The sequence below is a fragment of the Streptomyces sp. NPDC021012 genome, from assembly GCF_044333355.1.
Lineage (GTDB): Bacteria > Actinomycetota > Actinomycetes > Streptomycetales > Streptomycetaceae > Streptomyces.
This window is the reverse complement of the sequence record NZ_JBIRQU010000005.1, coordinates 564,856-621,880: the sequence shown is the minus strand read 5'-3', so window position 1 is coordinate 621,880 and position 57,025 is coordinate 564,856. Positions and strand designations below refer to the sequence as shown.

Below are 57,025 nucleotides of genomic sequence, written 5' to 3'. Positions count from 1 at the left end.
GACGGAGCCCACGTACGCGTGCGCGTACTCCTTGAGCGGCTGTCCGCGGAGGGAGGCCGCGATGTTCTCGGCGAGGACCTTGGCCTGGCGGACGGCGTGCTGGGCGTTGGGCGCGCACTCCTTGCCGGGTTCGTCCGAGGTCACGTCGGGGACGGCGGCGGCGTCGCCGGCCGCCCACGCGTGGGTGACGCCGTCGACGGCGAGCTGGGCGGTGCAGCGGAGCCTGCCGCGTTCGTTGAGCGGCAGGTCGGTGGCGGCGAGGACGGGGGCGGGTTTCACGCCGGCGGTCCAGACGACGGTACGGGTGGGCAGGCGGGTGCCGTCGCTGAGGACGGCGACCCGGTCCTCGCAGGATTCGAGCCGGGTCTCCAGGCGTACGTCGACGTTCCGGCCGCGGAGCTCGCGGATCGCGTACCGGCCCATGTCCTCACCGACCTCGGGGAGGATCCGGTCGGAGGCCTCGACGAGGACCCAGCGCAGGTCCTCGGGCTTGACGTTGTGGTAGTACCGCGCGGTGTAGCGGGCCATGTCCTCCAGCTCGGCGAGGGCCTCCACGCCCGCGTAGCCGCCGCCGACGAAGACGAAGGTGAGGGCGGCGTCGCGGATCGCGGGGTCGCGGGTGGAGGAGGCGATGTCCATCTGCTCGATGACGTGGTTGCGCAGGCCGATGGCTTCCTCGACGGTCTTGAAGCCGATGCCGTGGTCGGCCAGGCCGGGGACCGGGAGGGTGCGGGAGACGGAGCCGGGCGCGATGACCAGCTCGTCGTAGGTCATCTCGACGGCGCCGGTGCCCTCCTCCTCGGTGGCGAGGGTGGAGAGGATCGCGGTGCGCTTGGCGTGGTCGACGGACCGGACCTCGCCGATGAGGACGCGGCAGCGGTCGAGGACGCGGCGGAGCGGCACGACGACGTGGCGCGGGGAGATGGAGCCGGCCGCGGCCTCCGGGAGGAACGGCTGGTACGTCATGTACGGCTCGGGGGTGACCACCACGATCTCGGCGGTGCCGTCTCTGAGCTCCGCTCCGAGCTGCCGCTGGAGGCGCAGCGCGGTGTACATGCCGACGTAGCCACCGCCGACCACGAGAATGCGCGCAGGTTCGGTCACTGTCCCATGACGCACCCCCGTCCGTTGTTTGTCCACAGGCTCGGCAAATTGTGTGACCGGAGGGGTACGGAGGCGCGGGGTGGCGCGTGAGAGGGGTGCGGGGGAAACCGCGCAGGTCACGGCGGGTGGGACGGGTTCGGAGAGCGGTCGGAATCGGGAGTCTTCCGGGCCTTGCTCCGATCGGGGGGCGCACCGTACGGAACTCCCCCTTCTGAATTGACCCCGACTCAACTATGTTCGTACTTCGTCGGGGTGTCGGATCGGGTGTGCGCGTGGACCGAAGAGCGCTCGTCCGCCGGGGGCCCCGCATTCAGGGCGGGGAGTCTCCGGGGGGAGACATCATGAGCGGGGGAACGCTTATGCAGATTCAGGATTCACGGTGGCAGTCGGGCGCCGGGACGGCGACGGTCGACGGGCACGTCCCGGGGACGGGTGCCGCGCCGCTGGCGGGCGGCAGGTCCGCGCCGCTGCGGGTGGACGCCCAGCGCAATCTGGAGCACGTGCTCCGGGCCGCGCGTGAGGTGTTCGGCGAGCTCGGCTACGGGGCTCCGATGGAGGACGTGGCGCGCCGTGCCCGCGTCGGGGTCGGCACCGTCTACCGCCGCTTCCCCAGCAAGGACGTGCTGGTGCGGCGGATAGCCGAGGAGGAGACCTCCCGGCTGACCGAGCAGGCGCGGGCCGCGCTGGGCCAGGAGGAGGAGCCGTGGTCGGCGCTCTCCCGGTTCCTGCGGACCTCGGTGGCCTCGGGTGCGGGTCGTCTCCTGCCGCCGCAGGTGCTGCGGGTGGGCGTGGACGAGTCCGGGGCGCCGCTCGGCGCGGACGGGACGGACGAGGCGACCCGGGTGCCGTATCAGCGGGGTGTCGCCGAGCAGGGCGACGCGCGCGTGGTCGCGCCGCGTGGTGTGCCCGCCGACGAGCGGGACGACGCGGGGGCCTCCGAGCTCCTGGAGGTCGTCGGCCGGCTGGTCGACCGGGCGCGTGAGGCGGGTGAGCTGCGGACGGACGTGACCGTGGCGGACGTCCTCCTCGTCATCGCCACCGCCGCGCCGGCCCTGCCGGACGCGGTGCAGCAGGCGGCGGCCTCGGCCCGGCTCCTCGACATCCTGCTTGAGGGCCTGCGCTCCCGGTAGGAACCTTCACGGCCGTAAAAACCTTCAGGACCTTTCGCGGACGGCGGTCTTCGTGGTCCGGGCGGACCCACGAGCATGACACGAACGTGTGAGCGGTTACGCCCGGATACATGAAGTCGCCCCGGACGAGTGGTAAGTGGACGCGGCGCTTCGGCGTGCCCTGGCTCTGTGGCAGGCTTGGCCAATATTCGGGTCTGGGCGTGCGTACGGGGGCTTCCGCGATGAGCGGTGACAGTCGGGACGAGCCGCTGGGCAGTGGTGGCGGCGCGGAGACCGGGGGCCTTCCCCCTCGGCAGGTTCCCAGCCAGGGCGGGCCGGGAGGTGTCTCCGGAGCGCCCGCGTCCTCGGGTTCGCCGACCGGGCCGTCCCTCCCGACCGGGCCGCTCGACGCGAGCGTGCCGCAGCAGCGTGAGGGCAGACCGGGTGCCGGTGCCGTCGCGGGGCCGGACGCCGGGGCGGGAACCGCGGGGGCCGTCGACGGCGGTGCCGTCGAGGACGACGGCGAGCCCGAAGAGCCCGACACCGTACTCCCGCCGCCCCGCGAACTGCCGCCCTCCGACGCCGAGCTCGTCCAGCTCATGCGGGACGGCGACGACTCCGCGTACGAGGAGCTGTTCCGCCGCCACTCCGAGGCCGTCCGCCGGTACGCCAGGACCTGCTGCCGGGACGCGCACACCGCCGACGACCTCACCGCCGAGGTCTTCGCCCGCACGCTCCAGGCCGTCCGCGGCGGCGCCGGGCCCGAACAGGCCGTGCGCGCCTACCTCATGACCACCGTCCGGCGGGTCGCGGCGAACTGGACCAGGACGCAGAAGCGGGAGCACCTCGTCGAGGACTTCGCGGTGTTCGCCGCGGACGCCGCCCGCTCCTCCGAGGTCTCCGACCAGGACACGTTGGACCTCGGCGCCGACGTCCTCGCCATGCACGAGGCCGAGCAGTCCCTCGCCATGCAGGCCTTCCGCTCGCTGCCCGAGCGCTGGCAGGCCGTGCTGTGGCACACCACCGTCGAGGAGGAGTCCCCGAGCGAGGTCGCCCCGCTCTTCGGACTGACCGCCAACGCCACGGCCGTGCTCGCCAGCCGCGCCCGCGAGGGCCTCAAGCAGGCCTACCTCCAGGCCCACGTCAGCCAGTCCCTCACCGCGGGCGGCGACTGCGCCCGCTACGCGGACCGGCTCGGCGCCTACGCGCGCGGCGGACTGCGGATGCGGGCCGAGCGCGGCCTGCGCAAGCACCTGGACGAATGCGCCAGGTGCCGGCTCGCCGCCGGTGAGCTGGCCCATGTGAACGCCGGGATCCCCGCGCTCCTGCCCGTCGCCGTCATCGGCTGGTTCGCCGCCGGGTACTCGCTCAAGGCGGCCGGTGTCGTCGCCGGCGGCACCGCCGCCGCGGCCGGCGCGGGCGCGGCGGCCGCCGCCTCCGGGTCCTCCGGGGGCGCCGCCTCGGGAGGCGCCGCCGCCGAGGGCCTCGGAGCTCCCGCGAAGGCCGGGATCGCGGCGGCCATAGCGGTCGCGGCCACCGCCGGGCTCGTCTGGGCGATGGCCGGGAACCCGCAGCCCGTGGCCGCGCCCAGGCCCACGCAGCCGGTCGTCACCCCGGTCGCGCCGGAGCCCGCGCCGCCGGCCCCGAAGCCGAAGCCCGCGCCGCCGGCCCCGCCCGTCACCTCCGAGCCGCCGGCGCCCGCGCCGCCGCCTCCCCCGAAGCCGAAGCCGACGCCGAGCCCGAAGCCGACGCCGAAACCCACGCCGAAGCCGACGCCTCCGCCCGCCCCGAAGCCGACGCCCAAGCCCACGCCGAAGCCGACGCCGACGCCGTCCCCCACGCCGAAGCCCAAGCCCGCGCCGCCGTCCGTCTACCAGGTCAACGAGCTCCAGTACGGGGTCTTCGGCGACGGCACCAAGCCCGAGGTGTCCCTCTCGGACAGCAGCTGGATGTGGCAGCGGCGCGGCCTGTCCATCGACGGCACCCAGTACGCCCACGGCGTCAGCGTCCACGCGCCGTCCGAGCTGCTCATCGACCTCAACCGACAGTGCACGCGGTACGACGCGACCGTCGGCATCGACGACCTGAGCGCCCAGCTCGGCGTCGGCGGCGTCCGCTTCTCCGTCTACGGGGACGGGGAGCGGCTCTGGCGCTCCCCGGTCGTCCGGGCGGGCGACCCGCCGGTCCCGGTGAGCGTCGACATCTCGGGCCGCTCCTCGATCCGGCTCGTGGTGGAGGAGCACACGCCGTTCGGCCGGGCCGCGGTCGCCGACTGGGCGGAGTCCCGGATCAGCTGCTCCTGACGGCCTCTCCCGCGTCCGGCGGGACCGGGGCGAAGGGCGCGACGAGGTCGAGGACCTCGTCGACGCCGAGTCCCGTGCCGGCCGCGCGGGCGGCGGCCAGGCCGGACGCGCCGAGCTCGGCGAGCGCCCGCTCCGTCACGGACTCGATGTCCCGCAGCTCGGGGACCGAGCGGGGCGTGTCCCGGCGCCAGTGGTCGACGGCGGCCAGGACCCGTGCGGCGAGGTCCGCCTCGCCCGCCTCGGCCAGGGCGAAGGCGAGCCCCTCCCCCAGGCCGTGGGTGATGAAGTCCGCGCACTGCGCCTCCCGCGCGGTGCGGAGCGCCACGACGGCCGTGCCGACGGCGGCCGCGCCCCTGCCCTCGTACGCCTCGACGCGGGCGGCGAGTCCGATGATCGCCGCCTCGAAGTGCGGCGGCTGGGTGCCGACCGCGCCGTCCCGGCCCGCTTCCTCCAGCTGGGCGCGGGCCTCCCGGACGTCGCGGCGGTGGAGGGCGAAGGCGGCGCGGAGGAAGCGGACGTACGTCTGGCTGTCCCGTACGCGATAGCGCTCGGCCTCACGGGAGGCCTCCTCGAGGGCCTTCTCCGCGGTCTCCAGGTCGCCGGTGCGGTAGGCCAGTTCGGCCAGGCGGGCCAGGAGGAACGGGGCCTCGGCGTGGGCGCCGACCTCGCGGGCCAGACCGAGGGCCTCCTCGTACGCCTCGCCCGCGTCCGCGTGCCGGCCGCGCATCGTGTACGACTCGCCCGCGGCGCTCGCGATCTGCGCCGCCATCCAGCGGTCGCCGACGCGCCGTGCGATGCCGCGGAGTTCGGCCAGGGCCTCGTCGACACCGGGCATGCCGCCGGGCATGTCGACGATCATGTGCGTGCGGAACATCAGGGTGACGCCGAGCTCCCAGTCGCCGCCGTGGCGGCGGCAGTTGTCGACGGCGGTGTCGAGGAGGCCGCGGATCGTGGCCGGGGACTCGGTGAGGTACGCGGTGAAGGGCCAGAGCAGGCCGGGGAAGCGGGCCGCCTCGGGGCCGGGGGTCCCGCCGAACGCCTCGCGCACGCGGCGGACGAGCGCGAGGGTCTCCGGCTGCTGGAAGTCGCCCATGGTGCTGCTCTCGACCGCGAGGAAGAAGTGCAGCATCCGCAGGTGCATGCGGGGCCAGTGGCGGGGGTCGGCGGGGTCGTCCGGGTCCTCGCCCAGGGTGATCGCGCGGCCCACCCAGGCGAGGCCCTCGGGGCGGTAGTTGCGCAGCCACCAGAACCAGCCCATGGCGAAGACGAGCCGGAGGGCGGCGGTTTCGTCCCGGGAGGTGGTGAGGGTGCGGTGGAGGGCGGCCCGGATGTTGTCGAGGTCGCGCTCCAGGCGGTCGATCCAGGGGAGCTGCTCCGCCGAGCGGAGTCTGGGCTCGGCCTCCTCGGCGAGGGCGGTGAAGTGGGCGGTGTGGGCGGCCTCGGCGGCGGCGAGCAGGGCGGGTTCCTCGGCGGCGCGCTCGGTCGCGTACTCGTGGATGGTCTCCAGGAGCCGGTAGCGCATCTCGCCGCCCTCGACGGGGGTGGCGACGACGAGGGACTTGTCGACGAGGGCGCCCAGGGTGTCGGCGGCGCCCGGGGAGAGGGCCTCGGCGGCGGCCAGGTCCCAGCCCCCGGCGAAGACCGACACCTGGCGGAGCAGGGTCCGCTCGGCCGGGTCGAGCAGGTCCCAGGACCAGTCGACGACGGCGCGGAGGGTCTGCTGGCGGGGCAGGACGGTCCGCGAGCCGGAGGTGAGGAGGAGGAAGCGGTCGTCGAGGCGGTCGGCGATCTGGCGCGGGGTGAGCAGGCGCAGCCGGGCGGCGGCCAGTTCGATGGCGAGCGGCAGGCCGTCGAGGCGGCGGCAGATCTCGTCGACGGCCTCGCCGCCGTCCCGGGCGAGGTCGAAGGAGGGGCGGACGGTACGGGCCCGCTCGGCGAACAGGCGGTGGGCGGGGTCCGGCGGGAGGGGCTCGACGGGGCGGACGGACTCGCCGGGGACGCCGAGGGGTTCACGGCTGGTCGCGAGGATGCGGAGCTGCGGGCAGTGGGTGAGCAGGGTCTCGGCGAGGGCGGCGGCCGCGTCGATCACGTGCTCGCAGTTGTCGAGCACCAGGAGCAGCGGGCGGCGGGCCAGGTGCTCGACGAGGTGGGCGGTGGGGTCGTCCTGGAGCGGGACGCCGTCGCGGGTGAGCAGGTTGATCTCGCGGAGGCGGAGGGCGGAGAGGACGGCGCCGGGGAGGGCGTCGGGGTCGTCGAGCGGGGCGAGCTCGGCGATCCAGGCGGCGGGGCCGACGGCCCGGATCGCGGCCTCCTCGGCGAGGCGCGTCTTGCCGGAGCCGCCGGGGCCGGTGAGCGTGACCAGCCGGGAGCGGGTCAGGTCGGCCTGGAGCGCGGCGAGTTCGGGCTCCCGGCCGACGAAGGAGGTGAGGCGGGGGCGGATGTTGCCGGGGGGCTCGGAGGGGGCGGGGCGTTCGTGCGCGGGCGGCGGGGTGGCGGGGCGGTCCGTACGGCTCGGGGCGGGATCCGTGCCGGAGGCCGTCCCGGGGGTCGTCCGGGGCGGGCGCGTCGACGCGGGCGGGTTCGGGGGCGCGCCGGTGAGGAGTTCGTGGTGGAGGGCGGTGAGTTCGGGGCCCGGGTCGGCACCGAGGGCGTCCGCGAGGGTGCGGCGGGCCGACTCGTACGCGGTGAGGGCGTCGGCGTGGCGGCCCTCGGCCCTCAGGGCGCGGATGAGCTGGGCGCGGAAGGCCTCGTCGTACGGGTACGTGGTGGTGAGCTCGGTCAGCTCCGGTACGAGTCCGTCGGTGGCGCCCCGGCGGAGGTCGGCCTCGACGCGCTGCCGGAGCGCCGCGAGCCGCTGCGCCTCGGGCCGGACGCCCGCCGGGTCGGGCAGGTCGGCGAGGGCGGGGCCCCGGAAGAGCCCGAGGGCCTCGCGGAGGAGGGCGGCGGCGGTGTCGGGGTCTCCGGCGTCGAGGCGGGCGGCGGCGTCCCTGACCCGGCGCTGGAAGACGTACAGGTCGATGTCCTCGGGGTCGGCGGCGAGCCGGTACCCGGGGCCGGGGGTGGAGGCGACGGCCTCCCTGCCGAGTATCCGGCGCAGTCGGCCGACGAGGGCCTGGAGCGCGGCCGGTGCGTCCTGCGGCGGGTCGTCCCCGTACACGTCGTCGGCGAGCTCGCCGACCGAGACGGCCCGCCCCCCGCGCAACGCGAGCGCGGCGAGCAGCGCGCGCAGCCGCGCCCCGCCCAGGGGAAGCGGGGTGCCGTCGGGCCGAAGGGCCTCGGTGGTGCCGAGGATGAGATACCGCACCGGCCCATTGTGTCGGGCGGGCGGGGCGGACGCCTCGGGGTTTGCCCGGGCGGGTCCCGGGCGGGGCCCCTGAGGGCCTCGGGTGCGGGACCGCGCGAAGCGCGGCGTCCTCCGGGGCGGGGCGGGTGTCCCGGGGCGGGGCGGGTATCCCGGGGCGGGGCGGGCGCCCAGGAGCAGGGCGGGCGCCCCCGGTCTGTGGGCTGGCCCCGGGCCCGGGGGGGGACTCAGGCCGGTAGCGAGCGGGACGTCGGGATCAGGGGGCCCCGGACCGCGCGGTGGGCGCGGGGTTCGGTCGTGTTGGTCCAGCAGGAGCCGCGGCGGGAGAGGAGGCGGTGGAGCCAGAGTTCGGTGGAGATGAGGTCGGCGAGGCCGTCGAGGGGGATGGGGGCGCCGTCGGCCGCGGCGTGGAGGGCTTTGCGGACGACGCGGGCGTCGATCAGGCCGGCGTCGGCGAGGAGGGGGGCGTCGAAGAGGGAGAGGAGGTGGGGGAGGGCGGCGCGGAGGCCCGCGCGGGCGGCGGCGGGCGGGACGGCCGGGTGGGGGGCGCCCCAGCCCGGGGGGAGGTCGTGGACGCCGGCGCCGGTGAGGACCGTGCGCAGGACGCCGGCGCGGGCGTCCGGCTGGACCCGGAGCGACTCGGGGAGGTCGCGGCAGGCCCGTACGACCTGGTTGTCGAGGAAGGGGGCGTGGAGGCGCTGGCCGCGGATCTCCGCCGCCTGCTCCAGGACCCGGTGGTCGGCCGCCGCGCGGACGAGGGCGGCACGCGCGCGTGCCTCGCCGGGGCGCTGGACGGAGGCCGGGAGGGTCGCCGCCCGGTTCAGGCGAACCGATACTTCGGCGAGGGCCTCGCCCGTCAGCCAGCGCGCCGCCGGGCCCGGCCGGGACCAGGCGAGGGCGGAGAGCGAGGCCTCCAGGGGGCCGGAGCCGTCCGGGGCCGTGCGGTTCGCCTCCAGGACCCGGCGGGCCGCCGCCTCCAGGCCCGTCCGGTACGGGGTGCGGGCCAGTTTCCGCGCCGCCCGGTACACCGTCAGCGGGACGAGCAGCGAGCCCGCCGAGGGCCCCGAGGCCTTCGCGAGGGCCGTCACCGGGCGCACCAGGGAGCGGCGCCTGCGGTCCATCAGGAGGTCGGCGAGGCGCGCCGGGTGGGCGTCCAGGACCTGCTTCGCGCCCATGCCCGTGAAGTGGTCGGCGCTGCCGCCCGCGAGCCGCCTGCGGTGGCGTTCGGCCGTGACGAGCGCGGGTCCCGGCTCGTCGGTGAGCGGGCCGTCGAGCGCCGCGTACGGCAGCGCCTCCGCTCCGCCGGTGACGACCACGTGGTGCAGGCGGGGGTCGGCGGCGATCGCGCGGGCCCGCTCCAGCTCCGCCGTGCGCCGCGCGCCGGCCCGTGTCGCCAGGTCGTTGAAGGTGACGGCGAGCAGCCGCTCCCCCGCGCCCGTGCCGTGCCCGGTGATCGTGCCCGGGACCCCCGGGAGGCCCGCGGCGAGGAGGGCGAGCGTGCCGGAGGCACTGCCGCCGGACAGGTCGGCGCCGATGCCGGGCGCCGGGCCCGCGCCCCGGGCCGCCCGCCGGTCGGCGGGCCCCATGCCGGGGACGGGGCCCGGGTCGGGGAGCGGCGCCTCGGGGGCGTGGCGGGGGGCGGTGAGCCGGGCGCGTACGGCCTCGACGAGGGCGTCCCGTACCCCTTCGACGGCCTGCCGGGGGTCGGTCTCGGGCGCGGCGACGGCGAGCGAGGCCACCTGCTCGTAGCCGGTGATCTCGCGCGAGCCCTCCCGCAGGATCAGCGCGTGGCCGGGCGGGACCCGCCTGACCCCTTCGTACGGGGTGGAGTCGCGCAGCGCCTCCGGGGTCTCGGGGCAGGCGAGCAGGGCGGCGAGGTGGCCGATGTCGAGCTGGGCCTCGACGAGGTCGGCGAGCGGCAGGGCCGCGGTGGCGTAGGCGGTGCCGCCCGCCCAGGGGGTGTGGAACACCGGGCGGGCGCCGGCGAGGTCTCCGGTGACGGTGACGCGGCGGCCGGTCCTGACGACGGCGGTGTAGCTGCCGGGCCAGGCGGTGAGGTGCCGCAACGCGCCCCCGCGCGCGGTGAGCAGGCCGATCCGCAGCTCCTCGTCGCTCGCGGCGCAGCAGCCGAGGACGGCGAGGCGGGTGTGGTCGTCGACGGCCACGACGCGCACCTCGTCGGGGCGCCAGTCGCCGACCGCCCAGAGCGGGTCGGGGTCTCCCCAGAGGAGTTGCGCGCCCACCGGTTGCACCGTGCGCCCCTCGGCCGCGCGGTCGGGGCCGTACGAGGAGCGGGCGTCGTATCCGGGGTCGTACGGGGAGGCCGAGCCGTGCGCGCCGTTCACCGGTCCCGGTCTGGCCCCCGCGGTCGTGGCGAAGCTCGCGGCGACACTGCTCCAGCCCACCAGCCATCGCATCGGCGCCTCCACATCCGTTTCGGTGGAGGACATGCTGCCACGACAACGGCGCACGGGGCGGGGTCCGGGCGCACGCGCGCGAAAGCCGAATGCGCCCCTGGCATGGGCCAGTTGGCGACCTGCCCGGACCGGCGTCATTCGGCCAAATATCGACCCCCGGCGGGGGTTTGAACGGGCGTCCGGGCGGAAACCCGGGCATCGGCAGTCCGGGAGGCGCTCCCGCCTCCCGGAGCCGTCCGCCGCCCGCGGGGAATGGGGCGGCGGTGTCCCCCAGCCCACTGGTCCGGTACACCGTTCCCGGCCGAGCGGGCCGACCCACGCGAGATTCATGGAAGCGCTCCCCCGCCGGGCGGACGAGAGCGCACGGCCGGGCGCACGGCCGCGCGGCCGGAGCACGAGCCGCGCCGCCGGACCCGCCGGTCGCACGGTCACACAACAATCTCGCCATACGGAACACCGCCCCTTAACGGTGGGGATGCGGCGAACTACGCTGTGTTTACGAATGCCGCACGCCTATGCCCGGCGTCGTGGCGGCCGTCTGGGTGGTCGAGGGGTGGCGTCATGTCCAGGGAGCAACGCGGGCCGAACGAAAAGCTCGGCACGGTTCTCGCCCTCGCGGGAATCAGCAACGCCGGGCTCGCCCGGCGCGTCAACGACCTCGGTGCGCAGAGGGGTCTGACGCTTCGTTACGACAAGACCTCGGTCGCCCGCTGGGTGTCCAAGGGCATGGTGCCGCAGGGCGCCGCCCCGCATCTGATCGCCGCCGCGATCGGGCAGAAGCTGGGCCGGCCCGTGCCGCTGCACGAGATCGGGCTCGCGGACGCCGACCCGGCGCCCGAGGTGGGGCTCGCCTTCCCGCGCGACGTCGGCGAGGCGGTCCGCTCGGCCACCGACCTGTACCGGCTGGATCTGGCCGGGCGGCGGGCCGGCGGGGGCGGCATCTGGCAGTCGCTCGCCGGGTCCTTCTCGGTCAGCGCGTACGCGACGCCCGCGTCCCGCTGGCTGATAACCCCGGCCGACCCGTCGGTGGAGCGCGAGGCCCCGCGTCCCGCCGCGGGCGCCGGCGCGGCGGCGGCGGCGGAGCACGCGCGCGTGGGCCACAGCGACGTCGCCAAACTCCGCGAGGCGGCCGAGGACGCGCGCCGCTGGGACTCCAAGTACGGCGGCGGGGACTGGCGTTCGTCGATGGTGCCCGAGTGCTTACGCGTGGACGCGGCGCCGCTGCTGCTCGGCTCGTACTCGGACGAGGTCGGCCGGGCCCTGTTCGGCGCGACCGCCGAGCTCACCCGGCTCGCCGGCTGGATGGCCTTCGACACCGGGCAGCAGGAGGCGGCCCAGCGCTACTACATCCAGGCCCTGCGGCTCGCCCGCGCCGCCGCCGACGTGCCCCTCGGCGGCTATGTGCTGGCCTCCATGTCCCTCCAGGCCACCTACCGGGGCTTCGCCGACGAGGGCGTCGACCTCGCGCAGGCCGCCCTCGAACGGAACCGGGGGCTCGCCACCGCCCGCACCATGTCCTTCTTCCGGCTCGTCGAGGCCCGCGCGCACGCCAAGGCCGGTGACGGGGTGGCCGCGGCGGCCGCGCTCAAGTCCGCCGAGGGCTGGCTGGAGCGGTCCCGGGAGGGCGACGCCGACCCGACGTGGCTCGGCTTCTACTCGTACGACCGGTTCTGCGCCGACGCCGCCGAGTGCTACCGGGACCTGCGGATGCCGGGCGAGGTGCGGCGCTTCACCGAGCAGGCGCTGTCCCGGCCGACGGAGGAGTTCGTCCGCTCGCACGGACTGCGGCTCGTGGTGTCGGCGGTGGCCGAGCTGGAGTCGGGCAACCTGGACGCGGCCTGCGCGGCCGGTACGCGCGCGGTGGAGGTGGCGGGGCGGATCTCCTCGGCGCGGACCACCGAGTACGTACGGGACCTGCTGCACCGGCTCGAACCGTACGGGCACGAGCCGCGGGTCAGGGAACTGCGGGAGCGGGCCCGCCCGCTGCTCGTCGCTCCGGCGTGAGACCCCGCCCGGGAGCGCGCCGCCGCTCCGGCGTGGGACCCCGCCCGGGGACGCGCCGCCGCTCCGGCGTGACGCGCGTCCCACAAGGTGGGCGTTTAACGGTGCTGTCAGTGGGCCAGTGCACTATCGGGGGTGGGAGGTGGCGCTGGTGTTTGACTGTGACGTGCTGGTGATCGGCGGTGGGATCGTCGGTCTCTCGACGGCGTACGCGGTGACGCGTGCCGCTCCCGGCACCCGGGTCACGGTCCTGGAGAAGGAGCACGCCCTCGCGCGCCACCAGACCGGGCGCAACAGCGGGGTGATCCACAGCGGGATCTACTACCGGCCGGGCTCGCTCAAGGCGCGGTACGCGGTCGAGGGCGCGGCCGAGATGGTCAAGTTCTGCGCGGAGTGGGGCATCGCGCACGAGGTGACGGGGAAGCTGATCGTCGCCACCACGCGCGAGGAGCTGCCCCGGCTGCACGCGCTCGTGCAGCGCGGCCGGGAGAACGGCATCCCCGTGCGGGAGCTCGGCCCGGCGCAGATCAGCGAGTACGAGCCGCGGGTGCGGGGGCTCGCCGCGATCCACGTCGGCACGACCGGCATCTGCGACTACGGGGCGGTGTCGGAGCGGCTCGCGTCGGCCTCCGGGGCGCGGATCCTGTACGGCGCGGAGGTCACCGTCATCGACCGGCGGCCCTGGGGCGTCGCCGTGCGCACGGCGGACGGGCGCGTGGTGCGGGCGAAGGTCCTGGTCAACTGCGCGGGACTGCACTGCGACCGGATCGCGCGGCTCGCGGGCGACGACCCCGGCATGCGGATCGTCCCCTTCCGGGGGGAGTACTACGAGCTCGCGGACCCCTCCCTGGTCCGGGGCCTGGTCTACCCGGTGCCGGACCCCGCCTTCCCGTTCCTCGGCGTGCACCTGACCCGGGGCATCGACGGCGGCGTCCACATCGGGCCGAACGCGGTCCCGGCGCTCGCGAAGGAGGGGTACGGCTGGTCCGTCGTCCACCCGCGCGAGCTGGGCGCCACCCTGGCCTGGCCCGGCTCCTGGGCCATCGCCCGCGCCCACTGGCGGTACGGCGCCGGAGAACTGCACCGCTCGGTCTCGAAGCGGGCCTTCACCGAGGCGGTCCGCCGGCTGCTCCCCATCGTCCGGGAGTCCGACCTGAGACGGGCCGCCCCGGGCGTGCGGGCCCAGGCGGTGCTGCGCGACGGGACCCTGGTCGACGACTTCCTGTTCCGCGAGGCGGAGCGGACGGTCCACGTCCTGAACGCCCCCTCGCCCGCGGCGACGGCCTCGCTCCCGATCGGGCGCGAGGTGGCCCGCCGGGCCCTGGCGCGGCTGTAGCGCGACGCCGCGCTCCCGGCGCGGTCCCCGTAGACTTGGCCGCATTGTGTCTGAGCAGATCGAGAACAGCCCGCAGCCCGTCGCCGACCCCGGCCAGCCCGTCGCGCGCCGGGGCAGCCGGATGTTCACCCCCGGCGAGGGGCCCATGCCGGATCCCGCCGGGGCCCACCACGAGCGGCGGATCCGGAGCTTCCAGCCGCGCCGCAGCCGCGTCACGTACGGGCAGGCCCAGGCCATGCTGAAGCGGTGGCCCGACTGGGGCTTCGACATCGACGGCAAGCGGGTCCTGGACCTGGGCGAGATGTTCGACGGGCTTCCGGTCGTCCTGGAGATCGGCTTCGGCATGGGCGAGGCGACCGCGCAGATGGCGGCCGCGGACCCGGGCACCGGGATCCTCGCCGTGGACGTGCACACGCCCGGCCAGGGCAATCTGCTCGGTCTCGCCGACCGGAACGGCCTCACCAACGTCCGGGTCGCCAACGGCGACGCGGTCATCCTGCTCCGCGAGATGCTCGGCGACGCGGTCCTCGACGGCTGCCGGGTCTACTTCCCGGACCCGTGGCCCAAGGCCCGCCACCACAAGCGCCGGCTGATCCAGCCCGAGTTCCTCAGCCTCCTCGCGCCGCGCATGAAGCCCGGGGCCGTGCTGCACTGCGCCACGGACTGGGAGGAGTACGCCGTCCAGATGCTGGAGGTGCTCTCCGCGCATCCGGACTACGAGAACACGCAGGCCGACGGCGGCTACGCGCCCCGCCCCGACTTCCGGCCCCTCACCCGCTTCGAGGGGCAGGGGCTCGACAAGGGGCACGTCGTGCACGACCTGCTCTTCCGGCGGAAGTGAACCGGCGGCTCTTCCGGCGGGAGCGACCCGGCTGCTCTTCCGACGGGAGCGACCCGACGGCGGTGACCCGTCGAAGTGACCGAGAGCCGGTAACTTCGTCGACCGCTGTCGGTGGGGGTCGTTAGGGTCGCTCACGTGTCCAACCCCGCCGCCGTCCCGCACCGGGACACCGAGGAGCCGGCCTTCCCCGCCGCCGCCGACCGATCCCAGTGGCGCTACCGGCCGCGCCGGGCCTTCTGGCGCAGCCGGCTGGTCCGGGCGGTCGCCCTCGTCACGCTGCTCGCGCTCTGCGCCCTGGTGATCCTGGCGCTGGTCCGCGAGCAGACCGGCACGCAGGGCTTCCTCGTCGGTCTGGGCCTCGCCGTGCTTCCCGTACCGCTGCTCATGGCGGCGTTCCGCTGGCTCGACCGGGTCGAGCCGGGCCCCTGGAAGAACCTGCTGTTCGCGTTCGCCTGGGGCGCCTTCGCCGCCGCGCTCGTCGCGATCCTGGCGAACTCCTTCGCGGTCCGCTGGATCGCCACGGCCACGGCCGATCCGGACTCCGCCGACAACCTCGGGGCCACCGTCATCGCCCCGGTGGTGGAGGAGAGCGCGAAGGCGGCCGCGGTCCTGCTGCTGTTCCTCTTCCGCCGGAAGGACTTCGGCGGTCTCGTCGACGGCGTCGTGTTCGCCGGTTTCACCGCGACCGGCTTCGCCTTCACCGAGAACATCCTCTATCTCGGCAACGCCTTCGGCGAGGACCAGGAGTTCGGCGCCTCCGGCCTGGGCTCGGTGACCGCCGCGACCTTCTTCGTACGGGCCGTGATGTCGCCGTTCGCGCATCCGCTGTTCACCGTGCTCACCGGCATCGGCTTCGGTCTCGCCGCCCTCGCGCCGCGCGGGAAGCGGCTGCGCCGGGTGCTGCTGCCGCTGGCGGGGCTGCTGCTCGCGATGAGCCTGCACGCCGCGTGGAACGGCTCGGCCACCTTCGGCGGCCCGCTGGCCTTCTACGCGGTGTACGGGGTGCTCATGGTCCCGGCCTTCGGCCTGCTGACCTGGCTGGCGGTGTGGAGCCGGCAGCGCGAGCTGCGCACGATATCCGGGGAGCTCCCGGCGTACGCGGCGGCCGGCTGGCTCGCCCCCGCGGAGCCGCTCGCGCTGTCGTCGATGCGGGCCCGGAAGACGGCCCGCGCGTTCGCCGCGCGGACCTACGGAGCGCCGGCCGCGCGGGCGGTCGGCGAGTACGAGTCCTTCGCGACGACCCTGGCGTTCCTGCGGGACCGGGCCCGGCGCGGCGCGGCGGGGCCCGACTTCCCGGCCCGGGAGCAGGAGCTGCTGCACCACCTGTGGCAGCGCCGCGAGGTCGCCTCCCCCGCGCTCACGTACGCGGCGCGGGCGACGGGCCGGGTCTGGGCGCCGCCGCAGTACCGGGACTACGACGGCTACAACCCGTACCGCCGCTGACGCCGGTTTCCCGGGACGTCCCACGGCCCCACGGGCTCCGGTCGCACGGTACCGTCGTCCTCGCAAGATCGTTTCAGAACGGGGAGACGCACGTGTTCAAGAAGATCGTGGCCAAGGCGGGTCTCGCGCTGGGTACGGCGGCGCTGGTCGTCGGGGCGACCGGCGGTCCGGCCGGCGCCGTCGAGGGGGCCGGTTACGTCGGCGGCGGTTACTCCAACAGCGGTGCGGGCGTCTGGTGCGCCCAGCACCTGGCGAACGACATCGCCCGGAAGGCCGGGGACCGCGCGCTGATCTCGGAGGACAGCCAGTGGGGGCCGCAGACCAAGGCCCAGATCGTCTGGCTGCAGAGCCGTCTCGGCCTCAAGGCCGACGGCATCGTCGGCCCCGAGACGGGCAACTGGCTGCTCTACCTCGGTGACCAGTACTACGGCGGCAAGAGCGGTTACTGCTACTGGAACCTGCCGAGCGACTGGCGTCTCGGGGGCATGTACGTCCCCACCGAGCTCACCTGATCCGGAGTGGCGACGGCGCCCCCGGTCCGGCATCCGCCGGGCCGGGGGCGCCGTTCCGTTCGGGTCCTCAGGGGTTCAGGCCCTTGGAGCGGAGCCAGGCCGCCGGGTCGATGCCGTCGCCGCCGGCGGTGTGGACCTCCATGTGGAGGTGGGCGCCGGTGACGTTGCCGGTGGCGCCGACGCGGCCGATGGTCTCGCCGGTGCCGACGGTCTGGCCGGCGCTGACCAGCATGGAGGAGAGGTGGCAGTACCAGACCTCGGTGCCGTCCTCCAGCTCCAGGACGATGCGGTAGCCGTAGGAGCCGGACCAGCCGGCCGACTTCACGGTGGCACCGTGGACCGCCTTGAGCGGGGTGCCCGTGGGGGCGGCGAAGTCGAGGCCGGTGTGGAAGCCGGAGGACCACATCGAGCCGGACTGCATGTAGGTGGCGGTGAGGGTGTACGAGGAGACCGGCAGCGAGTAGCTGGCGGCGAGCTGGGCGAGGCGCTCGGCCTCGGCCGCCTCGGCCTTCGCCTTGGCCTCCGCTTCCGCCTTGGCCTTGGCTTCGGCCTCCGCCTTGGCCTTCGCCTCGGCGGCCTCCTTCTCCGCGGCGGCTTCCTTGGCCTTGGCCTCCGCGGCGGCCTTCTCGGCCGCGGCCTTCTCGACGGCGGCCTTCTCGGCGGCGTCGGCGGAGGCCTGCTGCTGCTCGGCCTGCTGGAGGATGCGGGCGCGCAGGGCCTCGCCCGCGGCGGGGGCGGAGGCGGTCCGCTCCTCGGCCGGGGCGGTGTAGGTGGCGGAGGTGAGCGGGTTCGCCTCGGCCTGGGCGGCGGGCGCGCTCTCCTCTTCGGGGAGGAGGTCGCCGACGCCGGGGAGGTCGTGGGCGTCCGGCAGGTTCAGGTCCGGGAGGTCCGGCAGGGATATCGCCACCGGGGGCTTCTCCTGCGCGGTGGCGAGGCCGCCCGCGCCGACGGCGGCGATCACGCCGACGCCGAGGACGGTGGAGGAGCGGGCGAAGTTGGAGCGCTGCTTGACGACCCGGTGCCGGCCGCCGGAGCGGCTCTCGGCGCGCAGGGAGCCCTCGGTGGGGTTCCACTCGGTGTCCGGGGCGGAGGGAGCCGCACCACCACCGAAGGCGTCGAAGGGGGCTTCGGGTGCGGGAGTGTTGGACGCCACGGGGGCGCGCTCCTTTCCTTCCGTCTCGCCTACCGGGTTAGCTGACGGGTTCGGAGCGGGAAGGTCTCCTACGGGCACGCTCGCACGGGTGCGAAGGGGCCCGATTCACCCCAAGTGGTGGTTCCCCGGTTCCTTTTCAGGATTCGGCGCGTGCGCACGGTGCCGCCTCTTGCGACGGCTGGGACGACCGCGCTGCGTTATCGAACGTTAATAGACAGGGGGTCCCGATTCCAAGCCGTTCCTCTTGATCATTCATTGAATTGTGGGGCTATCGCCCGAGTTGACCCCCCTTCAGCAAGGCCTTCGGTGGATTCCGCGAAACCCCCGCGATCTGACGTTATGTCAATTGTTATCGCAGTGATACCCTTCGACTACGACCGGTGACCGGGCCCGCCCGGCGGCACCACCGGCATCGTCCGGCGCCGCTCGGGCTGCCCCGTCGCCGGGCGGCTCACCGCGAGCAGCGCCATGTCGTCCGTCGACCCGCCGCCCGTGTGGAGCCGTACGTCGTCCACGAGCGCGTCGAGCAGCTCCTCGGGTCCCGGGAAGATCCGCCCGGCGAGCCGCGCCGCCGGATCGTAGAAGACGCCCCGCGCGTTCCGCGCCTCCGAGAGGCCGTCCGTGTAGAAGAGCAGCGTCGCGCCCGGCGGGAACGGCCGCGCCTCGGCCCGGTCCGGCCACGCCGCCAGCTCGCCCATGCCGAGCGGCAGCGCCGCCTCGCCCGGCTCCAGGAGGTCCAGGCGCCCGTCCCCGTACAGCAGCAGCGGCGGCGGGTGCCCGCGGTTGACGACCCGTACGAAACCGCCGAAGGTCCCGCCGCCGTCGCCGCGCGGGATCTCGGCCAGGACGGCGGTGGTGAACCCCTCGAAGGAGTCGAGGTCGTCCCGGCGCATGCCCTCCCGGGCAAGGGCCCGCTCCAGGCGCCGCGCCACGCCCTCCAGGGTCCGCTCCGTCTCGGCCGCCTCCCGGAAGGCGCCGATGACGACGGCGACGGCCTCGACCGCCTCCATCCCCTTGCCCCGGACGTCCCCGACCACGAGCCGCACCCCGTGCGGGGTGTCCTGGACCGCGAACAGGTCACCGCCGATGAACGCGTCGGCCTGCGCCGCCTCGTACCGCGCCGCGCACTGCAGCCCGCCTATCCGCTCGGCGGGCATCGGCAGCACCGCCTTCTGCGCGGCCTCCGCGATGACCCGCGCCGAGGCGAGGCGCTCGCCGCTGCGGCGCACGACCCGGTTGATGAGGAGGGCGAGCGCGGAGACGGTGAGGACGGTCAGGGTCTCGGTGAGGGACGCGACCTCGTCGACGGTGCCGTTGTAGGAGTGCAGCCCGACCGAGGCGAGGACGGCGGCGATCCCGGTGAGCAGGGTCGTGAGCAGGGAGAAGAAGGGCGCGGCGATCAGCGGGGCGGCGGAGAAGAGCGGCGCCGCCGTGTACTCGGGCGGTGTCGCCAGGTCGAAGGCGACACCGCCCACGATGATCAGCGGGGGCAGCGCGCGGATGAAGCGGCGGACGCCGCCGTACTCGGGGCGTTCCCCGCCCCGCCGTCCGCCGTCCGCCGCTCCTGGCCCCACCTGTGCTCTCCCTGCCCGGTCCGCCCCGCCGCGGTCCGCACCGCGCCCTCCCAGGGTGGCCGCCGCCGCCCGGGGCGGCGACTCCCGCGGGGCCGACTGGCGTACGGGATCAGCCCCTGGTCACCGCCGCCCCCGCCGCCAGCCGGCCGCCCCGGGCGAGCAGGGCCATCGCCGCCGCGCACACCAGGCCCACCGCGCACAGCACGAGCCACGGCGCCGCCGACCAGCCGGTGACGTCGAGGAGCGCGCCGGTCCCCAGGTTCCCGAGGGTGATGCCGACCCCGCACACGGTGTTGTAGAGCCCGTAGTGGGTGGCCACCCAGCGCCCCCGGGACAGGGCGACGACGGTGTCCATCTCGTACGGGTAGAGCACCGCGTTCGCCACGGACAGGACCGCCGCGCACAGCAGCAGCCCCACCAGACCGCGCCCCAGGACGGCCGGGACCAGGAAGGCCCCGCCCATCAGGGCGAGCCCGAGGACGAGACACCGCTCCCGGCTGAGGCGCTCCCGGCACCAGGCCGTGATCCGCAGCTGCCCGGCGAGCGCGACGAGCGCCGAGACGGCGAACAGCGCGGTCGTCGCGCCCGTGCCGCCCGCCGCGAGCGGCAGCGCCAGGTAGACCTGGAAGGACAGCACGTACGAGCCGGTCATGGCGAGCGAGAAGAGCCAGAAGGTCCGGTGGGAGAGCACCGTGCGGAACTGCCCCCGCTCCCCCTTCCCGTCCGGAGAGCCAGAAGCGGCCCTTACGGGCATGTACCGGAGCTGTACGAGGGTCAGGCCGGCGAACAGCACCGCCGCGACCACGCACGTCAGCCGGAACGACACCCCCGTCAGGGCCACCCCGACGAGCGGCCCGAGCAGGATGCCCGCCTGGTAGTACGTGTTGAACAGCGCGAAGGCCTCCACCCGGCGCTCCTCCCCCGCCTCCGCCGCGAGACAGGCCCGCACGGCGGGGTTGAAGAGCGCCCCCGCGAGACCGGTCGCGAGCGAGGCGGCGATCAGCATCGGCAGCGACTGCGCGAAGGCGAGCGCCCCGAAGCCGACCGTCCGCAGCGCGCAGCCGGCCACGATGAGCGGCTTGAAGCCGAGCCGGTCGGCGAGCGCCCCGCCGACGAGGAACATGCCCTGCTGGGAGAGGTTCCGGGCGCCGAGGACGAGCCCGACGGCCCAGGCCGCCATGCCGAGCCCGTCCGCGAGGTGCGCGGCCAGGTACGGCATGAGCATGTAGAAGCCGAGGTTGATGGTGAGCTGGTTGAGGAACAGGAGCCGTACGGCCGGATCGAAGGAGCGGCTCTGCTTCCAGATGCCGCCCCGGCCCTTGGCGGGCGCGGTCGCCGTGGTCACTTGGCCCGCTCCAGGACCCGGCGCGTCCAGCCGCTGACCGTGTCGTCGGAGACGTACGCGACGGGGTCCTCCCGTACGGGCCCGTCGAGCAGCCCGTGCGCCGCGCAGAACTCGTCGTTGAAGACGGTGTCGAAGTACCGCTGCGGCCCGTCCGGGAAGACGGCCGCGATCCGGGTCCCGCGCGGCCGGGTGCGGGCCAGCCAGCCGGCGACCAGGGCGACCGCGCCGACGCTCCAGCCGCCGGTCGCGAAGTGCCGCGAGGCCAGGCGGCGGGCCGTCCGGACCGCCTCCGCGGGACCCACCCAGTGGATCTCGTCGAAGGCCCCGTGGTCGACGTTGCCCGGGTGGATGGAGGAGCCGAGGCCGCGCATCAGCCGCTCCCCGGCCGGCAGGCCGAAGACGGTGGAGTTCACGGAGTCCACGCCGACCAGCTCCAGGGCGGGGCTGCTGGTGGCGCGCAGGGCCCGGGAGATCCCGGCCGAGTGGCCGCCGGTGCCGACGGCGCAGACGAGGACGTCGATCCGGTCGAGCTGCGCGGAGAGTTCGGCGGCGAGCCCGGTGTACGCGGCGGGGTTGTCGGGGTTCCCGTACTGGTTGGGCCACCAGGCCCCGTCGAGGGTGCCGAGCAGCTCGGCGACCTTGTCCATCCGGGCCTGCTGCCAGCCGCCCTGCGGGCTGGGCTCGGGGACGACGTGGACCCGGGCGCCGTGGGCGGCGAGCATCCGCTCGACGATCGGTTCGAGGCCGGGGTCGGTGACGACGTGCACGGGGTGGCCGTGGAGCACGCCCGCGAGGGCGAGGCCGAGGCCGAGGGTCCCGGAGGTCGACTCGACGATCGGGGCGCCGGGCCGCAGCTCTCCGCGGCGGCGGGCCTGCTCGACCATGTAGAGGGCGGCGCGGTCCTTGATCCCGCCGAAGTTGAAGCCTTCGAGCTTGGCCCAGTAGCCGTCGTCGGTCCACAGGACGGGGGTGTTGCCGACGGTCTGGCCCTCGACGGGAAGCATCAGTGGTGCGGTCATGGGGGGTCTTCCTAGGGGTGGGTACGCGAAAGGGAGCCTGGTCACGCGAGTGCGGGACGCGGCTCAGTTCCGGTCCACCCCGAGGGCGATCAGCAGTTGGCCCGGCCGGGGGCCGGGGCCCGCCCGCTTGCGGACGCAGCGCGCGCGGGGGTCGGTGCGGAGGTCCGCCGTGTACGGCAGGACGGCGGCTCCGGCGGCGTCGGGCGCCGCGGACTGGGAGGCGGCGGCCTGCGCGGGGAGGTGGGCGTCGAAGGTCCAGTCGTCCCCGGAGCGGTCGCAGCCGTGCGGGAGCGCGGGGGCGGAGAAGGCGGCGGTGCCGGAGGTCGGCAGCGCATGCCCGTGGGGGCCGTGGCAGACGCTCACCAGGAGGGTGAGGAGCGCGAGCAGGACGAGCAGGGCGGGCGCCCGCCGGCTCATCTCAGTCACGCGCTGGTCACTCATGGTGCGCGCGAGACTACGGTGGGGTGCCGCGCACCCGCAAAGAGGCAGGCGGGCTTTTGGCCACCGTTTACTTCAGGCAGGTGATCACTAAAGGTTCCGCTCGGCGTAGATCTCCATCGCGTCGCGGACCAGGACCGCGGTGCCCTCGCCGTGCTTGTCGTAGTTCGCGGTGAAGCGCGGGTCGTCGACGTACATTCGGCCGAGTCCGATCAGGTACTCCTTGCTCGGCGTCGTGGTCGTCGACAGCCAGGCGACCTGGCGCCGGGCGATCTCCTGCACCTCGTCGCTGCCGGCGGCCAGGCCCTCCCGGGCCGCCCGCCCGAAGTCGCGGGCGATGCCGGCCTGCTCCTCCATGAACGCCTTCTTCTCCGCGTCGGTGAGCGAGCGCCACCAGCGGTCGCCCTTCTCGTACGCGTCGCGGCCCCAGCGCCCGGTGACCTCCTCCTCGTACCGCGTGTGGTCGAAACCGTCGAACACTTCCTCGGCCATGAGCTCTTCTCCCTTCTCGGTCTTGCGGAGAGTGGTCCGCACCGACGCGATCTGGCGTCCGATGCGCTCGCGCTCCTGCTCCAGGAGGGCGAGATGGGTGCGCAGGGCGGCGGAGGTGTCCCGCTGCCCCGCGAGGACCTCGGCGATGGCGGGCAGCGAGAGCCCCAGCTCGCGCAGCAGCAGGATCCGCTGCAGCCGCACGAGCCCCGCGGCGTCGTAGTACCGGTAACCGTTCGCACCGATCCGGCTCGGTTCCAGCAGTCCGCGCTCCCCGTAGTGGCGGAGGGTGCGGCTGGTGGTGCCGGCCTTCTTGGCGATCTCCTGGATCGACCACTCCATGCCGAGAACGCTAGATCTTGACGTTGCGTAAAGGTCAAGCGAAGAGGGTCGGGACACGACGAAGGCCCGGATCCAGTGACTGGATCCGGGCCTTCGTTGCTACTGAGTAGCGGGGACAGGATTTGAACCTGCGACCTCTGGGTTATGAGCCCAGCGAGCTACCGAGCTGCTCCACCCCGCGTCGGTGAACATGACTCTACGGCATGACCGGGGCGATCACGAAATCGGTTTCCCGCGGCCCGGCCTCAGCAGCCGCAGTCGTCGGAGTCGACCGGCGCCGTGAGCGGGTCGGCGGCCTTCTGCGCGGGCCCCTCCCGCGTCTCGTACGCGAAGCCCTCCCGCACCCAGTACTCGAAGCCGCCGAGCATCTCCTTCACCTGGAAGCCCAGCTCGGCGAGGGCCAGCGCGGCGCGCGTGGCGCCGTTGCAGCCGGGGCCCCAGCAGTAGGTGACGACCGGGACGGACCGGTCGAGCAGCTGCTCGGCCTGCTCGGGGATGAGGGCGGTCGGCAGGTGGACCGCGCCGGGGACGTGGCCCTGGTCCCAGGAGGCGGTGGACCGGGAGTCGATCACCACGAAGCCCGGGTCGGTGCCCTCGGCGGCGGCGGTGGCGAGCGCGGAGGCCACGTCGGAGACGTCGGCGTGGAAGGCGAGGCTGGCCGAGAAGTAGGCGGCCGCGGCGGCGGGGGAGGCCGGCGGGGTGCGGAGCACGGGGTTGACCTGCGTCGTTGTCGTCGTCATGGTGATCAATCTACGGACGAAGATCACCGTGCTGAAGTGGGGATTCACGGTGGTCGGGGGCTTCGGCCGGGGAATCCCGGGCGTTCGCCACGAGACGGCGGGGATCTCACGTACCGGGACTGTCACCGGGCCGTGCGGCTCGCCTCCGCTGTCACATCTGCGGGACTTGATCCGTCATGACGGCATGACGGGACGCGAACGGGGAGATCGACGAGTGGACCACGCACCTCAGCACCAGACGGGCGACAAGGAGTTCCTGGCCCGGCGCTTCGACGCCGACCGCGGCCATCTGCGGGCGGTGGCCTACCGGATGCTGGGCTCGCTCAGCGAGGCCGAGGACGCCGTCCAGGAGGCCTGGTTCAAGCTCAGCCGCAGCGACGTCAGCGGCGTGGAGAACCTCAGCGGCTGGCTGACCACCGTCGTCGGCCGCGTCTGCCTCGACATGCTGCGCTCGCGCGGCTCGCGCCGCGAGGACCCGCTGGAGTACTACGTCCCCGACCCGGTGGTCCGCGTCGCCGACACCACCGACCCGGAGCACGCGGCCGAGCTCACCGAGTCCGTCGGGCTCGCGCTCCTCGTCGTCCTGGACACCCTGGGACCGGCGGAGCGGCTCGCGTTCGTGCTGCACGACATGTTCGCCGTCTCCTTCGACGAGATCGCGGAGATCGTCGACCGCACCCCCGCCGCCACCCGCCAGCTCGCCAGCCGCGCCCGCCGCCGCGTGCAGGACGCCACCCCGGCCCCCGGCCCGGACGCGCGGCGCCAGCGGGAGATCGCCGACGCCTTCCTCGCCGCCGCGCACGGCGGCGACTTCGAGGGGCTGCTCGCCGTCCTCGACCCGGACGTGGTGCTCCGCGCGGACGGCGGCCGGACCCTCGCGGCCGTCTCCAAGGTCGTCCGGGGCGCCGAGGCCGTCATCGCGCAGGCCCTCACGTACGCGAAGTTCCGTACGGGCGTGCTGCGGGTCGTCGCCAACGGCCAGCCCGCGGTCGTGTCGGTCGTCCAGGGCCGCCCGGGCTCGATCATGACGTTCACGATCGTCGAGGACCGCATCGTCGAGCTGCACATCCTGGCGGACCCGGAGCGCATGGCCGCGCTCGGCCTCACGGAGGAGGACCTGGCCCGGGCGGAGCACTGAGCCCGTACGAGGGTGACGGGAGGTCACTTCCGCCCGGTGTCCCACCAGCCCACTGCCGCCAGGGAGACGCCCGCGCTGGCGACGCCGAGGAGGGCGCCCGCGGTGACGTCGCCCGGGTAGTGCACGCCGGTGTGGACCCGGGAGTAGCCCACGGTCCAGGCCAGGGCCCAGAGCGGCAGCGCGGAGGGGGGGAAGACCGAACCGACGGCGCTGGCGAAGGCGAACGCCGAGGCCGTGTGCCCGGAGGGGAAAGAGGCCGAGGCCGGCATGGGGACGTGACGGCCCGTCACCACCCGGGCCGCCTCCCGGTCCGGTCGCGGCCGGTGGACCAGGTGCTTGCCCAGGAGGTTCGCCGAGGCGGAGGCCACCGCGATCGCCCCGGCCCCGGCGAGCGCGGCCCGCCGCGGCCGGCCCGGCACGAGCGCCAGCGCGGCCGCGATGCCGAACGAGATCTTGGAGTGGTTCGCCGCCGTGGACAGCCGGCGGAACGCCGTGTCGAGCGTGGGCGTGGGCGTGGCCGCCACCGCCGCGTACACGGCGCCGTCGACGGCCCGGATGTCGTGCAGGATCGCCCGGAGGGTCCCGGTCGTCGTGTCGGTCGTCATGCGCCGCTCCTAGCGGGTTCAGGGGTACGGGAGTTCAAGAGGTACGGGGGTCCCACGGGTTTCCGGCACCGGCGGCCGGCTCCTCGGGGAAGGCCAGCCGGGTCAGCCGCCGCCAGTCCAGGGGCGGCGGGGGCAGCGGCGAGCCCGGGCGGGCGCGGGGCACGAGGACCCGCAGGGCGCGCGGGCGCAGGGTGCAGACGACGGGCGTCGGCAGGGTCAGCGCCTCGCCGTCCACGGCGACGGGGATGGCGGCGCCGGGGGCACCCCCGGGACCGCCGGGGGCGCCCCCGACCTCCACGCGGCGGGCCGTCAGCACGTTCAGGCCGGTCGCCCGGTTCCCCAGGACGGCCAGCTCGGCGGCCTGGGCGGCGCCGTCCACGCGGATGCCGATCACCCCGAGCTCGCCCCCGTCGAGGCGGATCCGGCGGGCGGCGACCGTACCGAGCGGATCGGGCGCCGCGTACGGGTTGTTGCTGACCAGGAGCGCCTGCTGACCGGTGAGCGGGGTCCCGTCGGCGGTCGCGTCGAGACGGTCGCCCAGACCGCCCTGGAGGAGGTCGGGCAGCACGTCGAGCGCGGTGCCGGCCTTGTCGTCGCGGTACTCGGGGCGCTGCACCACGTCCGCGTACACCCCGAAGGAGACGGTGTTGACGAAGGGGCGCCCGGCGACGTCGCCGAGGTCGACCCGGAGCTCCTCGCCGTCGGTCAGCGCGTCCAGGCAGCGGGACGGGTCGGCGCGGTCGAGGCCCAGGTCCATCGCGAAGTGGTTGCGGGTGCCGGCGGAGATCACCAGGAACGGCAGGTCGTGCTCGGCGGCGACCTCGGCCACCAGGGCCTGCGTGCCGTCGCCGCCGGCCACCCCGAGCAGGTCGGCGCCCTCGGCCACGGCCTTCCGGGCGAGCCCGGCGACATCGGACGGGGCCGAGGGGTCGAGCAGGACCACCCGGGCGCCGAGCGCCTCCGCCCGCGCGACGAGCCCGAACCGCGCGACCTTCCCGCCGCCGGACTTCGGGTTCATGATCAGGACGGGCCGACGGGGCGGCTCGGCGGGCTCGCCCCGCATCAGGGCCTTCCGGTCGTCCTCCGGGCGGCGCAGGGCGGCCCGCGCGCAGGACAGCGCCACGCCCCACAGCCCCAGGGCCACGAAGGCGTTCACCCAGACGCCCCAGGCGACGTACAGGACGAGGGTCATGAGGGGCGCGGCCACCGCGAGCACCGCCCCGGACACCCGCAGCGGCCCCCGGTGCGCGAGGAACCACCAGACGCCCACGGCCGTCGCGGCGAGCCCCAGGACCCCGCTCAGCAGGATCACCAGACCGCTGCCGAGCGCGGCCAGCAGGGCCGCCGCCGCGCCTCCCATGGCGAGCAGCGCCCACCGGGCCAGCTCCCTGGCCTCCCCCGCCGGATCACCGGTACCTCTCGCCGCCACCGACCCCACCTCCGCACTCCGCGTCCACGTTTCCCCACGCCGTCCGGCGCCGCCCCCGTACGGAGCCGTTCGGACGAACGGAGTTCCGAGAGCCAGGACCGAGAATCCTCGCGAAAAGTTCCCCGGGGAGCGATGACTTCCCGACGCCGGGCCCGTCTGCATTCCCGTACGGCACGACATTCCCGTACGGCACGGCGAAGAAGCCCCGGACGAACAGGACCGACCCCATGCGCATCGTCATCAGCGAGTTCATCAGCCTCGACGGCGTCGTCCAGGCCCCGGGCGGTGCCGAGGAGGACACCGACGGCGGTTTCGCCCACGGCGGCTGGACGCACCGCTTCTTCGACCCGGAGATCGTCGGCGGCGCGTTCGCCGAGGCGGCCGGGAAGGCCGAGGCCCTGCTCTTCGGCCGCCGCACCTGGCAGACGATGGCCGCCGCCTGGCCGGAGCGGGCCGGCGACCCCTTCGCCGACCGGATGAACGCCCTCCCGAAGTACGTCGTCTCCGCCACCCTCGGCGAGGCCGACCTCGTCTGGAACACCACGCTCGTCCCCGGCGACAAGGCCCTGGCCCGCCTCCGCGAACTCCACGAGGCCCCCGGCGGCGACCTCCTCGTCATGGGCAGCCCCAGCCTCGTCCGCGCCCTCCTGGCCGAGGACCTCGTCGACGAACTCCGCCTGATCGTCATGCCGGTGATCCTCGGCGGCGGAAAGTCCCTCTTCCCGGCCGACGGCGTCCTCCGCACCCTCGAACTGGCCTCCACGGTCACCAGCCCCCAGGGCGTCAACGTCTGCACGTACCGCCGCCCGCGGACCCGCTGACCCCACCACGACGAAGCGCCCCGCCCGGTCGGAACCGGTCGGGGCGCTTCGCGCTTGCGCTTGGTAGGCCGTGTGGGACTCGAACCCACAACCAATGGATTAAAAGTCCACTGCTCTGCCAATTGAGCTAACGGCCCGTGGACAAGCACGCCCGAGCAGCATAGCCCGAGAGGGCTCGTGAACCGATCGAGTATCCGGCATCGGCCGCGCCGCGGGCCCGGCCGGTGCCGGACGGGCCCGCGGCGGGGCGGGGGGTCAGAACAGGGCCTTGAAGGTGTTCCAGCCGGAGCCGACCAGGCGGCGGGAGCCGTACGTGCCGCGGCAGGTGCCGTCGTAGGCGAAGAGCTTGCCCGTCGTGTCGCGGGCCACGAGGTCCGCGCAGCCGTCGCCGGAGAGGTCGCCGACGCCGACGAGGGAGGAGTAGATGCCCCAGCCGGTGCCGGCCTTCACGCGCGCGGTGACGCCGCCGGTGGCGGTGGAGTAGTAGCGCCAGAGGACACCGGAGGCGTCCACGCCGAGGAGGTCGCCGCGGCCGTCGCCGTTGAGGTCGCCGGCGCCGAGGAGCTTCTTGTACAGCTTCCAGTTGGTGCCGATGCGGACGCGGGACTTCACGCGGTGGTCGGCGGTGCCGCCGTAGAAGTACACGTCGCCGGTGGACGCCTGACGCGCGACCAGGTCCGTGTAGCCGTCGCCGTTCAGGTCGCCGGGGGACGTGAGGACGTCGTACTGCCCCCAGCCCGAGCCGATGACGGTGTACGGGGAGGAGGCCGAGACCACCTTGTCGCAGCCCGGCCGGTAGGCCCGCAGCTGGTCGCCGACCCGGACGAGCACGTCCGCGCAGCCGTCGGCGTTCACGTCGCCGAAGGGCACCAGGACGGACGAGGTCGCGAACTTGGCGCCCGTACCGGCGATCCGCGCCGACAGGGTGCCGTAGCCGGTGCCCTTGTACAGCGAGACCAGGCCCGCGGTGTCCATCGCGAGGAGGTCGCCCTGCGTGTCGTTCCCGGCCAGGTCCCGCCACGCCGGGCGGCCGCCGGTGACCGAGACCGTGCCGGTGAGGGACAGGTCGGCGCCCTGGCCGTCCGCCGTGCTCGCCGCCAGGTGCCAGCTGTACCGGCCGTTCAGGACGGGCTTCCCCGCCGTGTCGCGGCCGTCCCAGACGGCCTCGACACGGGCCCGGGTCTCGCCGCCGCCGAGGGTGCGGATCACGGCCCCGGTGTACACGTCCCGCAGCGTCAGCTGCCAGGTCGACGCGGGCTTGGACAGCGCCCAGGACGCCTTCCAGCCGTCCTTCGCCCGCATGCTCGCCGGGACCTTCGCCGAGGCGGCGGTGAGGCCGGAGGCGGGCACGCCCGGCCACACCACGTGGACGCGGTCGTCGGCGTCCACGTACGCGACGCCCCCGCCGAACCGGTCGACGGTCCAGGCCGCCCGGCGGGCGCCGTACACGGGCGTGGAGTCGACGAGCGTACGGGTCGCCGGCGTGCCCGCGTGGAAGTCGGTGATCCGGAGGTTCGCGCTGTTCTGGTCGACGTAGTAGCCGTCGCCGAGGAGGCCGCCCTCCCCGTACGAGCGGGGCAGCGCGATCTTCGTACCGCTCTTGAGGTCGACGACGCCCTGCTTCGCGTACCGGGCGCAGGCCCAGTAGAGCCAGCGCCCGCCCGCGGTCTGGAGCTCCGTCAGCGGGCAGCCGGAGCCGGTCGCGAGCTTGCCGAGGGCCTTGCCGGTGGCCAGGTCCTCGCGGGCGACCTCGCCGTCGGTGTCCGTGCTCGTGAACAGCGTGTCGCCCCACAGCGCGACGGCGGCCTGCTCCCGCCGCGACACGACCTTCGACGCGTCCAGGTCCACGACGACCGTCTCGGCGTCGGCGGCGAGTTCACCGGGGAACATGGGCCGCCCGGTCTGGACGACCGCCCAGCGGCCGAAGGCGTCGCCGATCCAGCCGTCGCTGTCGCCGTCGACGGTGACGCGGGTCGTCTTCCCCGTGGCGCTCCGGGCGATGACCGCCCGCTGGGTGTCCGGGATCCGGGGGTAGGAGACCGTGCGGCCGTCTCCGGTGTCGAAGAGCGAGGCCGAGTCGTTCCAGTCGGCGTTCGCCTCGACGCCCTGCCACGCCGGGGCGGACTGCCCCGTGTGGACCGGGCCGACGGGCAGCGTCCGGCCGTAGAAACCGGGCCCCTTCGGGCCGTCCTGCTCCAGGGTGGTGAGCCGGCCCGCGCCCAGCGCGAGCGCGTCGGTCTTCGCCGGGAGCGGTGCGAGCCGGCGCAGCTTCTCCAGGACCGGCGCGCCGCCGTCCTCGCCCGGGACGGCCTTGAGGAGGGACCAGTCGGTGGCGGAGCTGCCGCCGACGACGGCGGCGCCGCCGCCGGGTATCTGGTTGATCTCCCCCTCGGCCCGCTCCAGGAGCGTCTGCGAGCGCCCGTCGGGGTGCAGCGCGACGAGCTTCCGCCGGAGGGCGGCGTCGGTGCCGGAGGCGTCGCCCAGGGCGAGCACCCAGTCGCCGACCAGGCCGATGCGGGAGGCGCCCAGGCCCTCGGGAAGGGCGAAGTTCCGCTCGGCGCCGGTCAGGTCGGAGCGCTCCCGCACGTGCACGGTGCGGTTCCCGTCCACCCAGGCGATCCGCTCGGGGCTCACGGCCACCGGCGCGACGAGCACGCTCGCGGCCGGGGTGGGCGCCTCGATCACGGTCATCCGCCCGGTGCCCAGGTCGACGACGCCGAGGTCGGTGTAGTCGTACGCGGACGGTTCCGCGGGCCGGCCGAAGCGGATCACGGCCACGGAGTCGTCACCGGCCACGAGCCGCGCGTGGTGCAGGTCCGCGTCGGCGGGCCACCCGGTGACCGGGACGCGGGCCCCGGCCGGGGCGTCGGCGCGCACCAGGTAGTAGCCGGTCGTCGTGGAGAGGTCCTCGGCGGAGGCGTACTGCTGGAAGAGCAGCGTGTCGCCGAGCAGCCCCCGGTAGCTCGCGTCGCGCGGCACGTCGAACAGCTGCTCGGCGCCCGTCTCCACGTTGCGGAGGTAGTGGGTGCCGATGCCGTGCTGGAGGTGGAGCCAGCGTCCGCCGACTCCGGACCCGGCGAAGGACGCGTCGTCCTTCCCGTATCCGAGCGGGACGCTCCGGCCGCTCGCGAAGTCGGTCCACTCCAGCTGTCCGCCGGAGGACGGGTCGGAGTCCTCCGTCTCGTGCGTGTAGCCCGTGGTGCCGACCGCGGTGACGGTCTCCTGACGGGGTACGGTCCGCCAGTTCGGCATGATGTCCAGTTGGTCGATGCCCCCGGCCGGCTCGGCGGTCGCGGTCGGCGCGAGGCCGATTCCCGAGACCAGGAGCGCTGCGGCGAGGACGGCGGTACGCGCGCGAGGTCGCCGCGCGCGTGGGTGACGGGTCAAAGAGAGGTCCCTCCCCGGGGAAACCTGATGTGGATGCGGGGAGGAGCCTTCGCCGGGCCCCCTGGCCGGCGCTCCTCACCCACCTCGTCCGGCTGAGCGTATCCCGTCGAACTCCGGTACGAGACAGGGCCCGTACAAGCACCGGGGTGCTCGTACGGGCCCTGCTTACGTCAGGTCAGCCGACCTCAGCCGTTGCGCTTCCAGCGCGGCTTGTCGTCGCGGCGGCCGAAGGAGCCGCCGGTCGAGCCGGTGCTGCCGCGGTGGTCGTCACGACGGCCGTACGGGCGGTCGCCGCCCGAGCGGAAGCCGCCGGCGGGGCGGTCGTCACGACGATCGCGGTTGAACGGACGGTCGCTGCCGCGGTGGCCGCCGGCGGGGCGGTCGTCACGGCGCTCGAAGGAACGGCCACCGCGGTCGTCGCGGTTGAAGCCGCCCGACGGACGGTCGTCACGGCGGAAACCACCGGACGGACGGTCGTTGTCACGGCGCTCGAAGGAACGGCCGCCACGGTCGTCGCGGTTGAAGCCACCGGACGGACGGTCGTCACGACGGAAGCCACCCGACGGACGGTCGTCGCGGCGGAAGCCGCCACGGTCGCCCCGGTCGTCGCGGTTGAAGCCGCCCGACGGACGGTCGTCACGGCGGAAACCACCGGACGGACGGTCGTTGTCACGGCGCTCGAAGGAACGGCCACCGCGGTCGTCGCGGTTGAAGCCACCGGACGGACGGTCGTCACGACGGAAGCCACCCGACGGACGGTCGTCACGGCGGAAGCCGCCACGGTCGCCCCGGTCACCACGGTCGTCACGGCGGAAGCCACCGCGGTCGTCACGGTTGAAGCCACCGCGGTCACCGCGGTCACGGCGCTCGAAGTTGCCCCGCTCGTCGCGGTAGGTCGAACGCTGCTCCTCGCGGCGCTCCTCGGCCTTCGCGGCGCGCTCGGCCTCGACGGCGGCGGCGGCGATCTCGGCCTCGGCGGCCTCGGTCACCTCGGCGACGGCGGCCTCCGGGTCCTCGCCGCGCTCGCGGGCGGCGCGGGCCACCAGGCGGTCGGCCTCCTCGCGGAGCTCGACGGCACGGCGCTGGAGGCGCTCCAGCTGCTTGGTCAGGTCGACGACCTCGCGCTCGGCCTGCTTGGCCGAGTTGTTCGCGGAGTCGGCCTGGACCTCGGTCAGCGAACGGGCGCCGGTGATCTCGGCGACCTCCGGGTCGAAGGCGCCGGCGCCGCCGACGATGTGGCGCGAGGCGTCGACGCCCGCGTCCTCCATCAGGCGGAAGATCTGACGGCGCTGGTGCGGCAGGGCCAGGGAGACCACGACACCGGAGCGGCCGGCGCGGGCGGTGCGGCCCGAGCGGTGCAGGTAGTCCTTGTGGTCGCCGGCCGGGTCCACGTTCAGGACCAGGTCGATGCCGTCGACGTGGATGCCTCGGGCGGCGACGTCGGTCGCGACGAGCGCGTTGACGTAGCCGTCCTTGAAGTCGGCCAGGGTGCGCGTACGGGCGCCCTGGGTCATGCCGCCGTGCAGGGCGTCGGCCTTCACACCGGCCTCGCGGAGCTGCTCGGCGATGCGGTCGGCGCCCAGCTGGGTGCGGACGAAGATGATCGTGCGGCCCTTGCGCGCGGCGATGGCGGCGGTGACCGGCGCCTTGTCCTTCGGCTTCACGACGAGGACGTGGTGGGTCATCGTGGTGACGGCGCCGGCGGACGGGTCGACCTCGTGCGTGACCGGGTTCACCAGGTAGCGCTTGACGAGGGTGTCGATCTCGTTCTCCAGGGTGGCGGAGAAGAGGAGGCGCTGACCGCCCTCGGGGACCTGGTCGAGCAGCTCGGTGACCTCGGGCAGGAAGCCCAGGTCGGCCATCTGGTCGGCCTCGTCGAGGACGGCGACCTGGACGTTCTCGAGGGAGCAGGCGCCGCGGTTGATGATGTCGCGCAGACGGCCCGGGGTGGCGACGAGGATGTCGACGCCGCGCTCCAGGGCGTAGATCTGGTTGCCCATGGACGTACCGCCGCAGACGACCTTCATCTTGAGGCCGAGCACGTCGCCGTAGGGCTGGAGGGCGTCCGCGACCTGCATCGCGAGCTCACGGGTCGGGGTGAGGATGACGCCGCGGGGCTTCTTCTTCTCGGTGTGGCCCTCCGCCAGGGTGGCGAGCAGCGGCAGACCGAAGGAGAGGGTCTTGCCGGAGCCGGTGCGGCCGCGGCCGAGGATGTCCTTGCCGGCCAGGGCGTCCGGGATGGTCGCCGCCTGGATCGGGAAGGGGGTGGTGACGCCGTTCTGGGCGAGCTTGCGCACGACGCCCTCGGGCAGACCGAGGTCGCCGAAGGTGATGGTGGGCTCGGCGGGCTCCTCGACGGAGTCCTCGACGTCGGTGTCGTCGGCCTCGATCTCGACGGTCTCGACGATCTCGTCGGAGACGGCCTCGACGATCTCGGTGGCCTCTACGGCCTCGACGATCTCGTCGTTCTCGGGCATGACGGCGTGGTCAGAACTGAAAATGGACATGCGAAATGCGAAACCTTCCGGAGTCTCGGCACGCGCCCGTCAACTCCGTGATTTCGCAAACGACCGCCTCAATGCGGTCAGCCACGGCTAGGGAGAGTACGCGCCACACGGCGCTCTTCTGTGTCGGCGCCGGGCAATGGGATCAAACGATCTACCACCATACGCACCCTCCCCCACCTGTGGCAAATCGGACTACGTCACACCGGCCCGACCTGCGGAGACGCCTCCGGCTCCGGAGGCGCGCCCGGCCCGTCCGCCGCCCGCATGGCACCCATCTGGGTGTCGGTGCCGGGCGTCGGCGGATCGGTGGGGTTCGAGGTCGGCTCCGGGGTCGGCTCGGGGGTCGGGTTCGAGGTCGGCTCCGGGGTCGGTTCGGGGCTCGGCGGGGTCGGCTCCGGCGTGGGCGTGGACCCGCCGCCGCCCGGGCCCCCGACGCCTCCGCCGCCGCTCCCGCCACTGCCGCCGCCGCTCCCGCTCCCGCCGCTGCCGCCCGGGCCGCCGCCCGGGACCTCGTGGCCGCCACCGGGCGGCTGCGACTTCGACGGCCCGCCGGAGCCGCCCGGGCCCTCCACCGGCAGCACCGCGCCCGGCGAGGGCTTCACCGTGCCCGAGGGCGAGCCGCTCGGGACCGGGGACTCCTTGCCCGCACCGGCCGGCGCCGGCCCGCCCCTCTCCGGCCGGCCGTTCCACGAGCCGCCGTCCCCGCCCTGGACGCCACCGCCGGTGTCGGTCCCGGCCGCCGCGCCGTGCTTCCCCCCGGACGCGCCGGGCGCCGGCTTCGCCCCCTCGTCACTCACACTCATACAGCCGCTCAGACCGGCACAGGCCGCGACGGCCAGCGCGGTGGCGGCCCATCTCACCGGGGTGGGCAAATGGCGCACGGGGGGCACCTCCAGGACACAACAGGCAGGAACGGAACGCGTCGCACTGCCCAACTCCCCAGGCACCACAAGGGACACGGCCCCCACGCACCCACCCGATCCGGCCACCGCCGGCCACCGGCCCGCCGACGACGGCGGGCCGGCTCAGCCGTAGCCGAGCGCGTGCAGCCGTTCGTCGTCGATGCCGAAGTGGTGGGCGATCTCGTGCACGACGGTGATCTCGGTCTCCTCGATCACTTCCTCGCGCGACTCGCACATCCGCAGCGTCGGCCCCCGGTAGATCGTGATCCGGTCGGGCAGCACCCCGGCGTACCACTCGCCGCGCTCGGTCAGCGGCGTCCCCTCGTAGAGCCCGAGCAGCTCGGGATCGTCCGGGGAGGGCTCGTCCTCGACGAACACGGCGACGTTGTCCATCAGCCGTGTCAGCTCCGGCGGGATCCGGTCCAGGGCCTCGGCGACGAGCTCCTCGAACTCCTCGCGCGTCATCTCCAGCACGGGCCCATTCTCCCTCCGTCGGAAACCGTTTTGGCGATACCGGCCGCCATCCCATATGCTTCTCACGTCCCCGACGCACTGAGAAGTGCGCAGGTGAGCCTCTAGCCCTCATCGTCTAGTGGCCCAGGACGCCGCCCTTTCAAGGCGGTAGCACGGGTTCGAATCCCGTTGGGGGCACGCAGGATCGTGTGCGAGACTAGTGATCGCACACAAGCAAGGCTCTGTGGAGCAGTTGGTTAGCTCGCCACCCTGTCAAGGTGGAGGTCGCGGGTTCAAGTCCCGTCAGAGTCGCTGAAGCTGGAAACAGCTTCGTGGCTGGGTAGCTCAGTTGGTACGAGCGATCGCCTGAAAAGCGATAGGTCGCCGGTTCGACCCCGGCCCCAGCCACAGAGAGAAGGCCCCGTTCGAAAGAACGGGGCCTTCTTCGTTTGGCCTGTCTCGTTTCACGTGAAACAGGGAGCGGCGCTACGGGGAAGGGGCCCGCGCCCCTTCCCCGTACGGCTCAGACCTCCTCGCGCCGCCGCGCCCTGCGGCCCCGCACCGCGAGCGCCGCCGCCACCGCCGCCACGACCGCGACGAGCAGCACCCAGTCCGGCACCGCACGGCCGAGGGAGGCGACCCGCTCCTCCACGGCGAAGGACTCGTCCACCGACAGCAGGCCCGGCAGCGCGGTCGTCCCGTCGAAGACGAGGAAGAGGGTGCCGAGGGCGATGAAGAAGAGGCCCGAGAGCAGCGAGGTGGAGTGGACCTCGAAGCGGCCGATACGGAGCGGACGGCCGCGCAGCCAGCGCCGCCGGCCCAGCTCGTACCGGTCCCAGAGCAGCGCCAGGACGAACAGCGGGACGGCCATGCCGAGCGCGTACACCGCGAGGAGCAGGCCGCCGTACGCCGGGCTGCCGCTCAGCGCCGCCACGGTCAGGACGCTGCCGAGGATCGGGCCCGCGCAGAAGCCGGCGAGGCCGTAGACCAGGCCGAGGGCGTAGACGGAGAGCGCCGAGGTGGGCCGGATGCGGCCGCTGGCCTCGGCGATCCGGCGGGAGGTGAAGCCGAGGCCGAGGATCTGGAGGACGCCGAGCCCGATGATCAGCCAGCCTCCGGCGGTGACGAGCAGGTCCCGGTGGCCGTAGAAGAAGCGTCCCGCGAGGGACCCGGCCGCGCCGAGCGGGACGAGGGTCGTCGCCAGTCCCGCGTAGAGGATGCCGGTCCTGGCCACGAGCTTCGCGCGCGTGTCGATCGAGTACGCGAAGAAGGCGGGCAGGAGCAGGGCGCTGCACGGGCTGAGCAGGGCGAGGAGACCGCCGAGGAAGGCCGCGAAGTAGCCGATGCCCGAGGTCACTGCTTGCCCTTCGACGAGGCGGTCTTCGCCGCCGCCTCGATGGCCTCCGTGAAGGTCTCCAGGGGCTGGGCGCCGGCGATCGGGCGGCCGTTGATCAGGAAGGACGGGGTGGAGGTGGCGCCGAGCGCGTACCCCTGCTCCTGGTCCTTGCCGACGGCCTCACGGGCGGCCTTCCCGTCGGCGTCCTTCGCGAACCGGGCCGCGTCGGGGACGCCGGCCTCCTTGGCGAGGGCGGCGAGGCGGTCCTTGCCGAAGCCCTTCTCCTTGGCTCCCTCGGCGTAGGCGGCCTTGTGGAACTCCCAGAACCGGCCCTGCTGCCCGGCCGCCCAGGAGGCGCGGGCGGCGGCCTCCGACTCCTCGCCGAAGATCGGGAAGTTCCGCCACTCGATGCGCAGGGCGCCGTTCCCTACGTACTTCTTCACGAGGGCGGGCTCGGTGTCGCGGGCGAACTTGCCGCAGTACCCGCACTTGAAGTCGGCGTACTCGATGAGCACGACGGGCGCGTCGGCACGGCCGAGGGCGAGCTTGTCGGCGGGGTCGCGGCGGGCGTAGGCCTCCAGTTCGGCGTAGACACCGGCGGAGGGGTCGACGGAGACCTCGGCGGCGGAGGAGGAGCCGGAGGCGCCGGGGGACGCGGGCTTGGTGGCGGTGTACGAGACGACGCCGAGCAGCACGGCGGCGGCCGCCACCCCGGAGACGATCATGATCGGCTTGGTCTTGGACGCGGTCTTGGACGCGGTCTTGGACATGCGGAAGCGCTCCTGGAGGAGAGGGAAGGGGAAGGACGGCGGAGGCGGAACCGTCCGTCTACACCCTCAGGACCTTCAGCTCCACGGGAGACAGCGGTACGCACGCGGGCGGCTCCCGGCCGGGCGGCACGGCCGGGGTTCCGGGGTCCGGCTGCCGGACCCCGGGGGCCACCCGGTCGGCGGCCAGGGCCGGCAGCAGCTCGGCGAAGCCGTGGGCGCGCGGCGGTACGACGGGACCCGGGGCCCCTTCGTCGAGGAGGTGGCCGGGGTCGCAGCCGGGCACGGTGGCGGCCGTCACGACCGGGGCCGTGTCCACGAGAGCCGTTTCCCCGGGAAACACGTGAGCCGTTTCCCCGGGAAACGCGGGAGAAGAGACACCGCAGACCAGCAGACCGAGCACCAGACCCAGCAGCGCGGCGAACGCCGCCGTCGCGCGGGTGGTGCGGAACATGCGAAACCTCTCCGGTCCGGGCCAGATGCCCGAAATACTACGCACGGCCGCTCCGCCCCCTTCGTAAATGGGTTCGCCGCTTCTCGTCGGCAGGTGCGATCCTGGATCCCGTATGTCTACTTCCTTCGCCGCCCTCCAGTCCGTCCTGGCCGAGGTCTCGCTGCGGGACTCCCACCGGCTCGGCCGCCGTCTCGAAGGCGCCCGCCGCATCCGCAAGCCCGAGGCCCGCGCGGCCGTCCTGGACGAGATCGCCGCCGAGGCGGCCAAGGCCAAGGAGCGCGTCGACGGGCGCGCCTCCCGCGTGCCCCCGGTCACGTATCCCGAGCAACTGCCCGTCTCGCAGAAGAAGGACGAGATCCTGGAGGCGATACGCGACCACCAGGTCGTGATCGTCGCCGGTGAGACGGGCTCCGGAAAGACCACGCAGATCCCGAAGATCTGTCTGGAGCTGGGCCGGGGCGTCCGGGGCATGATCGGGCACACCCAGCCCCGCCGGATCGCCGCCCGCACGGTCGCCGAGCGCGTCGCCGAGGAGCTGAGGACCCCGCTGGGCGAGGCCGTCGGCTGGAAGGTCCGCTTCACCGACCAGGTGAACCCGGACGCGACCTTCGTGAAGCTGATGACGGACGGCATCCTGCTCGCCGAGATCCAGACGGACCGCGAGCTGCGCGCGTACGACACGATCATCATCGACGAGGCCCACGAGCGGTCCCTCAACATCGACTTCCTGCTCGGCTACCTGGCCCAGCTGCTGCCGAAGCGCCCCGACCTCAAGGTCGTGATCACCTCCGCGACGATCGACCCGGAGCGCTTCTCCCGCCACTTCGGCGACGCCCCGATCGTCGAGGTCTCCGGCCGTACGTATCCGGTCGAGGTCCGCTACCGCCCGCTCCTCGAAGAGGACGGCGAGGAGGCCGACCGGGACCAGATCACCGCGATCTGCGACGCGGTCGACGAGCTCCAGAAGGAAGGACCCGGCGACGTCCTGGTCTTCCTCTCCGGCGAGCGCGAGATCCGCGACACGGCGGACGCGCTGCTCAAGAAGAAGCTCTTCAACACCGAGATCCTCCCCCTCTACGCCCGGCTCTCCCATGCCGAGCAGCACCGGGTCTTCCAGGCGCACTCCGGCCGCCGGATCGTCCTCGCGACGAACGTGGCCGAGACCTCGCTGACCGTCCCCGGCATCAAGTACGTGATCGACCCGGGCACCGCCCGCATCTCGCGCTACTCGCACCGGACCAAGGTCCAGCGCCTCCCGATCGAGGCGATCTCGCAGGCCAGCGCCAACCAGCGCAAGGGCCGCTGCGGCCGTACGAGCGACGGCATCTGCATCCGCCTCTACTCGGAGGACGACTTCCTCACCCGTCCGGAGTTCACGGACGCGGAGATCCTCCGTACGAACCTGGCCTCCGTCATCCTCCAGATGACCGCGGCCGGCCTCGGCGACATCGAGAAGTTCCCCTTCATCGACCCGCCGGACCACCGGAACATCCGGGACGGCGTGCAGCTCCTCCAGGAGCTCGGCGCGATCGACCCGAACGAGAAGGACCCGAAGAAGCGGCTCACGCAGCAGGGCCGGAAGCTGTCCCAGCTGCCCGTGGACCCCCGGCTGGCCCGGATGGTCCTGGAGGCCGACAGGAACGGCTGCGTCCGCGAGGTCATGGTGATCGCGGCGGCGCTGTCCATCCAGGACCCGCGCGAGCGCCCGTCCGACAAGCAGGCGCAGGCCGACCAGCAGCACGCCCGCTTCAAGGACGAGACGAGCGACTTCCTCGCCTTCCTCAACCTGTGGCGGTACGTCCGCGAGCAGCAGAAGGAGCGCGGCTCCAGCTCCTTCCGCCGGATGTGCAAGCAGGAGTACCTGAACTTCCTGCGCATCCGCGAGTGGCAGGACATCTACGCCCAGCTGCGGACGGTCGCGAAGCAGATGGGCATCCACCTGAACGAGGAGGACGCGCCGGAGCAGTCCGTGCACGTCTCCCTCCTCGCGGGTCTCCTCTCCCACATCGGTCTGAAGGACGTGAAGGAGTCCAAGGACGGCGGCCGGGACCCGAAGCGCGAGGGCGGCGGCCGGAACGAGTACCTGGGTGCCCGCAGCGCCAAGTTCGCGATCTTCCCCGGTTCCGCGCTCTTCAAGAAGCCCCCGCGCTTCGTCATGTCCGCCGAGCTGGTGGAGACCTCGCGCCTGTGGGCCCGGGTCAACGCGCGGATCGAGCCCGAGTGGATCGAGCCGCTCGCGCAGCACCTGGTGAAGAAGACGTACAGCGAGCCGCACTGGGAGAAGGACCAGGCGGCCGTGATGGCCTTCGAGAAGGTGACGCTGTACGGCGTCCCCATCGTCGCCGACCGCAAGGTGAACTACGGGCGGATCGACCCGGAGGTCTCCCGCGACCTGTTCATCCGGAACGCGCTCGTCGAGGGCGACTGGCGCACCCACCACAAGTTCTTCGCGGACAACCGCAAGCTCCTCACCGAGGTCGAGGAGCTGGAGCACCGGGCCAGGCGCCGGGACATCCTCGTCGACGACGAGACGCTCTTCGACTTCTACGACAAGCGCGTCCCCGAACACGTCGTGTCCGGCGCCCACTTCGACTCCTGGTGGAAGCACAAGCGCCGCGAGGAGCCGGAGTTCCTCGACTTCGAGCGCGAGATGCTCATCAACGAGAAGGCGGGGGCGGTCACCAAGGACGACTATCCGGACTCCTGGCGCCAGGGCGCGCTGAAGTTCCGGGTGACGTACCAGTTCGAGCCGGGCGCGGACGCGGACGGCGTGACCGTCCACGTGCCGCTCCAGGTGCTGAACCAGGTGACGGACGAGGGCTTCGAGTGGCAGATCCCGGGTCTGCGCGCGGAGGTCGTCACGGAGCTGATCCGCTCCCTGCCGAAGCCGATCCGCCGCCACTACGTCCCGGCGCCGAACTTCGCGACCCGCTTCCTGGACTCCGTGGTCCCCGTCCAGGAGCCGCTGACGGGCGCGCTCGCCCGGGAGCTCCAGCGGATGGTCGGCGTCCCGGTCACGGCCGAGGACTTCGACTGGGCGAAGGTCCCCGAGCACCTCAAGGTGACCTTCCGGATCGTCGACGAGCGGCGCCGGAAGCTGGCCGAGGACAAGGACCTGGAGACGCTGCGGCTGAAACTGCGCCCCAAGGCCCGTCAGGCGCTCTCCAAGGCCGCCGCGGCGGCGACGGGCGGCCCGGACGGCTCCGGGCCCTCCCTGGAGCGCACGGGGCTCAGGGACTGGACGATCGGGACGCTCACGAAGGTCTTCGAGACCAAGCGGGGCGGGCAGCCGGTGAAGGCGTACCCGGCGCTGGTCGACGAGGGCGACAGCGTGGCGGTCCGGCTCTTCGACTCGGAGGCCGAGCAGGCGCAGGCGATGTGGCGGGGCACCCGGAAGCTGATCATGCTGAACATCCCGGTGAACCCGGCGAAGTTCGCCTCGGACAAGCTGACCAACCAGCAGAAGCTGGCCCTGTCGTCGAACCCGCACGGCTCGATCCAGGCCCTCTTCGACGACTGCGCGACCGCCGCGGCCGACAAGCTGATCGCGGACCACGGCGGCCCGGCCTGGGACGAGGAGTCCTTCCGGAAGCTGTACGACAGGGTCCGCGCGGACCTGGTGGACACGACGGTGCGGACGGTGGGCCAGGTCCAGCAGATCCTGGCGGCCTGGCAGGCGTGCGAGCGCCGGCTGAAGTCGACGAACAGCCTGGCCCTGATCAACAACCTGACCGACGTGAAGGCGCAGCTCGCCTGGCTGATGCCGGCCGGCTTCGTCACCCGTACGGGCCTGAAGCGGCTCCCGGACCTGATGCGCTACCTGGTGGCGGTGGACCGGCGGCTCCAGCAGATGCCCACCGGGGTCCAGCGGGACACCACCCGGATGGAGAAGGTCCAGGAGATGCAGGACGAGTACGCCTGGCTCCTGGAGCAGCTTCCGAAGGGCCGCCCGGTGCCGTCCGAGGTCACCGACATCCGCTGGATGATCGAGGAGCTGCGGGTGAGCTACTTCGCCCACGCGCTGGGCACGGCGTACCCGATCTCGGACAAGCGGATCGTGAAGGCGATCGACGCGGCGGCCCCGTAAGGACCCGTGACCGGGACCTCGCCGTGGGTGAGTTCGACCAGACCCCCTGACCTGCTGTACAGTCTGTCTCGCAGCCGCTTACGAGTGGCTGCGAGCAAGGCTCTGTGGAGCAGTTGGTTAGCTCGCCACCCTGTCAAGGTGGAGGTCGCGGGTTCAAGTCCCGTCAGAGTCGCCTTCCGAGAAGGCCCGCATCGAGAGATGCGGGCCTTCTTCGTGTTCCCGCACCCCTCGTCCCACCCGGGGACGAAAGTCCCATCGGCCGGTGACCAACGGCGGGTTGGGGGCGGCCCCGGAGGTGGCAGGCTGTTCCTTGGCAAGGCTTCCCCGGTGTGACGGGTGTCACTGAAACCGTTTCGAGAACGACCACACTTACTCCCTCCCTACACGACCCCGATTTAATATGTGCAATTGCACCACCCTGGAGGGGTGCGGCGGGGACGCGGGACAGGGTGCGGCACGGGGTGCGGCGCGGGCACAAAAAGATCGCGCTGGACCCGGCGGAGTCCAGCGCGATCGTTGACGAAGACCTGTTGGGGCAGGCGCCCGTCGGCAGTACTGAGGGGTGGGCGACCGGATTGGGGGATCCGGACGGGCCCGGTGTTACGGGGTGTTGCTAGGTCCTGCGGGGTTCTGCGCGACCTCAGGCCTCGCTGCGCTGCTGCGGAATGCCCGCCAGCAGAGCGCGAACCTCGGCCTCGCGGTACCGGCGGTGCCCACCCAGGGTGCGGATGGACGTGAGCTTTCCGGCCTTGGCCCAACGGGTCACCGTCTTCGGGTCCACGCGGAACATCGTGGCAACCTCGGCAGGGGTCAGCAGCGGCTCGGCATCAGGGGTGCGAGCGGTCATGAGCGGCCTCCTCGGGAGAACCGAACCAATCTCGGTTCTTTCCTCTAAATTCTGCACCTTGACCCGCCATGCCCGAAATGGCAGAAGCGGGTCGAGTCGGTTATAGGACGAACGGCTTGTCCTCGGCACTACAACTACACCATCCGTCCAGCCGCGTCGGCCAAACCGATGGAATTGCCCTCGCAGGTGTTCATCAGCGGCGGAAGTCGACTGACCATGCCATAACGGACAGTCACGCCACTGTGACGATCAGTCACAGAGCGATCAGGAGTCCTCAGACCCCCCATAGAGTGCAATGCTGAGCGTTCCGCCCGAACTTGGGCGGAAGGAACCCTCCCCGGACTCCTTGTCCTATTTTGGCACGAGGGTGGGTGATGGGCGCAAGGGTGCGTTACGTGCTGTCCGTCACGCTTGAGCCAAAGGCCCGGATCGGGACCAACGGCCCCACCGAACCGGTGCGAAAGACCCGGCCATCCGGATCCGGCCAACACCTTGAAGATCATTTACACCGGTCGGACATGTCTTGTCGATACCGACCTGACGAAGTCTGTCCGACTGATGTCAGTTCGCGAGGCGAAGGTCCCTGACGGACCGCCAGCGCTCCGCGAGCCGCCCGTACACCTCGCTCGCCGCCTCCCCGTCCCCGTCCCGCAGCGCCGCGATCCCCTCCGCCAGCTGCACCGCCGACCGCTCCTCCGCCAGCCACCCGTCCGGCACCACGTGCACCAGACCCCCGAAGTCCAGTTCCACGAGCGCCCGCGGATGGAACTCCTCCAGCCAGCGCCCCACCTCGATCAGACCCTCCGTCATCGGACCGTCGTCGATCGCCTCCCGCAGCGCCCTCAGCGCCCGCGCGAGCCGCCGCCGGGCCTGCGCCATCGTCGTCCGGTACCGCAGCACCGGCGCCCGGCCCGCCGCCCGGTCCCCCGGCTCGTACTCCCGCTCCTCGTCGCCGAAGAGCGCGAACCAGCGCAACGGCACGTGCCACAGCCCGGTGCGGATCCACGGGCGCGCGTCCGGGTTCCGGCTCAGCCACCGCTCGTAGTCCCTCGCCACCTGGAGGCGCACCACGGGCGGCAGCATCGCGTCGAGCACCGGCGCCGGATACGGACCGGCCGCCAGCTCCTCCAGCGCCAGCCAGCCGCGCAACCGGGTCCGCCACGGGCAGATCACCACCGCCCCGTCCAGACGCGCGACGAACGCCTCCCCGCTCTCGTGGACCGGCACCGGCACCGGGGGCGTCGGCAGCAGGTCCGCGAGCGAACGCCGCAGCTCCTCCTGCGCCCCCGGGAGGCTCGGCCGGCGGGCGTACCGGGCCCAGTGGGACCGCTCCGGCTCGGGGAACGCGGCCAGCGGCTCGTACACCCGCAGATAGGACGCGTAGGGAACGGGGACCGTGGGGGCGACCGACATGTCGCAAATCCTTCCACGGAGGTACTCCGCGAGGGGGTGATCCTGAGCACTGCGGCCGATCTACGCCCAGGTAGGACTTACCCTCTTGCCGAACTGGTCCTCCCCCACCCGTAGGGAGGGCCGCAAACCGCCGCTTCGTACTTGGGAGTCACCACCGTGACCGATGTGACCGGCGTTCCTGCTGACGTACTGAGCACCCTGTTCCACTCGGAGCAGGGTGGCCACGAGCAAGTCGTGCTCTGCCAGGACCGCGCCACCGGCCTCAAGGCCGTCATCGCCATCCACAACACCGCCCTGGGCCCCGCCCTCGGAGGCACCCGCTTCTACCCGTACGCCACCGAGGCCGAGGCGATCGCCGACGCGCTCAACCTGTCGCGCGGCATGTCGTACAAGAACGCCATGGCCGGACTCGACCTGGGCGGCGGCAAGGCCGTCATCATCGGCGACCCGGAGCAGATCAAGACCGAGGAGCTCCTCCTCGCCTACGGCCGCTTCGTGGCCTCCCTCGGCGGCCGGTACGTCACGGCCTGCGACGTCGGCACCTACGTCGCCGACATGGACGTCGTCGCCCGCACCAACCAGTGGACCACCGGCCGCTCCCCCGAGAACGGCGGCGCCGGCGACTCCTCCGTCCTCACCGCCTTCGGCGTCTTCCAGGGCATGCGCGCCGCCGCGCAGACCCTGTGGGGCGACCCGACGCTGCGCGGCCGCAAGGTCGGCGTCGCGGGCGTCGGCAAGGTCGGCCACTACCTCGTCGAGCACCTCCTGGAGGACGGCGCCGAGGTCGTGATCACCGATGTTCGCGAGGAGTCGGTGCGCCGGATCACCGACAAGCACCCGCAGGTCACCGTCGTCGCCGACACCGACGCCCTGATCCGCGTCGAGGGCCTCGACGTCTACGCCCCCTGCGCGCTGGGCGGCGCCCTGAACGACGAGACCGTCCCGGCCCTCACCGCGAAGATCGTCTGCGGCGCGGCCAACAACCAGCTGGCGCACCCGGGCGTCGAGAAGGACCTGGAGGAGCGCGGCATCCTCTACGCGCCCGACTACGTGGTCAACGCCGGTGGCGTGATCCAGGTCGCCGACGAGCTGCACGGCTTCGACTTCGACCGCTGCAAGGCCAAGGCGACGAAGATCTTCGACACCACTCTGGAGATCTTCGCACGTGCGAAGGCCGACGGCATTCCGTCGGCCGCGGCGGCCGACCGGATCGCCGAGCAGCGCATGGCGGAGGCCCGTCGCGCCTGATCAGCGCGCCGCTCGTACGCGGGGCCGGCCGGCCGCCGGGGAGACTTCGCTCACGCCCTTCGGCGGGTCGGCCCTCAAGAAGAGGTTAAAATCGCGATTGACCAGCGAGGAAAGGGCACCTCGAAGGTTCTGTACCGGGGTATGTGATGCGCGCGGCGTACCGTAGACCCACGGAAACAGGTACCGTTGAAGCCCTACGGACCGGTCTCTCTACCGAGAGTCCGTTCCGAATCATGAACGCGTGTCAAGACTCTGGGGCCGACGAGCCCCGTCACCGAGGGGGTCGAGCCATGGGGCGCGGCCGGGCAAAGGCCAAGCAGACCAAGGTCGCCCGCCAGCTGAAGTACAGCAGCGGCGGGACAGACCTGACGCGTCTGGCCAATGAGCTGGGCGCTTCGACTTCGAGTCAGCCGCCGAATGGCGAGCCGTTCGAGGACGACGACGAGGAAGACGACCCGTACGCCCAGTACGCGGATCTCTACAACACGGACGACGAGGACGAGGACGACGAGTCCGGTCCCGGTGCGTCCCCGCGTCGCGCTTGACCTTCTGAATCGCATCACCGAAACCCGGACCGGGGTCACCCGTCCGGGTTTCGGTGCTGTCCGCACACTCACCCCCGACGGACTGCGGACACGCGAAACGGGGCGCCCCCTCAGGGGCGCCCCGCATCGTACGGCTCGTTACTACTTGGCGTAGTCCCCGACCAGCTCGGCACCGGTCGTGTGCGCCCCGCGCTCGGTGATCTCGCCCGCGACCCAGGACTCGACCCCGCGGTCCGCCAGCGTCGCCAGGGCGACGTACACGGACTCGGCCGGCACGACGGCCATCATGCCGACGCCCATGTTCAGGGTCTTCTCCAGCTCCAGGCGCTCCACCTGACCGGCCTTGCCGACCAGGTCGAAGATCGCGCCCGGCGCCCACGTGGAGCGGTCCACGGTGGCGTGCAGGCCGTCCGGGATCACCCGCGCCAGGTTGGCGGCCAGACCGCCGCCCGTGATGTGGCTGAAGGCGTGGACGTCCGTGGTCCGGGTGAGGGCCAGGCAGTCCAGGGAGTAGATCTTCGTGGGCTCCAGGAGCTCCTCGCCCAGCGTCCGGCCGAGCTCCTCGACCCGCTGGTCGAGGGTCATGCCGGCGCGGTCGAAGACCACGTGCCGGACGAGCGAGTACCCGTTGGAGTGAAGACCCGACGAGGCCATGGCGATGACCGCGTCGCCCGTACGGATCCGGTCCGCGCCGAGCAGCCGGTCGTACTCCACGACACCCGTGCCCGCGCCGGCGACGTCGAAGTCGTCCGCGCCGAGGAGGCCAGGGTGCTCCGCCGTCTCGCCGCCGACCAGGGCGCAGCCGGCGAGGACGCAGCCCTCGGCGATGCCCTTGACGATGGCGGCGACCCGCTCGGGGTGGACCTTGCCGACGCAGATGTAGTCGGTCATGAAGAGCGGCTCGGCGCCGCAGACGACGATGTCGTCCATGACCATCGCGACCAGGTCGTGGCCGATCGTGTCGTACACGCCCATCTGGCGGGCGATGTCGACCTTCGTGCCGACGCCGTCGGTCGCCGAGGCGAGCAGCGGACGCTCGTAGCGCTTGAGGGCGGAGGCGTCGAAGAGGCCGGCGAAGCCGCCGAGGCCGCCGAGGACCTCGGGGCGCTGCGTCTTCTTCACCCACTCCTTCATGAGCTCGACGGCGCGGTCGCCCGCTTCGATGTCGACGCCCGCGGACGCGTAGCTGGCACCGGTGGTCTCAGACATGGGTGAGAACTTTCGTGTCGTCGTACTACAGCTCGTGCTGCTCGTACTGCCCGCGCCACGGTCGTGGCGCGGGCAGCGGGGGTCTTACGGGCGACGGAGGGCGTCGGCGGCCGCGGTGGCGGCCGGACCGGCGGCCAGCTCGGTCTCCAGGAGCTGCTTGCCGAGCAGCTCGGGGTCCGGGAGCTCCATCGGGTACTCGCCGTCGAAGCAGGCACGGCAGAGGTTCGGCTTCTGGATCGTGGTCGCCTCGATCATCCCCTCCAGGGAGATGTACGAGAGCGAGTCCGCGCCCAGCGACTTGCCGATCTCGTCGACCGACATCCCGTTGGCGATCAGCTCCGCGCGGGTCGCGAAGTCGATGCCGAAGAAGCAGGGCCACTTGACCGGCGGCGAGGAGATCCGGATGTGGACCTCGGCCGCACCGGCCTCGCGGAGCATCCGGACCAGCGCGCGCTGGGTGTTGCCGCGGACGATCGAGTCGTCGACGACCACGAGCTTCTTCCCCTTGATGACTTCCTTGAGGGGGTTCAGCTTCAGCCGGATGCCCAGCTGGCGGATGGTCTGGGAGGGCTGGATGAAGGTGCGCCCGACGTAGGCGTTCTTCACCAGGCCGGCGCCGAAGGGGATGCCCGAGGCCTCGGCGTAGCCGATGGCGGCCGGGGTGCCGGACTCCGGCGTCGCTATCACCAGGTCGGCCTCGACCGGCGCCTCCTTCGCGAGGCGGCGGCCCATCTCCACGCGGGAGAGGTACACGTTCCGGCCGGCGATGTCGGTGTCGGGACGGGCCAGGTACACGTACTCGAAGACACAGCCCTTGGGCTTCGCTTCCGCGAATCGCGAGGTGCGGATGCCGTTCTCGTCGATCGCGATCATCTCGCCCGGCTCGACCTCGCGGACGAAGCTGGCGCCGCAGATGTCGAGGGCGGCGGACTCGGAGGCCACCACCCAGCCGCGCTCGAGACGGCCGAGGACCAGCGGGCGGATGCCCTGCGGGTCACGGGCCGCGTAGAGCGTGTGCTCGTCCATGAAGACGAGGGAGAAGGCGCCCCGGACGTCGGGGAGGACCTTCGCGGCGGCCTGCTCGATGGTGAGCGGCGTGCCGTCCTCGTCCACCTGGCCCGCGAGGAGCGCGGTGACCAGGTCGGTGTCGTTGGTGGCGGCGACCCGGTTGGTGCGCCCCTCCTTCTTCGGGAGGTCGGCGACCATCTCGGCGAGCTGCGCCGTGTTGACCAGGTTGCCGTTGTGGCCGAGCGCGATCGAGCCGTGGGCGGTTGCCCGGAACGTCGGCTGCGCGTTCTCCCACACAGAAGCACCAGTGGTCGAGTAGCGGGCGTGACCGACCGCGATATGACCCTGGAGGGAACCGAGAGAAGTCTCGTCGAAGACCTGGGAGACGAGTCCCATGTCCTTGAAGACGAGGATCTGGGAGCCATTGCTTACCGCGATTCCCGCGGATTCCTGACCCCGATGCTGGAGGGCGTAGAGCCCGAAGTACGTGAGCTTTGCGACCTCTTCACCCGGAGCCCAGACACCGAAGACGCCGCAAGCGTCCTGGGGGCCTTTCTCACCGGGGAGCAGATCGTGATTGAGTCGACCGTCTCCGCGTGGCACGTTTCCGAGTGTAGACGGGCTCGACCACTGGTCCGAATTGGCGAAATGCCGAGGTGGCCGCACTCGTGCGATCGCACCAAATGATCGATTGCCGCTTGGAGAGGCCTACGAAGCAGGCGGGGTAAGGGTTTCCGGCTCCCGGGGCCCGGAGAGCGGACGCTCGTACCAGGCCCGGGGTGGTCCCGCGATGTGACGGACGCCGCAGTCGGCGCCCTCTCAGCGGGCGGTCGCGGTCGCCGTGAGGCCTTCGCCTGAGGCGTCGGTGAGGGTCAGCGTTCGGTGGTTCAGCCGATACGTCAGCGGGCCGTCGAGGAGCTCGTACAGCTTCGTCTCCAGCTTCATCTGCGGGCTCGTGCACATCATCCGGGTGGTCGCCGCCGGGCCCTCGACGGTGAGGGTGCCGGCCTTCTCGTCGAGGCGGACGTGCGCGGAGAAGTTGTTGCAGCCGAGGTTGCCGGTGGCCCGGCCGTCCTTGCCGAGGACGAACCGCGCCTTGTCCCCGCTGCCGGCGGCCAGGGAGGACGCCGTCTCCCCCGAGACCAGCCCGTCGATCTTCCAGGTGGTGCCGGTCAGGGGGACGGGCGGCTCGGTGCTCAGCTCCAGCTCGTCGCGCCCGTCGGCCGAGGTCAACCGCAGGTCGTCGCCCTTCGACGTCCCCTTCAGCGAGCCGGTGAAGGCCTCGAGGAACTCCTTCTCGAAGCTCCCCCGGTCGCCGTCGCAGGCCATCGCGGTGGACTCCTCCACGGTGACGGTGAGGGTGTCCCCCTTCACGGCGACGGCGGCGCCGAAGGCGTTGCAGCCCCCGTTCCCCCGGGCCCGGCCGTCCTTCCCGAAGTCGACCCGCGCCCCGTCCGGCGCCACCGACCTGCGTCCGTCGACCGTGACGGCGTCGACCTTCCAGGACGTGCCCGCGACCGGCAGGTCCGGCGAGACGGTGTCCGCGCCGCCGGACCCGGCGCCTCCCTCCGTACCGCAGGCGGTGGTGAGCAGCAGGAGGGGGACCAGGAAGGCGAGTGCGCGTGGCTTCGGCATGTCGGTGGGACGGAGCGGGCGACCGTACGGTTCCTGCGGTCAGCCCATGAGGGGCAGCAGGTCCTTCAGGTCCGCCCGCTCGCCGCTCGCGCTGACGCGGGCCGCGTCCAGCTCCACCGCCCACTCCGTACGGCCCGTCGCGAGCCGGAGCCAGGTCAGCGGGTCCGTCTCCACCACGTTCGGCGGGGTGCCCCGGGTGTGCCGGGGGCCCTCCACGCACTGCACCACGGCGTACGGCGGGATCCGCACCTCCACCGCCCCGCCCGGCGCCTTCTGCGCGAGCGCGTCGGCGAGGAGCCGCGTGCAGGCGGCGAGGGCCTGGCGGTCGTACGGGACGTCGGCGCCGGTCGCCGCGTTCAGGTCGTCGGTGTGGACGACGAGTTCGACGGTGCGGGTCACGAGGAAGTCCCCGAGGGTCATGGCGCCGAAGCGGGCCGGGACCAGCCGTTCGTCGGAGGCGGCGGCGACCAGCTCCTCGTAGCGGGCCGCGGTCGCCGCGAGGAGCCCCACCGGGTCGCCGGTGTCGACCGCCCGGGTGTCCTCGTCGATACGGGCCGCCGCCGTGACCGTGGCCAAGGGCCAGTCGAGGAGGACGAGTTCCCGCGCCGCCGGCTCCGGTGCCTCCAGGTACCGCACGACCGAGCCGAGCACCATCGAGAAGTGCCCCACCAGGTCCCGTACCGTCCACTCCCCCAGCCGCGTCGGCCCGGCCAGCTGCTCGGGCGTCAGCGCGGCCACCGCCTCCCGTACGTGCCCGAACTGGGCGAGCACGGCGGGGCGGATCTTGGCGGAGTCGTACCTGCGAGGGCGCTTCTTGGCGGGTGGCATGGCCCGAGGCTAGCGCCGAGACTGGAAAGAGAAGGTCCCCTTTTCGCGAGAGGCTGTGACGGGACCATGACCCACCACGAGCACCCCGACGCCGCCCTCGTGCGGCGGGGCTACGAAGCCTTCAAGAGCGGTGACATGGAGACTCTGGGCTCCATGATGACCAGCGACTGTACGCACCACGCGCCGGGCACCACCCGGTTCGGCGGCCACTTCAAGGGCCGGGACAACATCCTCGCGATGTACCGGGACCTGGGCGAGTACACCGGCGGCAGCATGCGCGTCGAGCTGGGCACGATCTGCGTCGACGGACGCGGCCACGCCATCGCGAACCACACGTGGTTCGCCGAACACGGCGACCGGGGCATCGAGATGCCCGGCGCACTGTTCTTCACCATCATCGGCGGCAAGGTCTCCGACATCGACGAATGCGTCGAGGACATCGACGAGCTCGACGCCTTCTACTCCCTGGACGGCTGAGGACACGGGAGAGCCCCCGCCCTTCGAGGGACGGGGGCTCACACCGTACGCGTACCGACGATCAGGCCAGCAGGGCCGGGATCGTCGCCTCGTGCGCCTCGCGCAGCTCCGTGAGGGAGAGCGCGAACTCGCCCTGCACGTCGACCGCGTCGCCGTCGACCACACCGATGCGGGTCGCCGGCAGACCCCGCGCACCGCACATGTCGGTGAAGCGGAGCTCCTCGCTGCGCGGGACGGCGACGACCGCACGGCCCGCCGACTCCGAGAAGAGGAACGTGAAGGCGTCCAGGCCCTCGGGGACGACCAGGCGCGCGCCGTTCCCGCCGCGCAGGCAGGACTCGACGACCGCCTGCACGAGACCGCCGTCGGACAGGTCGTGCGCCGCGTCGATCATGCCGTCGCGGGAGGCCGAGATCAGGATCTCGCCGAGCAGCTTCTCCCGGTCGAGGTCCACGGCCGGCGGCAGACCGCCGAGGTGCTGGTGGATCACCTCGGACCAGGCCGAACCGCCGAACTCCTCCTTGGTGTCGCCCAGCAGGTAGAGGAGCTGGCCCTCTTCCGCGAAGGCGATCGGGGTGCGGCGGGTGACGTCGTCGATCACACCGAGGACGGCCACGACGGGCGTCGGGTGGATGGCGACCTCACCGGTCTGGTTGTAGAGGGAGACGTTGCCACCCGTCACCGGGGTGCCCAGCTGGAGGCAGCCGTCCGCGAGACCACGGGTGGCCTCGGCGAACTGCCACATCACGGCCGGGTCCTCGGGCGAACCGAAGTTCAGGCAGTCCGAGATGGCCAGCGGCTTCGCACCGGAGGCGGCGACGTTGCGGTACGCCTCCGCGAGCGCGAGCTGCGCGCCCGTGTACGGGTCGAGCTTCGCGTACCGGCCGTTGCCGTCGGTCGCCATGGCCACGCCGAGGTTGGTCTCCTCGTCGATGCGGACCATGCCGGCGTCCTCGGGCTGCGCCAGGACCGTGTTGCCCTGCACGAACCGGTCGTACTGGTTCGTGATCCAGGACTTCGAGGCCTGGTTCGGCGAGGAGACGAGCTTGAGGACCTGGTCCTTCAGCTCGGCGCCGTTCTGCGGCCGGGGCAGCTTGCCCGCGTCGTCGGCCTGGAGGGCGTCCTGCCAGTCCGGGCGCGCGAACGGCCGGTGGTAGGTCGGGCCCTCGTGGGCGACGGAGCGCGGCGGCACGTCGACGATCTGCTCGCCGTGCCAGAAGATCTCCAGGCGCTCGCCCTCGGTCACCTCACCGATGACGACGGCGATGACGTCCCACTTCTCGCAGATCTCCAGGAAGCGGTCGACGTGCTGCGGCTCGACGATCGCGCACATGCGCTCCTGCGACTCGCTCATGAGGATCTCCTCAGGAGAGAGCGTGGCGTCGCGCAGGTGGACCTTCTCCAGGTCGACGCGCATGCCGCCGGAGCCGGCGGAGGCGAGCTCGGACGTGGCGCAGGAGAGCCCGGCGCCGCCGAGGTCCTGGATGCCCGCGACCAGCTTCTCCTTGAAGATCTCCAGGGTGCACTCGATGAGGAGCTTCTCCTGGAAGGGGTCGCCGACCTGGACGGCGGGGCGCTTGGTGGGCTTGGTGTCGTCGAAGGTCTCGGACGCGAGGACCGAGACGCCGCCGATGCCGTCGCCACCCGTGCGGGCGCCGTACAGGATGACCTTGTTGCCGGGGCCCGAGGCCTTGGCGAGGTGGATGTCCTCGTGCTTCATCACGCCGATGCAGCCGGCGTTGACCAGCGGGTTGCCCTGGTAGCAGGAGTCGAAGACGACCTCGCCGCCGATGTTCGGCAGGCCCAGGCAGTTGCCGTAGCCGCCGATGCCGGCGACGACACCGGGCAGCACGCGCTTGGTGTCGGGGTGGTCGGCCGCGCCGAAGCGCAGCGGGTCGACGACCGCGACCGGGCGGGCGCCCATGGCGAGGATGTCGCGGACGATGCCGCCGACGCCGGTGGCCGCGCCCTGGTAGGGCTCGATGTACGAGGGGTGGTTGTGCGACTCGACCTTGAAGGTGACCGCGTACCCCTGGCCGACGTCGACGACGCCCGCGTTCTCGCCGATGCCGACGAGCATGGCGTCGTTGGCGGGGGTCTTCTCGCCGAACTGCTTCAGGTGGACCTTGCTGCTCTTGTAGGAGCAGTGCTCGGACCACATGACGGAGTACATGGCGAGCTCGGCGCCGGTGGGACGGCGGCCGAGGATCTCGCGGATGCGCGCGTACTCGTCCTCCTTGAGGCCGAGCTCCTTCCAGGGCTGCTCGCTGTCCGGCGTCTCGCTCGCGTGCTTGACGGTGTCGAGGCTCATCAGGCGTTGACCAGCTTCTTGAGGATCGAGGTGAAGAAACCGAGGCCGTCCGTCTTGCCGGTGCCGATCAGCGGCTCGACGGCGTGCTCCGGGTGCGGCATGAGGCCGACCACGTTGCCCGCGGCGTTGGTGATGCCCGCGATGTCGCGCAGCGAGCCGTTGGGGTTCATGTCCAGGTAGCGGAAGGCGACCCGCCCCTCGGCCTCCAGCTCGTCGAGCGTGCGCTCGTCGGCGACGTAGCGGCCGTCCATGTTCTTGAGCGGGACCTCGATCTCCTGGCCCGCGGAGTAGTCCGAGGTCCAGGCGGTCTCCGCGTTCTCCACCCGCAGCTTCTGGTCGCGGCAGATGAAGTGGAGGTGGTTGTTGCGCAGCATCGCGCCCGGCAGCAGATGGGCCTCGGTGAGGATCTGGAAGCCGTTGCAGATGCCGAGGACGGGCATGCCCGCCTTGGCCTGCTCGATGATGCTCTCCATCACCGGCGAGAAGCGGGAGATGGCTCCGGCCCGCAGGTAGTCGCCGTAGGAGAAGCCGCCGGCCAGGACCACGGCGTCGACCTGCTTGAGGTCCTTGTCGCGGTGCCAGAGCGAGACGGGCTCGGCGCCCGCCAGGCGGGCGGCCCGCAGCGCGTCCTGGTCGTCGAGCGTTCCGGGGAACGTGACGACGCCGATGCGTGCGGTCACGACTCCACCTTCACGACGAAGTCTTCGATCACGGTGTTGGCAAGGAAGGTTTCGGCCATCTCATGGATGCGGGCGAGGGCGGCGTCGTCGACCGGTCCCTCCACCTCCAGCTCGAAGCGCTTCCCCTGACGGACGTCGGCGATTCCGGCGAATCCCAGGCGAGGCAGTGCACGCTGCACCGCCTGCCCCTGAGGGTCGAGAATCTCCGGCTTGAGCATGACGTCGACTACGACGCGTGCCACTGGCACTCCCGGTGGTGTGTTGCGTGGGCGGTTCCCTCAGCGTACCTGCCTCCAAATTCTACGCGGGTAGAGATCTGAAGGATCCTACAAAAGCCCGGTTCGGGGCGGCGTGCGTCACACGAACAGGCACCAGGTGCCGGACACGCGCCCCCGCCCAAAATTCGAGTGAAATATTGCGGACCGCATTGCACCGGGACACGCTGAAACAATTGGTGGGGCTTCCCCCTGCGACGCCCACCCCTGTACAAAGGAATCCAGAAGAAATCAGCATTGTCCCGGCACAGCCGTAAGGTCGGCATCGTCGCACGTCAGAGGCGCCACAAGCGCCTACCGACCCCGGCGGCCGCAGGAAAGGACCGATATCCGTGGCTCAGCGTGTGGTGGTCACTCTCTCCGATGACATCGAAGGCGGAGAAGCGGCTGAAACGGTCGCGTTCGGTCTCGACGGGAAGATGTACGAGATCGACCTGAATGCTGCCAATGCAAAGAAACTCCGCAAGGCACTCGCGCCCTACCTCGCCGCCGGCCGCAAGCTGCCGGCCCGGGCGACGGCCGGCCGGAGCGCCCCGGCGGCCTCGTACACCCACACCGCCCTAGCCCCCGACCCGGCGGCGGTCCGCGCCTGGGCCCAGTCCAACAAGATGGACGTCCCCGCCCGCGGCCGGATCCCGAAGCGGGTCTACGAGGCCTTCCGCGCGGCGAGCTGAGCGGGAGGCCCTGGCTCCCGGGGACGGGACCCTCGGGGGCCGGGACTCTCAGGGGCCGGGACTCTCAGGGGACGGGACTCTCAGGGGACGGAGCTCTCAGGGGCCGGGACTCTCGGGGGCCGGGACCCCTAGGGGACGGGGGCGCGGAGGCGGCGGGGCGGGGGGCGCGGAGCCGATTTGCATTGCACCCCCCTTGATCCGCTAGAGTCTGGATCACGCCGAGGGGCGAGGCCGAAAAGCCAAGTCCCCAGCAGCGTGCGGGTGTAGTTCAGTAGCAGAACAGCCCCCTTCCAGGGGGAAGGCGCAGTGTGCAATCCCTGTCACCCGCTCTGCGAGAAACGCGTTACCGACCACTCCGGTGGATCAGGTAGAGTGGTGCTCGCACCGAGCAGCGAAAGCTGACCGGTAGCAATGCGGACGTGGCTCAGTTGGTAGAGCATCACCTTGCCAAGGTGAGGGTCGCGAGTTCGAATCTCGTCGTCCGCTCAGGGATCAAAGGCCCCGGTTCTCAGGAACCGGGGCCTTTGTCGTGTTCCCGGAGGGTGTGAAGGGCCCCACACGGTGGTGTGTCACGAGCACCCGCGAGGTTGGGTATAGTTAGCAGCGCGCTACGGCGCAGGCGGACGTGGCTCAGTTGGTAGAGCATCACCTTGCCAAGGTGAGGGTCGCGAGTTCGAATCTCGTCGTCCGCTCAAGAAACGAAGGCCCCGGTTCTCAGGAACCGGGGCCTTCGTCGTGTGTACGCGGTGGCCGGGGCCGGGACGCCGTACGGGCCTCCTTGCGGGCCCGTACGGCGTCTGCCGACTAGAAGCTGTCGGACCAGGTGTTCCCGGTCAGCAGCTCGTACGCCTCGATGTACTTGGCGCGGGTCTTCTCCACGACCTCCTGCGGGAGCGCCGGCGGCGGCTGCTCGCTCTTGCGGTCCCAGCCGGAGGCCGGGGAGGTCAGCCAGTTCCGCACGATCTGCTTGTCGTACGAGGGCTGGGCACGGCCCGGCTGCCACTGGTCGGCCGGCCAGAAGCGGGAGGAGTCCGGGGTGAGGACCTCGTCGGCGAGGACGAGCGCCTCGCCCGCGAAGCCGAACTCGAACTTGGTGTCGGCGAGGATGATCCCGCGCTCGCGGGCGATGTCCCGGGCCCGGCCGTACACGGCGAGGGTCGTCTGGCGCAGCAGCGCGGCCGTCTCGGCGCCGACCTGGCGGGCGACCTCCTCGTACGAGACGTTCTCGTCGTGGTCGCCGACGGCGGCCTTGGTGGCCGGGGTGAAGATCGGCGCGGGCAGCTCGGAGCCGTCGGTCAGGCCCTCGGGGAGCGCGAGGCCGCAGACCGTGCGGGACTCGTCGTACTCCAGGAGGCCGGAGCCGGTGAGGTAGCCGCGGGCGACGGCCTCGACCGGGACCATGTCCAGCGACATGCAGATCAGCGTGCGGCCCGCCCAGTCGGCGGGGGCGCCGGCCGGCAGCTCGGTGGAGAGCACGTGGTTCGGGACCAGGTCGGCGAGCTGGTCGAACCACCACAGGGAGAGCTGGGTCAGGACCCGGCCCTTGTCGGGGATCTCGGTGGGCAGCACCCAGTCGTAGGCCGACATGCGGTCGCTCGCCACCATGACGAGGTCGCCCGCCTCGTTCCGGTACAGGTCGCGGACCTTGCCCGTGTGGAGATGGGTCAGGCCCGGGACCTGGACGGGCTCGGGCTTTTCTACGAATCCGGACACGGTTCCTCCGCGTAGGTTGATCCAGGGAACGTGTCCGATTCTCTCGCACGGGAGGGGGGATCCGGCCGCCGGGCCCTGTGACCCCCCGCTCAGTCCCGTCTCCCGCTCCTCCTCTCAGTGCCTCTTGCAGATGCGGTCGAGGAGGTTCGCCGTGGCGCGCTGCACCCGGGCGTCGACATGGCCCGGCCGGTCGAGCGCCGGCGACCAGGCGAAGGTGCCGGACGCGAAGACCCAGGCGCCGGACGGGGCCCGGTAGAGGCTCGTCTCCTGGTGGCGCACCGCGCCCTCGCTGTCCCGGTACGGCGAGTGGGAGAGCAGGATGCGGCCCTGGTGCTCCGGGAGCGCGGTGCGCGGGTAGTAGCGGTCGGCCTCGCCCGCGACCAGGCCCGGGAGCTCGTCGCCGTCGCCCGCGCCGGTGGCCTCCCAGAGCCAGTGGTCGGCGTTCCGCACGACCAGCGGGTGCGGTTCGGGCACCCGGCCCGCGTACTGGATGCCGAGGAGCTGCTGCTCGGGCCGGTCCACCTCGCGCCAGAGCGCCGGGCGGCCGGGGCCGCGGCGCTTGCGGCAGGTGAGGAGGCGGTCCGGCACCCCGGACGGCGAAGGGCCCAGCTCCACCTGCCAGTACATGGTGTTGGCGGAGAGGAAGACGAGCGAGGTGCCCTGGTCGCGGGCGAGTTCGACGGTCCGGCGCATCGGCGCCGACCAGTACTCGTCGTGGCCGGGGAAGACCAGCCCCCGGTAGCGGCCCGGGTCGACCCGGCCCGCGTGCAGGTCGCGGGTCTCCGCGTACGCCAGGTCGTAGCCGTAGC

At 72.8% G+C, this 57,025-nt stretch carries 44 protein-coding genes, 9 tRNA genes and 1 riboswitch (2 of these 54 running past the window's edge); of the genes, 21 read left to right on the top strand and 32 right to left on the bottom strand.

Annotated elements, in window-relative coordinates:
- Positions 1-1,104, bottom strand: the 5' portion of a protein-coding gene (locus ACH4TP_RS20420) for an NAD(P)/FAD-dependent oxidoreductase (protein WP_398438714.1). 261 nt of this gene lie to the left of the window's left edge; the window shows 1,104 of its 1,365 coding nt (coding positions 1-1,104); its start codon is at positions 1,102-1,104; its stop codon lies beyond the left edge, outside the window.
- A gap of 359 nt (positions 1,105-1,463) precedes the next feature.
- Here ACH4TP_RS20420 and ACH4TP_RS20415 point away from each other — a divergent pair, with 359 nt between their 5' ends.
- Together ACH4TP_RS20415 and ACH4TP_RS20410 are read left to right on the top strand one after the other, a co-directional pair.
- Complete coding sequence (locus tag ACH4TP_RS20415) at positions 1,464-2,234, top strand: TetR/AcrR family transcriptional regulator (RefSeq protein WP_398191452.1); 771 nt, start codon at positions 1,464-1,466, stop codon at positions 2,232-2,234.
- Between the two features lie 221 nt (positions 2,235-2,455).
- Positions 2,456-4,516 carry a sigma-70 family RNA polymerase sigma factor gene (locus ACH4TP_RS20410; protein ID WP_398438713.1) on the top strand — a complete coding sequence of 687 codons (2,061 nt, stop codon included), beginning with the start codon at positions 2,456-2,458 and terminating at the stop codon, positions 4,514-4,516.
- On the opposite strand, the gene ACH4TP_RS20405 is transcribed toward ACH4TP_RS20410, so the two are convergent.
- Positions 4,503-7,820, bottom strand: coding sequence for an ATP-binding protein (locus ACH4TP_RS20405; protein WP_398438712.1), 3,318 nt, complete (start codon positions 7,818-7,820; stop codon positions 4,503-4,505). The two genes, ACH4TP_RS20410 and ACH4TP_RS20405, sit on opposite strands and share 14 nt — an antisense overlap.
- A 224-nt stretch (positions 7,821-8,044) precedes the next feature.
- The gene (locus ACH4TP_RS20400) at positions 8,045-10,234 is read right to left on the bottom strand and encodes an asparagine synthase-related protein (protein ID WP_389238013.1); all 2,190 of its coding nucleotides are present in this window, start codon (positions 10,232-10,234) and stop codon (positions 8,045-8,047) included.
- 561 nt (positions 10,235-10,795) lie between these two features.
- On the opposite strand from ACH4TP_RS20400, the gene ACH4TP_RS20395 reads away from it, so the two are divergent.
- The 5 genes from ACH4TP_RS20395 (at position 10,796) to ACH4TP_RS20375 (ending at position 16,367) form a co-directional block, all read left to right on the top strand.
- Positions 10,796-12,238, top strand: coding sequence for an MFS transporter (locus ACH4TP_RS20395; RefSeq protein ID WP_389237867.1), 1,443 nt, complete (start codon positions 10,796-10,798; stop codon positions 12,236-12,238).
- A 148-nt stretch (positions 12,239-12,386) separates the two neighbouring features.
- Positions 12,387-13,571 carry an L-2-hydroxyglutarate oxidase gene (gene lhgO / locus ACH4TP_RS20390; RefSeq protein WP_389237869.1) on the top strand — a complete coding sequence of 395 codons (1,185 nt, stop codon included), beginning with the start codon at positions 12,387-12,389 and terminating at the stop codon, positions 13,569-13,571.
- A 121-nt stretch (positions 13,572-13,692) separates the two neighbouring features.
- Positions 13,693-14,412 carry a tRNA (guanosine(46)-N7)-methyltransferase TrmB gene (gene trmB / locus ACH4TP_RS20385; RefSeq protein WP_389238015.1) on the top strand — a complete coding sequence of 240 codons (720 nt, stop codon included), beginning with the start codon at positions 13,693-13,695 and terminating at the stop codon, positions 14,410-14,412.
- Between the two features lie 135 nt (positions 14,413-14,547).
- A complete protein-coding gene (locus ACH4TP_RS20380) occupies positions 14,548-15,855 on the top strand; it encodes a PrsW family intramembrane metalloprotease (protein ID WP_389237871.1) in 1,308 nt (435 codons plus the stop codon).
- A gap of 92 nt (positions 15,856-15,947) precedes the next feature.
- The gene (locus ACH4TP_RS20375) at positions 15,948-16,367 is read left to right on the top strand and encodes a peptidoglycan-binding protein (RefSeq protein WP_398438711.1); all 420 of its coding nucleotides are present in this window, start codon (positions 15,948-15,950) and stop codon (positions 16,365-16,367) included.
- Between the two features lie 67 nt (positions 16,368-16,434).
- Here ACH4TP_RS20375 and ACH4TP_RS20370 read toward each other — a convergent pair whose 3' ends face one another.
- The 8 genes from ACH4TP_RS20370 to ACH4TP_RS20335 all read right to left on the bottom strand — a co-directional run bounded on the left by ACH4TP_RS20370 (position 16,435) and on the right by ACH4TP_RS20335 (position 23,467).
- Positions 16,435-17,520: a M23 family metallopeptidase gene (locus tag ACH4TP_RS20370; RefSeq protein ID WP_398438710.1), complete on the bottom strand. Its 1,086-nt coding sequence runs from the start codon at positions 17,518-17,520 to the stop codon at positions 16,435-16,437.
- A gap of 11 nt (positions 17,521-17,531) precedes the next feature.
- A riboswitch (cyclic di-AMP (ydaO/yuaA leader) is annotated at positions 17,532-17,679 on the bottom strand.
- Between the two features lie 212 nt (positions 17,680-17,891).
- Complete coding sequence (locus tag ACH4TP_RS20365; protein ID WP_398438709.1) at positions 17,892-19,094, bottom strand: PP2C family protein-serine/threonine phosphatase; 1,203 nt, start codon at positions 19,092-19,094, stop codon at positions 17,892-17,894.
- Positions 19,095-19,203: 109 nt separating this feature from the next.
- The gene (locus tag ACH4TP_RS20360; protein WP_398438708.1) at positions 19,204-20,439 is read right to left on the bottom strand and encodes an MFS transporter; all 1,236 of its coding nucleotides are present in this window, start codon (positions 20,437-20,439) and stop codon (positions 19,204-19,206) included.
- Positions 20,436-21,458: a PLP-dependent cysteine synthase family protein gene (locus ACH4TP_RS20355; protein WP_398191476.1), complete on the bottom strand. Its 1,023-nt coding sequence runs from the start codon at positions 21,456-21,458 to the stop codon at positions 20,436-20,438. Before ACH4TP_RS20355 ends, ACH4TP_RS20360 begins: the two co-directional genes overlap by 4 nt.
- Positions 21,459-21,521: 63 nt before the next feature.
- Complete coding sequence (locus ACH4TP_RS20350; RefSeq protein WP_398438707.1) at positions 21,522-21,884, bottom strand: hypothetical protein; 363 nt, start codon at positions 21,882-21,884, stop codon at positions 21,522-21,524.
- A gap of 102 nt (positions 21,885-21,986) precedes the next feature.
- Complete coding sequence (locus tag ACH4TP_RS20345) at positions 21,987-22,727, bottom strand: MerR family transcriptional regulator (RefSeq protein ID WP_398191482.1); 741 nt, start codon at positions 22,725-22,727, stop codon at positions 21,987-21,989.
- Positions 22,728-22,834: 107 nt separating this feature from the next.
- Positions 22,835-22,908 (bottom strand) — tRNA-Met (locus ACH4TP_RS20340).
- A 64-nt stretch (positions 22,909-22,972) separates the two neighbouring features.
- Entirely contained in the window at positions 22,973-23,467 is a 495-nt protein-coding gene (locus ACH4TP_RS20335; protein WP_398438706.1) for a rhodanese-like domain-containing protein, read from the bottom strand.
- Between the two features lie 184 nt (positions 23,468-23,651).
- On the opposite strand from ACH4TP_RS20335, the gene sigJ reads away from it, so the two are divergent.
- The gene (gene sigJ / locus ACH4TP_RS20330) at positions 23,652-24,605 is read left to right on the top strand and encodes an RNA polymerase sigma factor SigJ (protein WP_389237889.1); all 954 of its coding nucleotides are present in this window, start codon (positions 23,652-23,654) and stop codon (positions 24,603-24,605) included.
- 23 nt (positions 24,606-24,628) lie between these two features.
- On the opposite strand, the gene ACH4TP_RS20325 is transcribed toward sigJ, so the two are convergent.
- Positions 24,629-25,210, bottom strand: a complete 582-nt coding sequence (locus ACH4TP_RS20325; RefSeq protein ID WP_398191486.1) for a phosphatase PAP2 family protein — start codon at positions 25,208-25,210, stop codon at positions 24,629-24,631.
- A 34-nt stretch (positions 25,211-25,244) separates the two neighbouring features.
- Positions 25,245-26,570 (bottom strand): diacylglycerol/lipid kinase family protein, encoded by a 1,326-nt coding sequence (locus ACH4TP_RS20320; protein WP_398438727.1) that lies wholly within the window; start codon positions 26,568-26,570, stop codon positions 25,245-25,247.
- A 296-nt stretch (positions 26,571-26,866) separates the two neighbouring features.
- On the opposite strand from ACH4TP_RS20320, the gene ACH4TP_RS20315 reads away from it, so the two are divergent.
- Positions 26,867-27,460, top strand: coding sequence for a dihydrofolate reductase family protein (locus ACH4TP_RS20315; RefSeq protein WP_389237893.1), 594 nt, complete (start codon positions 26,867-26,869; stop codon positions 27,458-27,460).
- 61 nt (positions 27,461-27,521) lie between these two features.
- On the opposite strand, the gene ACH4TP_RS20310 is transcribed toward ACH4TP_RS20315, so the two are convergent.
- The 5 genes from ACH4TP_RS20310 to ACH4TP_RS20290 form a co-directional block, all read right to left on the bottom strand.
- Positions 27,522-27,597 (bottom strand) — tRNA-Lys (locus tag ACH4TP_RS20310).
- A gap of 118 nt (positions 27,598-27,715) precedes the next feature.
- Positions 27,716-30,847 carry an FG-GAP-like repeat-containing protein gene (locus ACH4TP_RS20305; RefSeq protein ID WP_398438705.1) on the bottom strand — a complete coding sequence of 1,044 codons (3,132 nt, stop codon included), beginning with the start codon at positions 30,845-30,847 and terminating at the stop codon, positions 27,716-27,718.
- A gap of 185 nt (positions 30,848-31,032) precedes the next feature.
- Positions 31,033-33,354, bottom strand: a complete 2,322-nt coding sequence (locus ACH4TP_RS20300; protein WP_389237899.1) for a DEAD/DEAH box helicase — start codon at positions 33,352-33,354, stop codon at positions 31,033-31,035.
- Positions 33,355-33,551: 197 nt separating this feature from the next.
- The gene (locus ACH4TP_RS20295) at positions 33,552-34,235 is read right to left on the bottom strand and encodes a hypothetical protein (RefSeq protein ID WP_398438704.1); all 684 of its coding nucleotides are present in this window, start codon (positions 34,233-34,235) and stop codon (positions 33,552-33,554) included.
- A gap of 144 nt (positions 34,236-34,379) precedes the next feature.
- A complete protein-coding gene (locus ACH4TP_RS20290; protein WP_389237903.1) occupies positions 34,380-34,730 on the bottom strand; it encodes a metallopeptidase family protein in 351 nt (116 codons plus the stop codon).
- Positions 34,731-34,834: 104 nt separating this feature from the next.
- On the opposite strand from ACH4TP_RS20290, the gene ACH4TP_RS20285 reads away from it, so the two are divergent.
- From ACH4TP_RS20285 to ACH4TP_RS20275, 3 genes are all read left to right on the top strand, one after another.
- Positions 34,835-34,907: transfer RNA gene (locus ACH4TP_RS20285), tRNA-Glu, on the top strand.
- Between the two features lie 40 nt (positions 34,908-34,947).
- Positions 34,948-35,021: transfer RNA gene (locus ACH4TP_RS20280), tRNA-Asp, on the top strand.
- A 22-nt stretch (positions 35,022-35,043) separates the two neighbouring features.
- A tRNA-Phe gene (locus ACH4TP_RS20275) sits at positions 35,044-35,117 on the top strand.
- Between the two features lie 115 nt (positions 35,118-35,232).
- On the opposite strand, the gene ACH4TP_RS20270 is transcribed toward ACH4TP_RS20275, so the two are convergent.
- The 3 genes from ACH4TP_RS20270 to ACH4TP_RS20260 are packed head-to-tail and all read right to left on the bottom strand — an operon-like array spanning position 35,233 to position 37,131.
- Positions 35,233-36,066, bottom strand: a complete 834-nt coding sequence (locus tag ACH4TP_RS20270; protein WP_398438703.1) for a cytochrome c biogenesis CcdA family protein — start codon at positions 36,064-36,066, stop codon at positions 35,233-35,235.
- Positions 36,063-36,815 (bottom strand): DsbA family protein, encoded by a 753-nt coding sequence (locus ACH4TP_RS20265; protein WP_398438702.1) that lies wholly within the window; start codon positions 36,813-36,815, stop codon positions 36,063-36,065. The genes ACH4TP_RS20270 and ACH4TP_RS20265 overlap by 4 nt, the downstream gene beginning before the upstream one ends.
- Before the next feature lie 58 nt (positions 36,816-36,873).
- A complete protein-coding gene (locus ACH4TP_RS20260; protein ID WP_398438701.1) occupies positions 36,874-37,131 on the bottom strand; it encodes a hypothetical protein in 258 nt (85 codons plus the stop codon).
- Positions 37,132-37,378: 247 nt separating this feature from the next.
- Here ACH4TP_RS20260 and hrpA point away from each other — a divergent pair, with 247 nt between their 5' ends.
- Both hrpA and ACH4TP_RS20250 read left to right on the top strand, forming a co-directional pair.
- Positions 37,379-41,353 carry an ATP-dependent RNA helicase HrpA gene (gene hrpA / locus ACH4TP_RS20255; RefSeq protein ID WP_389237911.1) on the top strand — a complete coding sequence of 1,325 codons (3,975 nt, stop codon included), beginning with the start codon at positions 37,379-37,381 and terminating at the stop codon, positions 41,351-41,353.
- Positions 41,354-41,451: 98 nt separating this feature from the next.
- Positions 41,452-41,525: transfer RNA gene (locus ACH4TP_RS20250), tRNA-Asp, on the top strand.
- 468 nt (positions 41,526-41,993) lie between these two features.
- On the opposite strand, the gene bldC is transcribed toward ACH4TP_RS20250, so the two are convergent.
- The gene (bldC, locus tag ACH4TP_RS20245; protein ID WP_003949541.1) at positions 41,994-42,200 is read right to left on the bottom strand and encodes a developmental transcriptional regulator BldC; all 207 of its coding nucleotides are present in this window, start codon (positions 42,198-42,200) and stop codon (positions 41,994-41,996) included.
- Positions 42,201-42,761: 561 nt separating this feature from the next.
- Positions 42,762-43,613, bottom strand: coding sequence for a hypothetical protein (locus tag ACH4TP_RS20240; RefSeq protein WP_398438700.1), 852 nt, complete (start codon positions 43,611-43,613; stop codon positions 42,762-42,764).
- 156 nt (positions 43,614-43,769) lie between these two features.
- Here ACH4TP_RS20240 and ACH4TP_RS20235 point away from each other — a divergent pair, with 156 nt between their 5' ends.
- On the top strand, positions 43,770-44,861 hold the full coding sequence (locus tag ACH4TP_RS20235; RefSeq protein ID WP_398191514.1) for a Leu/Phe/Val dehydrogenase: 1,092 nt from the start codon (positions 43,770-43,772) through the stop codon (positions 44,859-44,861).
- Between the two features lie 290 nt (positions 44,862-45,151).
- Positions 45,152-45,406 carry a DUF3073 domain-containing protein gene (locus tag ACH4TP_RS20230; protein ID WP_388851647.1) on the top strand — a complete coding sequence of 85 codons (255 nt, stop codon included), beginning with the start codon at positions 45,152-45,154 and terminating at the stop codon, positions 45,404-45,406.
- 141 nt (positions 45,407-45,547) lie between these two features.
- Here the strand turns inward: ACH4TP_RS20230 and purM are convergent, their stop codons facing one another.
- The 4 genes from purM to ACH4TP_RS20210 all read right to left on the bottom strand — a co-directional run bounded on the left by purM (position 45,548) and on the right by ACH4TP_RS20210 (position 50,086).
- Positions 45,548-46,615 carry a phosphoribosylformylglycinamidine cyclo-ligase gene (purM, locus tag ACH4TP_RS20225; protein WP_398438699.1) on the bottom strand — a complete coding sequence of 356 codons (1,068 nt, stop codon included), beginning with the start codon at positions 46,613-46,615 and terminating at the stop codon, positions 45,548-45,550.
- An 84-nt stretch (positions 46,616-46,699) separates the two neighbouring features.
- Positions 46,700-48,226 (bottom strand): amidophosphoribosyltransferase, encoded by a 1,527-nt coding sequence (gene purF, locus ACH4TP_RS20220; RefSeq protein WP_389237919.1) that lies wholly within the window; start codon positions 48,224-48,226, stop codon positions 46,700-46,702.
- Positions 48,227-48,442: 216 nt separating this feature from the next.
- Positions 48,443-49,258 (bottom strand): META domain-containing protein, encoded by an 816-nt coding sequence (locus ACH4TP_RS20215; RefSeq protein WP_398438698.1) that lies wholly within the window; start codon positions 49,256-49,258, stop codon positions 48,443-48,445.
- 39 nt (positions 49,259-49,297) lie between these two features.
- On the bottom strand, positions 49,298-50,086 hold the full coding sequence (locus tag ACH4TP_RS20210; RefSeq protein ID WP_398438697.1) for a sterol carrier family protein: 789 nt from the start codon (positions 50,084-50,086) through the stop codon (positions 49,298-49,300).
- 66 nt (positions 50,087-50,152) lie between these two features.
- On the opposite strand from ACH4TP_RS20210, the gene ACH4TP_RS20205 reads away from it, so the two are divergent.
- Positions 50,153-50,563 (top strand): nuclear transport factor 2 family protein, encoded by a 411-nt coding sequence (locus ACH4TP_RS20205; protein WP_398438696.1) that lies wholly within the window; start codon positions 50,153-50,155, stop codon positions 50,561-50,563.
- Between the two features lie 61 nt (positions 50,564-50,624).
- On the opposite strand, the gene purL is transcribed toward ACH4TP_RS20205, so the two are convergent.
- From purL to purS, 3 genes are read right to left on the bottom strand one after another with little or no spacing between them, the layout of a single operon-like run.
- Complete coding sequence (gene purL / locus ACH4TP_RS20200; RefSeq protein ID WP_398191529.1) at positions 50,625-52,874, bottom strand: phosphoribosylformylglycinamidine synthase subunit PurL; 2,250 nt, start codon at positions 52,872-52,874, stop codon at positions 50,625-50,627.
- Complete coding sequence (gene purQ, locus ACH4TP_RS20195) at positions 52,874-53,554, bottom strand: phosphoribosylformylglycinamidine synthase subunit PurQ (RefSeq protein ID WP_398191531.1); 681 nt, start codon at positions 53,552-53,554, stop codon at positions 52,874-52,876. Before purQ ends, purL begins: the two co-directional genes overlap by 1 nt.
- The gene (purS, locus tag ACH4TP_RS20190; protein ID WP_015035032.1) at positions 53,551-53,796 is read right to left on the bottom strand and encodes a phosphoribosylformylglycinamidine synthase subunit PurS; all 246 of its coding nucleotides are present in this window, start codon (positions 53,794-53,796) and stop codon (positions 53,551-53,553) included. The genes purQ and purS overlap by 4 nt, the downstream gene beginning before the upstream one ends.
- A 365-nt stretch (positions 53,797-54,161) precedes the next feature.
- On the opposite strand from purS, the gene ACH4TP_RS20185 reads away from it, so the two are divergent.
- The 4 genes from ACH4TP_RS20185 (at position 54,162) to ACH4TP_RS20170 (ending at position 55,195) form a co-directional block, all read left to right on the top strand.
- A complete protein-coding gene (locus tag ACH4TP_RS20185) occupies positions 54,162-54,503 on the top strand; it encodes an Lsr2 family protein (protein WP_398438695.1) in 342 nt (113 codons plus the stop codon).
- 257 nt (positions 54,504-54,760) lie between these two features.
- A tRNA-Gly gene (locus ACH4TP_RS20180) sits at positions 54,761-54,832 on the top strand.
- An 84-nt stretch (positions 54,833-54,916) separates the two neighbouring features.
- Positions 54,917-54,989 (top strand) — tRNA-Gly (locus tag ACH4TP_RS20175).
- A gap of 133 nt (positions 54,990-55,122) precedes the next feature.
- Positions 55,123-55,195 (top strand) — tRNA-Gly (locus ACH4TP_RS20170).
- 112 nt (positions 55,196-55,307) lie between these two features.
- On the opposite strand, the gene ACH4TP_RS20165 is transcribed toward ACH4TP_RS20170, so the two are convergent.
- Both ACH4TP_RS20165 and ACH4TP_RS20160 read right to left on the bottom strand, forming a co-directional pair.
- On the bottom strand, positions 55,308-56,216 hold the full coding sequence (locus tag ACH4TP_RS20165; RefSeq protein WP_389237933.1) for a phosphoribosylaminoimidazolesuccinocarboxamide synthase: 909 nt from the start codon (positions 56,214-56,216) through the stop codon (positions 55,308-55,310).
- A 114-nt stretch (positions 56,217-56,330) separates the two neighbouring features.
- Positions 56,331-57,025, bottom strand: the 3' portion of a protein-coding gene (locus ACH4TP_RS20160; RefSeq protein WP_398191534.1) for a N,N-dimethylformamidase beta subunit family domain-containing protein. 766 nt of this gene lie beyond the right edge of the window; only the last 695 of its 1,461 coding nucleotides appear in the window; its start codon lies off the right edge, out of view — the gene reads right to left on this strand; the stop codon is at positions 56,331-56,333.

Bases quoted from the DNA above. Each gene is read 5' to 3' on its own strand.
- ACH4TP_RS20315 (WP_389237893.1), top strand. From the start codon at position 26,867: ATGCGCATCGTCATCAGCGAGTTCATCAGCCTCGACGGCGTCGTCCAG.
- ACH4TP_RS20345 (WP_398191482.1), bottom strand. From the start codon at position 22,727: ATGGAGTGGTCGATCCAGGAGATCGCCAAGAAGGCCGGCACCACCAGC.
- ACH4TP_RS20240 (WP_398438700.1), bottom strand. From the start codon at position 43,613: ATGTCGGTCGCCCCCACGGTCCCCGTTCCCTACGCGTCCTATCTGCGG.
- ACH4TP_RS20205 (WP_398438696.1), top strand. From the start codon at position 50,153: ATGACCCACCACGAGCACCCCGACGCCGCCCTCGTGCGGCGGGGCTAC.
- bldC (WP_003949541.1), bottom strand. From the start codon at position 42,200: ATGACCGCTCGCACCCCTGATGCCGAGCCGCTGCTGACCCCTGCCGAG.
- ACH4TP_RS20265 (WP_398438702.1), bottom strand. From the start codon at position 36,815: ATGTCCAAGACCGCGTCCAAGACCGCGTCCAAGACCAAGCCGATCATG.
- ACH4TP_RS20355 (WP_398191476.1), bottom strand. From the start codon at position 21,458: ATGACCGCACCACTGATGCTTCCCGTCGAGGGCCAGACCGTCGGCAAC.
- hrpA (WP_389237911.1), top strand. From the start codon at position 37,379: ATGTCTACTTCCTTCGCCGCCCTCCAGTCCGTCCTGGCCGAGGTCTCG.
- ACH4TP_RS20335 (WP_398438706.1), bottom strand. From the start codon at position 23,467: ATGACGACGACAACGACGCAGGTCAACCCCGTGCTCCGCACCCCGCCG.
- ACH4TP_RS20320 (WP_398438727.1), bottom strand. From the start codon at position 26,570: ATGGGAGGCGCGGCGGCGGCCCTGCTGGCCGCGCTCGGCAGCGGTCTG.
- ACH4TP_RS20230 (WP_388851647.1), top strand. From the start codon at position 45,152: ATGGGGCGCGGCCGGGCAAAGGCCAAGCAGACCAAGGTCGCCCGCCAG.
- ACH4TP_RS20215 (WP_398438698.1), bottom strand. From the start codon at position 49,258: ATGCCGAAGCCACGCGCACTCGCCTTCCTGGTCCCCCTCCTGCTGCTC.
- ACH4TP_RS20210 (WP_398438697.1), bottom strand. From the start codon at position 50,086: ATGCCACCCGCCAAGAAGCGCCCTCGCAGGTACGACTCCGCCAAGATC.
- ACH4TP_RS20410 (WP_398438713.1), top strand. From the start codon at position 2,456: ATGAGCGGTGACAGTCGGGACGAGCCGCTGGGCAGTGGTGGCGGCGCG.
- purM (WP_398438699.1), bottom strand. From the start codon at position 46,615: ATGTCTGAGACCACCGGTGCCAGCTACGCGTCCGCGGGCGTCGACATC.
- ACH4TP_RS20300 (WP_389237899.1), bottom strand. From the start codon at position 33,354: ATGTCCATTTTCAGTTCTGACCACGCCGTCATGCCCGAGAACGACGAG.
- purL (WP_398191529.1), bottom strand. From the start codon at position 52,874: ATGAGCCTCGACACCGTCAAGCACGCGAGCGAGACGCCGGACAGCGAG.
- ACH4TP_RS20415 (WP_398191452.1), top strand. From the start codon at position 1,464: ATGCAGATTCAGGATTCACGGTGGCAGTCGGGCGCCGGGACGGCGACG.
- sigJ (WP_389237889.1), top strand. From the start codon at position 23,652: ATGACGGGACGCGAACGGGGAGATCGACGAGTGGACCACGCACCTCAG.
- ACH4TP_RS20395 (WP_389237867.1), top strand. From the start codon at position 10,796: ATGTCCAGGGAGCAACGCGGGCCGAACGAAAAGCTCGGCACGGTTCTC.
- ACH4TP_RS20325 (WP_398191486.1), bottom strand. From the start codon at position 25,210: ATGACGACCGACACGACGACCGGGACCCTCCGGGCGATCCTGCACGAC.
- trmB (WP_389238015.1), top strand. From the start codon at position 13,693: ATGTTCACCCCCGGCGAGGGGCCCATGCCGGATCCCGCCGGGGCCCAC.
- ACH4TP_RS20400 (WP_389238013.1), bottom strand. From the start codon at position 10,234: ATGCGATGGCTGGTGGGCTGGAGCAGTGTCGCCGCGAGCTTCGCCACG.